The sequence below is a fragment of the Rahnella sp. PAMC25617 genome (assembly GCF_050606005.1).
Classification (GTDB): Bacteria; Pseudomonadota; Gammaproteobacteria; order Enterobacterales; family Enterobacteriaceae; genus Rahnella; species Rahnella variigena.
Genome location: NZ_JBOCUM010000008.1, coordinates 173,014 through 230,483, shown reverse-complemented (window position 1 = coordinate 230,483; position 57,470 = coordinate 173,014). Strand labels below are relative to the sequence as shown.

At 52.4% G+C, this 57,470-nt stretch carries 55 protein-coding genes (2 of these 55 only partly in view); 37 read left to right on the top strand and 18 right to left on the bottom strand.

All coding sequences use genetic code 11. The features are described 5' to 3' along the window. Positions 1–685, bottom strand: the 5' portion of a protein-coding gene (locus ACM615_RS12465; RefSeq protein ID WP_431011978.1) for a serine hydrolase domain-containing protein. The gene continues 638 nt to the left of window position 1, outside the view; only the first 685 of its 1,323 coding nucleotides appear in the window; the start codon lies at positions 683–685; its stop codon lies off the left edge, out of view. Positions 686–803: 118 nt separating this feature from the next. Here ACM615_RS12465 and ACM615_RS12460 point away from each other — a divergent pair, with 118 nt between their 5' ends. Then, the gene (locus tag ACM615_RS12460) at positions 804–1,700 is read left to right on the top strand and encodes a LysR family transcriptional regulator (protein WP_129638855.1); all 897 of its coding nucleotides are present in this window, start codon (positions 804–806) and stop codon (positions 1,698–1,700) included. A 138-nt stretch (positions 1,701–1,838) separates the two neighbouring features. Then, positions 1,839–2,675, top strand: a complete 837-nt coding sequence (locus ACM615_RS12455; RefSeq protein ID WP_120162239.1) for an alpha/beta fold hydrolase — start codon at positions 1,839–1,841, stop codon at positions 2,673–2,675. 305 nt (positions 2,676–2,980) lie between these two features. Here ACM615_RS12455 and ACM615_RS12450 read toward each other — a convergent pair whose 3' ends face one another. The 4 genes from ACM615_RS12450 to treZ form a co-directional block, all read right to left on the bottom strand. Further along, on the bottom strand, positions 2,981–3,253 hold the full coding sequence (locus ACM615_RS12450) for a DUF883 family protein (protein ID WP_112286543.1): 273 nt from the start codon (positions 3,251–3,253) through the stop codon (positions 2,981–2,983). A 379-nt stretch (positions 3,254–3,632) separates the two neighbouring features. Next, positions 3,633–4,130, bottom strand: a complete 498-nt coding sequence (locus ACM615_RS12445) for a ferritin-like domain-containing protein (RefSeq protein WP_431011977.1) — start codon at positions 4,128–4,130, stop codon at positions 3,633–3,635. Positions 4,131–4,467: 337 nt separating this feature from the next. Continuing rightward, positions 4,468–6,993 carry a malto-oligosyltrehalose synthase gene (gene treY / locus ACM615_RS12440; protein WP_431011976.1) on the bottom strand — a complete coding sequence of 842 codons (2,526 nt, stop codon included), beginning with the start codon at positions 6,991–6,993 and terminating at the stop codon, positions 4,468–4,470. Then, the gene (gene treZ, locus ACM615_RS12435; protein WP_431011975.1) at positions 6,990–8,777 is read right to left on the bottom strand and encodes a malto-oligosyltrehalose trehalohydrolase; all 1,788 of its coding nucleotides are present in this window, start codon (positions 8,775–8,777) and stop codon (positions 6,990–6,992) included. Before treZ ends, treY begins: the two co-directional genes overlap by 4 nt. A gap of 651 nt (positions 8,778–9,428) precedes the next feature. Here treZ and ACM615_RS12430 point away from each other — a divergent pair. After that, positions 9,429–10,535 carry an ABC transporter substrate-binding protein gene (locus tag ACM615_RS12430; protein ID WP_431011974.1) on the top strand — a complete coding sequence of 369 codons (1,107 nt, stop codon included), beginning with the start codon at positions 9,429–9,431 and terminating at the stop codon, positions 10,533–10,535. A gap of 129 nt (positions 10,536–10,664) precedes the next feature. Here the strand turns inward: ACM615_RS12430 and ACM615_RS12425 are convergent, their stop codons facing one another. Continuing rightward, positions 10,665–11,450, bottom strand: a complete 786-nt coding sequence (locus tag ACM615_RS12425) for a MipA/OmpV family protein (protein WP_129638848.1) — start codon at positions 11,448–11,450, stop codon at positions 10,665–10,667. A gap of 124 nt (positions 11,451–11,574) precedes the next feature. On the opposite strand from ACM615_RS12425, the gene ACM615_RS12420 reads away from it, so the two are divergent. The 6 genes from ACM615_RS12420 (at position 11,575) to btsR (ending at position 20,249) form a co-directional block, all read left to right on the top strand. Then, positions 11,575–12,270 (top strand): response regulator, encoded by a 696-nt coding sequence (locus tag ACM615_RS12420; protein WP_129638847.1) that lies wholly within the window; start codon positions 11,575–11,577, stop codon positions 12,268–12,270. Continuing rightward, complete coding sequence (locus ACM615_RS12415) at positions 12,267–13,448, top strand: sensor histidine kinase (RefSeq protein ID WP_431011973.1); 1,182 nt, start codon at positions 12,267–12,269, stop codon at positions 13,446–13,448. Before ACM615_RS12420 ends, ACM615_RS12415 begins: the two co-directional genes overlap by 4 nt. 95 nt (positions 13,449–13,543) lie before the next feature. Then, positions 13,544–14,686, top strand: coding sequence for an efflux RND transporter periplasmic adaptor subunit (locus ACM615_RS12410; protein ID WP_431011972.1), 1,143 nt, complete (start codon positions 13,544–13,546; stop codon positions 14,684–14,686). Next, positions 14,683–17,748: an efflux RND transporter permease subunit gene (locus ACM615_RS12405; protein WP_431011971.1), complete on the top strand. Its 3,066-nt coding sequence runs from the start codon at positions 14,683–14,685 to the stop codon at positions 17,746–17,748. The genes ACM615_RS12410 and ACM615_RS12405 overlap by 4 nt, the downstream gene beginning before the upstream one ends. Positions 17,749–17,847: 99 nt before the next feature. Beyond that, positions 17,848–19,536 (top strand): LytS/YhcK type 5TM receptor domain-containing protein, encoded by a 1,689-nt coding sequence (locus tag ACM615_RS12400; RefSeq protein WP_426784740.1) that lies wholly within the window; start codon positions 17,848–17,850, stop codon positions 19,534–19,536. Continuing rightward, positions 19,530–20,249 (top strand): two-component system response regulator BtsR, encoded by a 720-nt coding sequence (gene btsR, locus ACM615_RS12395; RefSeq protein WP_113877274.1) that lies wholly within the window; start codon positions 19,530–19,532, stop codon positions 20,247–20,249. The genes ACM615_RS12400 and btsR overlap by 7 nt, the downstream gene beginning before the upstream one ends. Positions 20,250–20,279: 30 nt before the next feature. Here the strand turns inward: btsR and yjiA are convergent, their stop codons facing one another. The 3 genes from yjiA to ACM615_RS12380 all read right to left on the bottom strand — a co-directional run bounded on the left by yjiA (position 20,280) and on the right by ACM615_RS12380 (position 23,724). After that, positions 20,280–21,242, bottom strand: coding sequence for a GTPase (gene yjiA, locus ACM615_RS12390; RefSeq protein WP_431011970.1), 963 nt, complete (start codon positions 21,240–21,242; stop codon positions 20,280–20,282). Between the two features lie 65 nt (positions 21,243–21,307). Then, a complete protein-coding gene (locus ACM615_RS12385; RefSeq protein WP_014341854.1) occupies positions 21,308–21,511 on the bottom strand; it encodes a YbdD/YjiX family protein in 204 nt (67 codons plus the stop codon). A 59-nt stretch (positions 21,512–21,570) separates the two neighbouring features. Then, on the bottom strand, positions 21,571–23,724 hold the full coding sequence (locus ACM615_RS12380; protein ID WP_112286557.1) for a carbon starvation CstA family protein: 2,154 nt from the start codon (positions 23,722–23,724) through the stop codon (positions 21,571–21,573). 378 nt (positions 23,725–24,102) lie between these two features. Between ACM615_RS12380 and ACM615_RS12375 the strand changes: the two genes are divergently transcribed. Continuing rightward, positions 24,103–25,539 (top strand): glycoside hydrolase family 1 protein, encoded by a 1,437-nt coding sequence (locus tag ACM615_RS12375; RefSeq protein ID WP_431011969.1) that lies wholly within the window; start codon positions 24,103–24,105, stop codon positions 25,537–25,539. Between the two features lie 80 nt (positions 25,540–25,619). Here ACM615_RS12375 and ACM615_RS12370 read toward each other — a convergent pair whose 3' ends face one another. After that, positions 25,620–26,510 carry a LysR family transcriptional regulator gene (locus ACM615_RS12370; RefSeq protein ID WP_129638841.1) on the bottom strand — a complete coding sequence of 297 codons (891 nt, stop codon included), beginning with the start codon at positions 26,508–26,510 and terminating at the stop codon, positions 25,620–25,622. A gap of 314 nt (positions 26,511–26,824) precedes the next feature. On the opposite strand from ACM615_RS12370, the gene ACM615_RS12365 reads away from it, so the two are divergent. Together ACM615_RS12365 and ACM615_RS12360 are read left to right on the top strand one after the other, a co-directional pair. Continuing rightward, complete coding sequence (locus tag ACM615_RS12365) at positions 26,825–27,937, top strand: MFS transporter (protein WP_431011987.1); 1,113 nt, start codon at positions 26,825–26,827, stop codon at positions 27,935–27,937. A gap of 68 nt (positions 27,938–28,005) precedes the next feature. Continuing rightward, positions 28,006–29,034 carry an alpha/beta hydrolase gene (locus ACM615_RS12360; RefSeq protein ID WP_129638840.1) on the top strand — a complete coding sequence of 343 codons (1,029 nt, stop codon included), beginning with the start codon at positions 28,006–28,008 and terminating at the stop codon, positions 29,032–29,034. A gap of 36 nt (positions 29,035–29,070) precedes the next feature. On the opposite strand, the gene umuC is transcribed toward ACM615_RS12360, so the two are convergent. Beyond that, the gene (gene umuC, locus ACM615_RS12355; protein WP_129638839.1) at positions 29,071–30,336 is read right to left on the bottom strand and encodes a translesion error-prone DNA polymerase V subunit UmuC; all 1,266 of its coding nucleotides are present in this window, start codon (positions 30,334–30,336) and stop codon (positions 29,071–29,073) included. A gap of 580 nt (positions 30,337–30,916) precedes the next feature. On the opposite strand from umuC, the gene ACM615_RS12350 reads away from it, so the two are divergent. The 3 genes from ACM615_RS12350 to ACM615_RS12340 all read left to right on the top strand — a co-directional run bounded on the left by ACM615_RS12350 (position 30,917) and on the right by ACM615_RS12340 (position 33,303). Then, positions 30,917–31,576: an SDR family oxidoreductase gene (locus ACM615_RS12350; RefSeq protein WP_431011968.1), complete on the top strand. Its 660-nt coding sequence runs from the start codon at positions 30,917–30,919 to the stop codon at positions 31,574–31,576. 286 nt (positions 31,577–31,862) lie between these two features. Next, positions 31,863–32,543 carry a type 1 glutamine amidotransferase domain-containing protein gene (locus ACM615_RS12345; protein ID WP_120162289.1) on the top strand — a complete coding sequence of 227 codons (681 nt, stop codon included), beginning with the start codon at positions 31,863–31,865 and terminating at the stop codon, positions 32,541–32,543. Positions 32,544–32,700: 157 nt separating this feature from the next. After that, positions 32,701–33,303, top strand: a complete 603-nt coding sequence (locus ACM615_RS12340; protein WP_112286564.1) for a TetR/AcrR family transcriptional regulator — start codon at positions 32,701–32,703, stop codon at positions 33,301–33,303. 48 nt (positions 33,304–33,351) lie between these two features. Here the strand turns inward: ACM615_RS12340 and ACM615_RS12335 are convergent, their stop codons facing one another. Further along, positions 33,352–33,747 (bottom strand): acyl-CoA thioesterase, encoded by a 396-nt coding sequence (locus tag ACM615_RS12335; RefSeq protein WP_112286565.1) that lies wholly within the window; start codon positions 33,745–33,747, stop codon positions 33,352–33,354. Positions 33,748–33,902: 155 nt separating this feature from the next. Here ACM615_RS12335 and ACM615_RS12330 point away from each other — a divergent pair, with 155 nt between their 5' ends. Next, entirely contained in the window at positions 33,903–34,796 is an 894-nt protein-coding gene (locus ACM615_RS12330; RefSeq protein ID WP_112286566.1) for a LysR family transcriptional regulator, read from the top strand. 40 nt (positions 34,797–34,836) lie between these two features. Here the strand turns inward: ACM615_RS12330 and ACM615_RS12325 are convergent, their stop codons facing one another. After that, positions 34,837–35,292: a GNAT family N-acetyltransferase gene (locus ACM615_RS12325; protein ID WP_279918134.1), complete on the bottom strand. Its 456-nt coding sequence runs from the start codon at positions 35,290–35,292 to the stop codon at positions 34,837–34,839. A 229-nt stretch (positions 35,293–35,521) separates the two neighbouring features. On the opposite strand from ACM615_RS12325, the gene ACM615_RS12320 reads away from it, so the two are divergent. Beyond that, positions 35,522–36,151 carry a dTMP kinase gene (locus ACM615_RS12320; protein ID WP_431011967.1) on the top strand — a complete coding sequence of 210 codons (630 nt, stop codon included), beginning with the start codon at positions 35,522–35,524 and terminating at the stop codon, positions 36,149–36,151. On the opposite strand, the gene ACM615_RS12315 is transcribed toward ACM615_RS12320, so the two are convergent. Beyond that, positions 36,134–37,021 (bottom strand): LysR family transcriptional regulator, encoded by an 888-nt coding sequence (locus ACM615_RS12315; protein WP_431011966.1) that lies wholly within the window; start codon positions 37,019–37,021, stop codon positions 36,134–36,136. The two genes, ACM615_RS12320 and ACM615_RS12315, sit on opposite strands and share 18 nt — an antisense overlap. A gap of 128 nt (positions 37,022–37,149) precedes the next feature. Here ACM615_RS12315 and ACM615_RS12310 point away from each other — a divergent pair, with 128 nt between their 5' ends. Further along, on the top strand, positions 37,150–37,413 hold the full coding sequence (locus ACM615_RS12310; protein WP_112286570.1) for a DUF2798 domain-containing protein: 264 nt from the start codon (positions 37,150–37,152) through the stop codon (positions 37,411–37,413). Positions 37,414–37,512: 99 nt separating this feature from the next. Continuing rightward, a complete protein-coding gene (locus ACM615_RS12305; protein ID WP_132964366.1) occupies positions 37,513–37,722 on the top strand; it encodes a DUF6434 domain-containing protein in 210 nt (69 codons plus the stop codon). Between the two features lie 55 nt (positions 37,723–37,777). Here ACM615_RS12305 and ACM615_RS12300 read toward each other — a convergent pair whose 3' ends face one another. Further along, positions 37,778–38,635 (bottom strand): aldo/keto reductase family oxidoreductase, encoded by an 858-nt coding sequence (locus ACM615_RS12300; protein WP_431011965.1) that lies wholly within the window; start codon positions 38,633–38,635, stop codon positions 37,778–37,780. A gap of 95 nt (positions 38,636–38,730) precedes the next feature. Here ACM615_RS12300 and ACM615_RS12295 point away from each other — a divergent pair, with 95 nt between their 5' ends. Then, the gene (locus tag ACM615_RS12295; protein WP_431011964.1) at positions 38,731–39,651 is read left to right on the top strand and encodes a LysR family transcriptional regulator; all 921 of its coding nucleotides are present in this window, start codon (positions 38,731–38,733) and stop codon (positions 39,649–39,651) included. Here ACM615_RS12295 and ACM615_RS12290 read toward each other — a convergent pair. Then, entirely contained in the window at positions 39,643–40,440 is a 798-nt protein-coding gene (locus ACM615_RS12290; RefSeq protein WP_159281598.1) for an AraC family transcriptional regulator, read from the bottom strand. The two genes, ACM615_RS12295 and ACM615_RS12290, sit on opposite strands and share 9 nt — an antisense overlap. A gap of 114 nt (positions 40,441–40,554) precedes the next feature. On the opposite strand from ACM615_RS12290, the gene ACM615_RS12285 reads away from it, so the two are divergent. The 3 genes from ACM615_RS12285 (at position 40,555) to ACM615_RS12275 (ending at position 42,826) form a co-directional block, all read left to right on the top strand. After that, positions 40,555–41,343, top strand: coding sequence for a sulfite exporter TauE/SafE family protein (locus ACM615_RS12285; RefSeq protein ID WP_431011963.1), 789 nt, complete (start codon positions 40,555–40,557; stop codon positions 41,341–41,343). 269 nt (positions 41,344–41,612) lie between these two features. Then, complete coding sequence (locus ACM615_RS12280; RefSeq protein ID WP_232829776.1) at positions 41,613–42,140, top strand: hypothetical protein; 528 nt, start codon at positions 41,613–41,615, stop codon at positions 42,138–42,140. Positions 42,141–42,337: 197 nt separating this feature from the next. Beyond that, a complete protein-coding gene (locus ACM615_RS12275) occupies positions 42,338–42,826 on the top strand; it encodes a hypothetical protein (protein ID WP_113877355.1) in 489 nt (162 codons plus the stop codon). A 10-nt stretch (positions 42,827–42,836) separates the two neighbouring features. On the opposite strand, the gene mntP is transcribed toward ACM615_RS12275, so the two are convergent. Continuing rightward, positions 42,837–43,409, bottom strand: coding sequence for a manganese efflux pump MntP (mntP, locus tag ACM615_RS12270; protein ID WP_112286573.1), 573 nt, complete (start codon positions 43,407–43,409; stop codon positions 42,837–42,839). Between the two features lie 265 nt (positions 43,410–43,674). After that, positions 43,675–44,094 (bottom strand): translesion error-prone DNA polymerase V autoproteolytic subunit, encoded by a 420-nt coding sequence (umuD, locus tag ACM615_RS12265; protein WP_129638828.1) that lies wholly within the window; start codon positions 44,092–44,094, stop codon positions 43,675–43,677. Between the two features lie 526 nt (positions 44,095–44,620). Here umuD and tssB point away from each other — a divergent pair. The 14 genes from tssB to ACM615_RS12195 form a co-directional block, all read left to right on the top strand. Next, on the top strand, positions 44,621–45,100 hold the full coding sequence (tssB, locus tag ACM615_RS12260; RefSeq protein WP_129638827.1) for a type VI secretion system contractile sheath small subunit: 480 nt from the start codon (positions 44,621–44,623) through the stop codon (positions 45,098–45,100). Further along, complete coding sequence (gene tssC, locus ACM615_RS12255; protein WP_112286576.1) at positions 45,097–46,578, top strand: type VI secretion system contractile sheath large subunit; 1,482 nt, start codon at positions 45,097–45,099, stop codon at positions 46,576–46,578. The genes tssB and tssC overlap by 4 nt, the downstream gene beginning before the upstream one ends. A 29-nt stretch (positions 46,579–46,607) precedes the next feature. Continuing rightward, a complete protein-coding gene (locus ACM615_RS12250; RefSeq protein WP_112286577.1) occupies positions 46,608–47,099 on the top strand; it encodes an Hcp family type VI secretion system effector in 492 nt (163 codons plus the stop codon). Positions 47,100–47,151: 52 nt separating this feature from the next. Next, the gene (locus ACM615_RS12245) at positions 47,152–47,568 is read left to right on the top strand and encodes a GPW/gp25 family protein (protein WP_431011962.1); all 417 of its coding nucleotides are present in this window, start codon (positions 47,152–47,154) and stop codon (positions 47,566–47,568) included. A 12-nt stretch (positions 47,569–47,580) separates the two neighbouring features. Then, positions 47,581–49,383 carry a type VI secretion system baseplate subunit TssF gene (gene tssF / locus ACM615_RS12240; RefSeq protein ID WP_132964358.1) on the top strand — a complete coding sequence of 601 codons (1,803 nt, stop codon included), beginning with the start codon at positions 47,581–47,583 and terminating at the stop codon, positions 49,381–49,383. After that, the gene (tssG, locus tag ACM615_RS12235) at positions 49,374–50,321 is read left to right on the top strand and encodes a type VI secretion system baseplate subunit TssG (RefSeq protein WP_129638824.1); all 948 of its coding nucleotides are present in this window, start codon (positions 49,374–49,376) and stop codon (positions 50,319–50,321) included. The genes tssF and tssG overlap by 10 nt, the downstream gene beginning before the upstream one ends. 3 nt (positions 50,322–50,324) lie before the next feature. Further along, complete coding sequence (locus ACM615_RS12230) at positions 50,325–52,238, top strand: type VI secretion system Vgr family protein (protein ID WP_129638823.1); 1,914 nt, start codon at positions 50,325–50,327, stop codon at positions 52,236–52,238. A 13-nt stretch (positions 52,239–52,251) separates the two neighbouring features. After that, positions 52,252–52,767 (top strand): DUF6931 family protein, encoded by a 516-nt coding sequence (locus ACM615_RS12225; protein ID WP_129638822.1) that lies wholly within the window; start codon positions 52,252–52,254, stop codon positions 52,765–52,767. Beyond that, positions 52,767–53,066 carry a PAAR domain-containing protein gene (locus ACM615_RS12220; RefSeq protein WP_112286583.1) on the top strand — a complete coding sequence of 100 codons (300 nt, stop codon included), beginning with the start codon at positions 52,767–52,769 and terminating at the stop codon, positions 53,064–53,066. The genes ACM615_RS12225 and ACM615_RS12220 overlap by 1 nt, the downstream gene beginning before the upstream one ends. A gap of 11 nt (positions 53,067–53,077) precedes the next feature. Beyond that, a complete protein-coding gene (tssA, locus tag ACM615_RS12215; protein WP_129638821.1) occupies positions 53,078–54,142 on the top strand; it encodes a type VI secretion system protein TssA in 1,065 nt (354 codons plus the stop codon). After that, positions 54,139–54,714 carry a type VI secretion lipoprotein TssJ gene (locus tag ACM615_RS12210; protein WP_129638820.1) on the top strand — a complete coding sequence of 192 codons (576 nt, stop codon included), beginning with the start codon at positions 54,139–54,141 and terminating at the stop codon, positions 54,712–54,714. The genes tssA and ACM615_RS12210 overlap by 4 nt, the downstream gene beginning before the upstream one ends. Further along, positions 54,714–56,108: a type VI secretion system baseplate subunit TssK gene (gene tssK, locus ACM615_RS12205; RefSeq protein ID WP_129638819.1), complete on the top strand. Its 1,395-nt coding sequence runs from the start codon at positions 54,714–54,716 to the stop codon at positions 56,106–56,108. Before ACM615_RS12210 ends, tssK begins: the two co-directional genes overlap by 1 nt. Further along, a complete protein-coding gene (locus ACM615_RS12200) occupies positions 56,105–56,731 on the top strand; it encodes a DotU family type IV/VI secretion system protein (RefSeq protein WP_129638818.1) in 627 nt (208 codons plus the stop codon). The genes tssK and ACM615_RS12200 overlap by 4 nt, the downstream gene beginning before the upstream one ends. Positions 56,732–56,966: 235 nt before the next feature. Further along, positions 56,967–57,470, top strand: the beginning of a protein-coding gene (locus ACM615_RS12195) for a type VI secretion protein IcmF/TssM N-terminal domain-containing protein (RefSeq protein WP_431011961.1). The gene runs 2,700 nt beyond the window's last position; 504 of the gene's 3,204 nt are visible here — the first part of the coding sequence; the start codon lies at positions 56,967–56,969; its stop codon lies beyond the right edge, outside the window.

The following is a 57,470-nucleotide window of genomic DNA, read 5'->3' as shown; positions in this document are numbered from 1 at the left end:
AGGTGCCCGGCTGCGCTTCACATTGGGTGAGATGAGCAAAATCTGATTCAGGATTAGTGTAGTCCTCATTCCATGCCACGCCGGAGGTGTGCTGAATAAGCTGGCGCAGCGTGACGCCTTCCCACGCGGTGCCTTTGAGATCCGGCTCGTAATCGGTGATGAGGTCATTCAGTGATTTGATTTTTCCCTCTTTGATCGCAATCCCGACCAGTGTTGACACCACGGATTTCCCTACAGAACGCGATGTCCACAAGGTGTGGTCTGTATTGCCTTCGCCCAGATATTTGTACGCGATTTTGCCGTTCTTCAGCACCAGCATGCCGGTTACATTTTCACGCTTCAGGTAATCCTGCAGCGTATAGGTTTTACCGTTCACGCTGTACGTCGGATCCTGAAGTTGTTTTTCTGCCTGTACGAATGGCGTGGCCTTGCCATGACGGAAAACGTCGCCAGCATAATTGCGGTAGTCGTTACGAAAACCGATGACACGGGCGGCCTGATCCCAGTTCAGCATGTCTTTGGTATCCGGCAGCGTTTTATCTAATGGCGTCGGACAGGTGCTGAGTTCGATACCACCGCAGTCCTGTGGTTGTTCTGCAAAAGCAGGCGTCATAAACGAGACTGCTGCACTCATGGCCACAGCCAGCATCAGAGGTTTTAAGAGGGGATTATTCCGTGTTTTCATGTTTTCACTTATCCATCAGAGTATCGGGAAACATGAGTATAAGGAGGGTAAATGGTTTAAAAAAATCAGCTGATGGGGGAAAATCCCCCAATAAAATGACATTTACAGGGAGCAGAACATGTCAGCGTTACGTTATTCCTTCTCACAGATAGAGGCTTTTGCCTGTGTCGCTGAACAGGGGAATTTATCCCGTGCCGCGTTATCACTGGGTAAAGATCGCACCACGCTGCGTGATTTAATTGATTATTTCGAAGACGCGCTGGGGTATCCGCTGTTTATCCGTCAGGGGCGCACGCTGGTGCTGACGGAGCAAGGGCAGCAACTCCACCGGCAGGCACATTTGCTGATGCGTCAGGCTCAGGCCTTTGAGTTTTACGCGCAGTCGCTGCCGCAGCCTGATCAGCAGGAACTGGTGATGGTCTACGACCCCTTCGTTTCGCAGGCGTTTATCGACGCAGTTATCGTGATGATGTCGAAAGAGGGGATCCGTTTCAGCGCATGGAGCGCATCGCGGGAAGAGGCCGAAGCGGCGCTGACTGCCGGGACGGCCCAGATTGCAGTCTGTCAGGCAAATAATCGTGCGCTGGGGATGGATATGGAATGGTGCGCGCTGGGCAATATTGAACTGGATTTTTACGCCGCAAGCGGTTTGTTTCAGCATCAGCAGCGTCCGCTGACGTTGCTCAATCTTTCCCTGAAACCTCAGCTGGTCATGCATCACAAACATGATGAGCAAATTGCCCGCCGGTTACAAATTTCGGGGCATACTCTTTATGTCAACGAGCGTTCTGCGCTGCGCAGTTTGCTGGAAAATGCGCAGGGGTGGGGATTTTTACCCACACATTATCAGGCATCGACATGGAAGGATGTGCAGGCGATTGAGACGGAAGTGGGCAATCAGGGACTGACCATTACGATGGTGGCTATCTGGCAGCCCGGTCAGACAAAGCAACCGGTCACCGGCAGATTAATCAGTGCACTGCCGGAATTATGGCGTAACAGCCTTCAGGGCTGAAGGATGTGATCGCCGGATAAATGTGCCCTCAGGCAGGCAATTTAAGCGGGTTTTGCTACGCTTTCTTAGCATCCTGTATCTGAACCTCGCCCTGCAAACCATACTGTTTTCCTGAAAATCTGCTGAGGAGTTCATTCTATGCCTTTTGTTAAAACGAAAGACGGCGTCAATATTTTCTTCAAAGACTGGGGTCCGAAAGACAAGCAACCGGTTGTTTTCCATCACGGATGGCCGCTGAGTGCGGATGACTGGGACAATCAGATGTTGTTCTTCCTGGCCGAAGGTTTTCGTGTGATCGCCATCGACCGTCGTGGACACGGGCGTTCGGATCAGACCAGTGAAGGTAACGATATGGATCACTATGCGTCTGACGCTTCCGCTGTTGCCGAGCATCTTGACCTGCATGATGCCGTGCATATCGGTCATTCAACGGGCGGGGGGCAGGTTGCCCGCTATGTGGCGCAATACGGCCAGCCGCAGGGACGTGTGGCGAAAGCGGTGCTGATCAGCGCGGTTCCGCCGCTGATGGTGAAAACTGATGCTAATCCCGACGGTACACCGATTGCCGTCTTCGATGGTTTTCGCAGTGCGCTCGCCGCAAACCGCGCGCAGTTTTATTTAGACGTCGCTTCCGGGCCTTTCTACGGGTTTAACCGCGATGGGGCAGAAGTGTCACAAGGCACCATCAATAACTGGTGGCGTCAGGGTATGACCGGCAGCGCCAATGCGCATTACGAAGGAATCAAGGCGTTTTCAGAAACGGATCAGACCGACGATCTGAAAGCCATTACTGTGCCGACGCTGGTCTTGCAGGGGGATGACGATCAGGTTGTACCCTATAAAGATGCTGCTCTCCTGCAGGATAAACTGCTGGCAGACAGCACCCTTAAGATTTATCCAGGCTATCCTCACGGTATGCACACCACGCACGCCGACGTGATCAATAAGGATATTCTGGCGTTTATTCGCGGATAATTCCTGCGTCATTTACGTCATACATCTTTTTAAACAAAGACCCGCTGAAATGGCGGGTTTTTTCTGCAAGGCATAAAAAAGCCCGTCAGGGGAAACGGGCGTTTTTAAGGTTACAAGGGGAAGTCTTGAGATTTCTGTAGGTTGCTACAGAGATGCTCACTATACACTCCCTCTGTGACAGAAATGTGTAGGAGAATTCTGGTTCTCACGACAAAGCGTGGCGCGAACGATGGCGGGATTGCGTCTTTCAGGCAATAAAAAAGGCCCGAAGGCCTTTTTTATGCGGACTATGCCAGCTTACTCACTTACTTACGGCCAAGCAGTAAACCCAGCACAACACCAATTGCGCCTGCCGCGATCAGACCGGACAGGGGATTTTCTTTGATCTTCTCCGCGACGTCAGAGACGACTTCACCGGCCTGAGCCGAGTATTTCCGCGCTGCGCCTTTAATCTGGTGCTTAGGAGAATCAACAAAATCGCCAAATTGTTTCTGTGCTTCACCGGCAAGCTGCTTGCCTTTGTCTTCGAGTTTATCTGCCAGATGGTTTGCGTCTGCATCGATATCATGTGATGACATATCTCTATCTCCTTTAGTTAACCGTTATTAAGCGTAGTCGAGATTTTAAGGTTGTGGCGTTAATACAGAATAAAAAAGCGGATATGCTGTAAGGATATGTTAATGGCTGAGATTTTTCTTATTTTACCTGAAAGCTCACTTTTAAGAGTAGTGTCCATTGCCTGATGGGATTTGAGTATTTGCAATGTCTGTCAGTAATGAATGAAAATTGTGATATTTTCCTTTTACCTTGACATAGAATATTCAATTATCCTTGTGGCTATTTTTTAACGTCACTCTTTTATTATCAGAAAGTTTATTATCAGAAAGTTTATTATCAGAAAGAAAAAGTGATTTCCGGATAAATACTACCCGCCTTTAGGGCGGGCATTATCATGCACTAACGGGTTTTGCTGGCGGAAGCCGATTCAGATTCAGCTATCGCCGTTAATTTAATATCGGCATTTTTTTCTTCCTGCAAAGTGGCTTCCAGAAGTTTGGCCGCTTTGGTATAACCCAGTTTTTTTGCCAGTGCAGCTAAGGTGCCGTAGGTAGCAATTTCATAATGCTCCACTTTTTGTGCGGCACCGATAAGGCCTGCATCCAGCACTTCTCCTTTTTCTACAGAATCAATAAGTTCCTGTGCTTCCTCTACCAGGCCTTCCATCGCATGGCATTTCATTCGTTTAATGCGCAGTTCGTCGGAGGACTCGACAACCTGATCCAGTCTTTCAATCTGACCCTGTGTTTCTTCCAGGTGAGACTTAAACGCCTCGACCAGTTTGGGATCTGTCGCAGCGCGTGCCATTTTAGGCAGCGCTTTAGTAATTTGACGTTCTGCGCTGTAAACGTCAGATAAATCATGAATAAAGAGTTCTTTCAGAGTTGTAATAGACATTTTATTTTCCTGTGGGTTATTTGTGACATCCCCTTTAGCTTAGCGGTATTATAATAAATGACTGTGAATTAAGAATCTTCTCAGGCGAAATATAACGGTTCTGTAAAATAAAAAATTAAAGGTATGACGTTATTTTAATGCACTATTTTTAAGAGATAACGCCTTTGGATAATATTTTTTAAAATGGTCTTTTTAATCCCACTTCTACCGTTAGGTCATGATTTTGCGGTTGATGTTATTTACTTTAAGGCGGTTGAGGAAGATGCGTAAATTAAAATAAGACGTTGCAATGAATATAAAAAACATTGCAACACCTCTTCTTTCTTTTCACAACTCCTCAGCCAACTGAAACAGAACATAGCACCAGCGGCTGATCACGCGGCCAGGTACTGAGATCCAGCCGGTCGGTCACGTGGATTTCTCTGCCGCTGAGCAGGTCACGACAGGTGCGGTGAGCCAGTGATTCTGGCAGCAGCACCTGCGTATCAACTCCCTCTGCGGGCTGAGTAAAGCCGACTTTTTGCTCATTAAAAACCAGACGGGGCGCGGCGACAATCACCGCTTCGCCGTTTGCCTGCCGCGCAAAAGCGATGACTTTACTGGCGTGGTCGCCAGTCGTTTCCAGCGGGAGATAATCCCCTTGCAGAAACAGCGCGGTTTTTTGCTGACGATAACGGGCAAGAACGGCAACGATATGTTGTTTCAGCTGCCCGCTTGTCCACGCGGTTTCATCGTTCCACGCCGGTTTTTCTCCCTGAACCAGCAGGCGATCCAGCTCATCGAAATCAGGCAGACGCCGGTTATCCGGATCCACCAGACTGAAATTGAGCACTTCGCTGCCCTGATAAATATCCGGGACACCCGGCGCGATCATTTTGATCACCGTTTGGGTCAGACTGTTCACCAGCCCGGCGCGAATAAAGGGACGGATGGCAGCGTAAAAATCATTAAGAAACAGACTGTTATCGGGAGAAAGCAGATGACGGGCATAGCCGAGTACGGCGTTTTCATAATCATCGTTGCTGTCACCCCAGCTGGTACGCAGCTTGGCTTCACGCAGCGCCTTTTCTACGAATAGCTGGAATCTTTCATTGAGTTCACGCAAACCTTCCTCATCGGCCGGATGCAGTGTTGCCGGCCATGCACCGGCCAGCGCCTGATAAAGCATCCATGCGCCGGTCAGTTTCGGTGCGGGGCCGTCGGGCAAGGTGATGACTTTCGACTGATTCATCTGATGCCAGCGGGTGACATTTTCGGCCCAGAGTTCCGGCGCTTCGGTGAGGGTAAACAGTCTGGCGCGGGCATCTTCGCCGCGTTTGGTATCGTGAGTTGACGTGGTGGAAAGTGCTGCCGGTTGTTCCCCGAGCCGACGGGCCATTTCCTGATGGAACCGGTCGAGGGAAAACCTGCGCAGCAAAGGCTCTGCGCCCACTTCGTTCAGGGCCAGATCCATGTGCTGGCGGAAGAACAGCGTGTCCTCCACGGATTTCGCCATCAGCGGCCCCGTCAGTTGCTGGAAGCGGGTGCGGAACTGGTCAGCCTGACCGGATACGGACTCCGGTGTTTGCGCACAGAGAATACGAGCCAGAAATTCGAGAATATCCGCCGGTACGGCAAGCGATGAGGTGGTGATCTTCCCGATAATGTTATGCAGCAGGGCAGCGTCATCGGCGGGCAGTCCACGCGATGTGCCATAAGTGCGATACACCGGGAAGGCGATCAGCAGTTCACGCAGCGCTGCCCGCAGGGTGTTGGCATCCCAGGTGTGGTCTTCCGCTTCTGCAATATTCAGCGCCAGCTGGCACAGCGTAGTGAATTCCCCTTCGAAATTTTTTTCCACCATCATCAGTTTGGCGGCGCGCAATTCTTCGCGCATATCTACCGGCTTGCCGACCACGTTTTCATACAAATTGCGCAGCACCGCGATGTTTTCATCTTCGACCAGCACATCGGAAAGTGCGGCGATAAATTCATAACCTGTGGTGCCGGAAACCGGCCAGTCAGCGGGCAGACGTTCGCCTTTACCGAGGATTTTCTCCACCGTGATGTAGCAATCCGCACCGGCCTTTTCCCGCAGACGTTCAAGATAAGCTTTCGGATCGGCAAGACCGTCCACATGATCCACCCGTAACCCGTCCACCGCGCCGGAATGCACCAGTTCGAGGATCAACCGGTGCGTATCATCGAATACCGCGTCATCTTCCACCCGCACGCCCGCCAGGCCAGTGATTTCAAAAAATCGCCGGTAGGAAAGTTCACGCGGCGCATCGCGCCATGACATCAGCCGGTAGGGCTGGCGCTGATGTAACTCGGCCAGCGCGCCGTTATCCGGCGTGGTTGCGCTGGCGTCGTGCGTGTCTGGCGCAAGAGGATAGTACGTGTCGAAATAGGCGAGTGCAGGCTGACCGGTTCGGGGATCCGGCTTCAGGGTGATTTCACCTTTTTCCAGCACCTCTTCAAAAGTATCGCCGAGAAAAGGCAGGGTCAGCCGCTGCGACCAGTCGATATCAAAATGCCGTGCATAACGGCTTTTTTCGCCGTGTTCAATCACGTCACGCCACCATGGGTTTTCCAGCGACGCGGCCATATGATTCGGCACAATATCGAGGACCAGTCCCAGACCAGCGGCTTTCAGCGCCTGCGACAAACGGTCAAATCCCGCACGTCCGCCAATTATCGGATCGATTTCGTTGGCGTCGGTAATGTCGTAGCCGTGCGTGGAATCGGAAGTCGCAGTAAAAATCGGTGAAGCATATAAATGGCTGATCCCAAGCCGCTTTAAATAAGGAACCAGTGCCACTGCTTTATCAAAATCCATGCCATCGCGGAACTGAATACGGTAGGTCGCGGCGGGTATGTTCACATTGATTCTCCCCTGAAAAGACGGACGATAACGGAACCGGGTTCTGACGCTTCTGTCGATTCGGGCCAGGCAAACAGCGTTTCACCCGGTTGATCCGGCAGCGGTTGTGTGGTTTCCCCGAGATTGAGCGTCAGAGACAGGATGCCTTTGGAGAATGTCCAGGTGACGGCGAGCACACCGTCCGCCGCCTGCACTATTTTGCCCACGTTACCCTGCGCCGGCGTGAGTAACGGCACGACATATTCACGACGCAGCTGAAGCAATGTGCGGGTCAGCGCCAGACTGCCCACGCCATCAGGGCTGGCGGGTTTCTGCCAGTCCAGTTTAGAGCTTTCGAACGTCGCTACGGCATTAGGATCGGGCACGCTTTCCTTGCCATATCCGCTGTGGCCTTCGAATTCTCTGGCGCGTCCTTCACGAACCGCCTGCGCAAGCTCACCTTCAAAATCGGTGAAAAACAGGAACGGATGGGTTTCGCCATACTCTTCGCCCATAAATAACAGTGGAATATGAGGTGAAAGCAGTAATGCGGCCAGCAGGGCGCGTGTTTTACGTTCACCTGCCAGCGTGATCAGACGGTCACCCTGTGCGCGGTTGCCAATCTGATCGTGGTTTTGGATGAAATCGACAAAGGCGACCGGTGGCTGATCGCGGCTCTTTTCCCCGCGCGGCTTACCACTTTGCGGGGAAATTTCGCCCTGATACGCAAACCCTTCCGCGAACGCGCGGGCGGCCAGCCCGAGGGGGTCGGCGGCAAAATCCTGATAATAGGCGTGCGTTTCACCGGTACTGAGCACGTGGACCGCGTTATGCAAATCATCATTCCATTCAGCGGTAAACAGCGGGACATCACCTGCGGGCGTGCGCGGATGCAAAGAGGTAATATTGCGGCTGTCTTCGGTGGTCAGATGCACGTGGCGACCGGTGATTTCTGCGCGAATACGCCGGGCGATCTCCGGCAGAATATGCGGGTCTGAGGGGTCTTTCATCTGATCGACCGCGTCAAAACGCAGCCCGTCAAGGTGATACTCTTTCAGCCAGTAAAGCGGCGCTTCGGTAATGTACTGACGGGCACCTTCCTGATCATAAGCAATGCCCGCGCCCCAGGCGGTCTGGCGTTCAGAATCGAAAAACTGCGGCGCCAGCAAGGGCAGGTAATTGCCCTCAGGGCCGAAATGGTTGAGCACAATATCGAGCACCACCGAGATGCCGTGACCGTGCGCCGCATCGACAAAAGCTTTGAAATCATCCGGTGTGCCGTAAGCAGAATGCGGCGCGTACAGCAAAACGCCGTCATATCCCCAGCCGCGTTGACCGCCAAACTGCGCCAGTGGCAACACTTCAATCATGGTAATGCCGGTTTCAGCCAGATAAGGCAATTTCTCCATCGCCGCTGCGAACGTGCCCTGCGGGGTAAATGTGCCGACATGAAGCTCATAAATCACCGACTCTTCCCACGGACGTCCTTTCCATTCAGCGTTCTGCCACTGATAGCTTTCTGAAGACGTGACCAGCGAAGGGCCGTTGACGCCCGCCTGCTGGGCACGGGAAGCGGGATCAGGCACCGCCATGCCATCGGCCAGAATAAACTGGTATGCCTCACCGGCAGAAACACCGGTTGCCACCTGTTCAAACCAGCCGTCTTCAGCAGCGGACATTTCTGTGTCCTTGCCGGAAAGGCGCAAGGTTAATTTTGCCTGACCCGGTGCCCAGACCCGAAAGTGAACCGTACCGGCGGCAATGAAATTAGCCCCCCAGCTGGTGGTGAATGCGTTGAAATGCATCGCGTTACCTCGCATAAAAATGGGCGATCAAAAGGTCAGTTAGCCAACGAATAATAATGATAGTCGAGGATGACGCGGATGGGAGGCTGCCAGGCGTCAGGCCCCGGTTAAGGCCGGGGCGTTAACGGTAAGTGTGACGAAACCGGTGCTGGCATCAGGACGATGAGGTGAAAAATACAATGGAAATAACGAAAGAAACGACGGTCCCGATGAGCAACATACATTTGCTCGGCGTGAAGAACTTCTTGTTCTGATTGGCTTTATAAGCCTTGAGTAATAACCACAGCATCACGATGCCAATGATAATAAATATTACGCCACCTGATATACTCGCGACTGGAGCCATATAAGTATCCTTCTCGTCGGTAAAATTTAATTATAGCTCAGCATCAGAGAAGCGTTTTTGAAGCGAATATTAACGTTCATCGGCAATACTGGCATCAGACGATATGTCGTGACCAGCCAGCCGCAGCGTCCGGTTCAGACTGTACTGAAGCCGCCGAACAAATGTATAATATCCTGCCGCGATAATGACATAGCGGAATTACCGTTTTTGCAGTGACTTAAGTGAAATAAAGCGTTTAATAAATGGGTTTTTATAAAATGGCGTTCAGCCTCAGATAATAATCACACAATACCTAAGGGAATTAAATGAAGTTTCTTCAAACTCTGCTTTTCATGCTGTCAGTGGTGATTACCGGACAGGCCAGTGCGGCAACAACCACACTGACCGATGTACTGGGAAATAAAATAACCTTAAATACCCCGGTAAAAAGAGCGGTATTAGGTTTCTATTTTGAAGACTATATGGCGGTTGGCGGGGAACAGGCGTTTGACCATATTGTCGGTATCTCCCGCGAAGCCTGGCATGGCAAAGTTCCGGCGAACTGGGATATGTATATTAAACACCGTCCCTCCATTGCCGACATCCCGGATATTGGCGAAATCGATCTGCATAACGTGTCACTGGAAAAAGTGATCAGCCTGAAACCGGATGTGGTCATTTTAGCCAGCTGGCAGTATGCCGCCCTGAAATATGAAGTCACGCAACTTCAGAGTCTGAACATCCCGGTTGTGGTGCTAGACTACAATGACCAGACGGTGGAAAATCATGTGAAATCCACGGAAATCATCGGGATATTAACCGGTCAGACTGAGCGCGCGCATGAGCTTGCTCAGCTTTATAAAAATAACATCACGCTGATTGAAGACCGGATCAAACAGGCAAATCTGCCGAAGCCAAAAGTCTACATTGAGTTTGGTAATAAAGGTCCGGCAGAGTATTCGTTTACCTATGGCGAAAATATGTGGGGCGTGATGCTGCGTCTCGCGGGTGGTGAAAATATCGCGGCGCCGTTTGTTAAACAGTGGGGCGAAATTAACCCTGAGCAGTTGCTGGTCGCTAAACCGGATGTCATTTTTATTTCCGGCCGGGAAAATAATAAGGTCGATACCGCATTAGAAATGGGTATTGGCGTCAATGAAGCCACGGCGAGAAAAAAACTGAACGGGTTCGCGCATCGTGACGGCTGGAGTTCATTACCGGCCATTCAGAATGAGAGACTCTTCGGCGTTTATCAGGGCGCATCGCGTACGCTGGTAGATTTCACTATGGTGCAGTTTATTGCCAAATCTCTTTATCCGGATTTATTTAAGGATATTGATCCGGTGAAAAACTATCACGATTATTACACGAAATATCTGCCTGTTGTGCCGGTGGGAACCTTTGCGTTATCGGCCAGTGCTGAGCAGCAATAACTGTTTCTGATAACCGATCGTTGCTGTTAATCCATCGCCGCGATACGTTGCGGCGATGAGTCAGTCATCTCGTGGGATGCCACCCTGTCGCCGCGTACATTTCAGTGACCGCGAATTAAAAGGGATGAATTAAAAGGTATAAAGCACTGCCAGATTAAAGGTCGTCCCGCCGCGTTTTTCCACTATCGGGCTGTCAGCGGCTTTATCGTCCAGCCAGGTGTAATCCGCACTGACCAGACCGCTCCAGTTCGGGGTTAACTGATGACTCCAGGTCAGGCTGCTGTCCACGCCATAGAATCCTCCGGCGGCCTGATAAGCCCCAAAATGACTGCGACTGCTTTGCTCGCGGCTTACACCATAAAAGGTGTTCATGTAGCGCCGGTCGCCAAAGAGCGCCGCCGACTGGAGCGCGACGGTGTCCGTATCATTCTGAAGCGGCAGCAACGTCACGGAAGTCTGATAATGCACGCCTTGCCCGTCGGTCAGCGGCAGGGTCGCTTTGCCTTCAAAAGACAGCCACGGTGTGGCTGACCAGCCCACGGCAAGGGCCGTGTTGGCGGTCGCATCAATATGCCCCATACCTTTGAGTTTTGCCGAGCCATCCCGCCACATGGAATTTTTGTCCGTACGTCCGAGGCTGTATCCAAGCGTATGTTCCAGATACAGGCCGTTATCCGTCTGCAAGTCATAGCCGATGCCTTTGAGCGAGTCGAAGAAAAACGCACCGTCCCGCGCCTGAATAACCGGCGCAACCAGCCAGTTACGCTCGCCGGAACCACTGTAACGCGGCGCGTTCTGCGCGCCCATTCCCACCGTGAAGGTGGTCGCTGGCGGAGTGTCCTCAGCCAGTGTTTTAAGCACTGTCGCGGACAGGGCGAAACAGGTAATGTGCAGTATTAGTTTTCTGGATATCATGTAATTCCTCATCACCCAAACGTATGGTTCGTAGCGGATTGCAGCCGCGCCTGAAACCGAAGTATGAAGAGGCAGTGTCAACAAACTGTCGGGGATTTATGAAGAAACCGTCAAGGCGACAAACATGCAAACAACACGAGTCCTGATCATTGAAGACGATGCCGATGCGGCAGACGTTCTCGATGCCTATTTACAACGTGAAGGGTATGAGGTGCAGATTGCGGGCGACGGCATTTCCGGGCTCGACAAAGCATTGCGCTGGAAGCCCGATCTGGTGCTGCTGGATGTGATGCTGCCGGGCATGAGCGGCACCGACGTGCTGGCGACGCTGCGGCGGGAAACCCGTACACCGGTGATTATGGTAACGGCGATGGGCGATATGCCGGACAAAATTGGCGCGCTGCGGGAAGGTGCCGATGACTACGTGGTTAAACCTTATAATCCCGGCGAAGTCGTGGCGCGGGTGCAGGCCGTGCTCCGGCGCACTGCGTCCGGCCAAAAGGATACAGCAACGCTGCGCTGGCAGTCGCTTGAGGTGGATGTTGATGCGCTTACCGCCGCCGTCAGCGCCCCGGCGGGCGAAAACCGCTATCTGGATTTAACCCCGACCGAATTCAGCATTCTGAGCACGCTGATGCGCGCCCCGACGCGGCCGTTTTCGCGCCAGTATTTGCTTGAGCAATGCCTGCCCGAGAGTGAGGCGCTGGAAAGGGTGGTCGATACGCATGTCTATAACTTGCGTAAAAAGCTTGAATCAGCGGGCATCTTGAATGTGCTAGTCAACGTCCGCGGCGTGGGCTACAGGTTCAGACAGCCATGATCCGCTTACACTATCAGTCTTTATGGCGCTGGATCTGCGTGCGCATTCTGACGCTCGCCATCGGCAGCGTGGTTGTGATTGCGCTGTGTATGTGGCTGCGGTTTGTGATCGAAAACCTGTGGGTTTTGCATCATATGTCTCCTGCGACGCGACAGGAGTTTGAGGTATTGCGCAATAACCCTGAACTCAATCTTACGCGTTTTCATGAGATTGTGGATCTGGGCTGGGGAGCGCGTTACTCGGATCCTTCTATCGCGTCAGCTGACTGGATCATGGTCGCCATTCTGGTGCTGGTGGTCATTCCGTTTATCGCGATTTTGGGATTAAAAGCCGCACGGCCGCTTTCCTCACAGTTTAGCCGTCTGGCGCAGGTGGCCCGTGCGGTAACCAAAGGGGATTTCAATACTCAGGCTGAACCGGTGAAAAATGCCCCCGCAGAACTGGTGCAGTTCACCGATGATTTTAACGCCATGATGCTGCAACTCTCGCGCTATGAGCGTGAACTGCGGGCATCGCATGTCGCAATGGCGCATGAGCTGCGTTCACCCCTGACGGCAGCAGTCGGGCGGTTGCAGGGGATGCTCGATGGCGTATTTCCGCCGGAGCCACGCCAGTTGCAGATGGTAATGAAACAGCTTCTGCACCTGAACCGTCTGATTGACGAACTGCATCTGCTTTCTCTGGCGGATGCCGGTCAGCTGAATCTGAGCAAAACGCCGCTGGATCTCACTGAACTGTTGCGCGAACGGGTCGCCTGGCTGAAACCTCAGTCAGCGGAGGCCGGTTTTGACATCCTCCTCACGCCTGATACTCCTTGCCGTTATGTTGGCGACCCGTTCCGTCTCGGGCAGGTATTTACCATTCTGATGGAAAATGCGCTGCGTTACGCACTGGAAGGGCGGCGTCTCGACATCACGGTCAGGCCGGAAACCGGCGGTTATGAGATAGCGTTTCGGGACATGGGTCCGGCAGTCGATGACCATTTCCTGGCCGTTATGTTCGAGCGTTTCAGCCGGGCAGAATCTTCCCGCGCCCGGCATTCCGGTGGCAGCGGCCTTGGTTTATCCATTGCCCGCGCGATTTGTGAAGCCCACGGCGGGCGGATCAGTGCTGCGAAAAATGCGGGGGGCGGTCTGACCGTGACCGTCAGTTTACCTGTGCCGGAAAACGGACAATAAAAAAGACCGCGTCTTGACGGTTCCTTGATGAAATATCACGGGAATCTGGACAGTCAGTGGATTGAATAGCGATATCTCAATTCAGGACGACTGTTATGACCGTGACTTTGACTGATTATGTGCGCCACGCGGTGCGTCATCTGCACCCCTGTATTTGCCTGGCACCTCTCATCCCCGCAGCCTGTCTGCTGGTCCTGACCGTGATACTGACGGGCTGCGGGGATAAATCCCGTAAGCCCGCAGCCCCCGCACGCCCCGTCCGCGTGGTGATCGCCCCTTTACCCTCGGCATCCGCCACCGAGCCCCTGACCGGCGAAATCCGCGCTCAGGAAGAGGTGACGCTGGGGTTCCGGCTGGACGGTCGGGTGCTGAGCCGCGCGGTCGATGTCGGCGACCCCGTGGTGGCAGGGCAGGTGCTGGCATCGCAGGAAAGTGACACCAGTCGTAATCAGCTAAACAGTGCGCAGGCCGATCTGGACAGCGCGCGGGCGGCAGAGCAGGTGGCGGCGCAGAATCTCAGGCGTATGCAGCTGCTGATGCCGGGTGGCGCTATCGCCCGCACTCAGCTCGACAGCGCGCAGTCTGACTGGCAGGCCGCCCGTTCGCGACGGCTGAGCAGTGAAGATTCACTGAAAACCGCGCGGGAAAACCTTTCCTGGGCACAGCTTACAGCGCCAGCGGATGGCGTGATCACGCAGGTCAGTGTGGCGGCGGGACAGGTTGTCAGCGCCGGACAAACTGTGGTGACACTTGCGTCGGGCCGCGGACGTGACGCAGTTTTCGACGTTGCCAGACCGCAGTCCTTTTCTCACCAAACCGGCGGCACTTTCAATGTCTCGCTGCTTTCTGACCCGTCGGTTGTGACGACGGGACATTTACGCGACATCAGCCCGCAGGCCGATCCGCAAACCCGCACGTGGCGGGTTCGCCTGACGCTCGATAATCCGCCGCCCGCGATGGCGCTGGGCGCCAGTGTTCAGCTTTCACTTGTACATGCCGGTCAGCCGGTGATCGCGTTACCCGCTTCTGCGCTGACCCGCGCCGGAGGCAATCCGGCCCTTTTTATCGTCAATACCCAAACACAGACGCTGCATCTGCGCCCCGTTGTTTTAGAGGGTTACAGCGCTTCAGACATCTTTGTCTCTTCCGGTCTCAGCCCCGGTGAAAAGGTGGTGATCGCCGGAGTGAGTCAGTTGCGTGAAGGCGAGAAAGTGATGCCCGGTGAGAGTGCCGGATGAATCAGCGCCCCTCCTTACGTACCTTTAATCTTTCCGCCTGGGCGCTGGATCATCAGTCCCTGATGGCCTTTTTCATGCTGCTGTTAATGACCGCAGGGGTCATCAGTTATGAGCATTTACCGCGTAATGAGGATCCGGCATTCACTATCAAAACCGCCGTGGTGACCGCCCGCTGGCCGGGGGCTGACGTGGCGGATTCGGTCAGCCTGATGACGGATCCGCTGGAGAAAAAATTACAGGAAACGCCCTATCTGGATTACGTCCAGAGTGAAACCCGCGCCGGGCAGTCGGTTATTTTTGTTAATTTGCGCGATGATACACCGCCTGCCGCCGTGGCGGGGATTTGGTATCAGGTGCGTAAAAAGATGCAGGATATTGCCCCGTCGTTACCCGCAGGTGTGCAAACCAGCGTGAACGATGAGTTCGATGATACGTTTGGCACGATTTATGGTTTTACCGCCGAGGGCTATACGCCGCGTGAACTGCGCGACCGGGTAGACGATATCAGCCGCAGTCTGATGTCTTTGCCGGACATGGGTAAAACCCGCCTGCTGGGTGTGCAGGAGCAGAATATCGTGATTGCGTTTTCGCCCGCACAACTGGCGGGAATGGGGCTGGATTTACAGCAAATTACCGATGCCCTGAAAGCGCAAAACGCCGTCGAACCGGCGGGTATTTTGCGCAGCGACCGTGACAATATCGCCTTGCGGGTGAGCGGTGCGCTGACGACGGAGCAGAGTCTGCGCGCCGTGACGCTGCATATCGCCGGGCGCTACATTCCGCTGACGGACGTCGCGACCATCAGCCGTCAGGATGCCGAACCGCCGTCACCGGTCTTTCGTGTCAACGGTAAACCGGCTATCGGACTGGCTATTTCCATGGCGGCCAACGGCAATATGCTTTCCTTCGGCAAGGCGCTGAATGCGCGGATGGACGACATCAGCGCCAGACTGCCGCACGGCATAGAAATGAGTAAAGTCGCCGATCAGCCGGCAGTCGTTTCGCAAGCCGTCAGCGGCTTTATCCGGGTACTGATCGAAGCGGTAGTGATTGTTCTGGCCGTCTCTTTTGTTTCGCTCGGCACCCGCGCCGGGCTGGTCGTTGCTGCCGCCATTCCGGTTGTGCTGGCGATGACATTTACCGGTATGTCGCTGGCGGGAATTGGCTTACAGCGGATTTCACTGGGGGCGCTGATTATCGCGCTGGGGTTGCTGGTCGATGATGCCATGATCACCGTCGAGGCAATGGTATCGCGTATTGAGGCAGGAGAGTCGAAATGGCGTGCGGCGACGTATGCTTTTGAAACCACTGCGTTCCCGATGCTGACCGGCACGCTGGTGATGATCGCTGGGTTTATTCCTGTAGGTTTCGCCGCCTCCAGCGCCGGTGAATATTGCTACTCGTTGTTTGCGGTGGTGTGTATCGCGCTGCTGTGTTCCTGGCTGGTTGCGATTCTTTTTTCTCCGCTGATGGGTTTGTGGATCTTGCCTGAAAAACAGGCTTCACAGGGGGGAAAACGCAGCCGGATGATGGGGTTCTATCAGCGCCTGCTGAATCAGGTACTGGCGCACCGCGGAATGACAATCGGTGTTGCCTGTCTGCTGCTGGGGCTGGCGGTGTATGCAACGACGTTTATGCAGGGCGAGTTTTTTCCGGCATCAGATCGCCCGGAACTGCTGGTGAGCCTGAGTCTGCCAGCTAACGCGTCGCAGGCGGAAACCGCCCGGCAAACTGCGCGGCTGGAGCAGGCGTTGCAGGGCAATCCTTATGTCGATCACTTTTCCAGCTATGTCGGATCCGGCGCGGTGCGGTTTTATCTGCCGATGGATGTGTTACTGAATGACGAGAACACCGCGCAGCTGGTGGTGGTCGCGAAAAGTCTGGATGACAGGGATAAACTGAGTGCGCAGCTGGACTCGCTCCTGGCCCGTAATTTCAGCGATATTATTACCCGCGTTTCGCCGCTGGAACTGGGGCCGCCGGTGGGCTGGCCGGTAAAGTATCGGGTCAGCGGCCCCGCTTATGACAACGTCAGACAGATCGCGCAGCATCTCGCCAGCGTACTGGGAAGCAGTCCGCTGACCCGCGAAGTGAATCTGACCGCCGGAGAACCGGAGCGGCTCATCACGTTGCAGGTGAATCAGACTGCGGCGCGGGCGGCGGGCGTCTCATCAGAAAGTCTGGCGGCATTGCTTAATACCGTATGGTCAGGCAGCGTCGTTACCACGGTCAGGGATAAAAACCGGCTGACCGATGTGGTTCTGCGGGCTAACGATCGTGAGCGGCTGGAGGTGGGCACGCTGTCGGGGCTGATGATCACCAGCGCAACGGGACAAAAAATACCGCTGAGTCAGGTTGCCACGCCGGTCTGGGGAATTGACGATCCGGTGGTCTGGCGGCGTCAGCGCCTGCCGTTTATCACCGTACAGACGGATTCAGCCGCGGGGCTGCGGGCAGAAGCGGTTTCACAGCAGCTTGCCCCTTTGGTTTCCAGCCTCCGCGCTTCGCTGCCTGCCGGATATCAGATTGAGGAGGGCGGAGCGGTGGCGGAATCAGATAAAGGCAACAGTTCGGTGTTTGCGGTGTTACCGGTCACCTTACTGATTATGATGACGTTGCTGATGATTCAGTTGCAGCGTTTTTCCCGCCTGTTGCTGGCGTTATTGATGGCGCCTTTTGGCCTGCCCGGCATTGTGCTGGCGATGCTGCCGACGGGTACTCCGATGGGATTTGTGGCTCTGCTGGGCATTATTGCTTTAGCAGGAATGATCATCCGTAACGCGGTGATCCTCATCAGTGAGGCCGATAACAATGTTCTGGCCGGTATGCGTGGCGATGAGGCCATAAAAGCTGCCGCCGTTCACCGGTCCCGCCCGATCCTGCTGACCGCCTGTGCGGCAATACTGGGGATGGTGCCGATTGCTGAGCAGGTTTTCTGGGGACCGATGGCGTACGCCATCATTGGCGGATTGCTGGTCGCCACTTTCGTGACGCTAACCGTATTACCGGCTGCCCTGAGTCTGGTGATGCAACGCGAGAAAATCCCGGGAGAGAAAATGTAATCCGTCAACCACCGCTTTCCCGTTCTTCGGGCTGCTTCAAGGTAAATTTTAACGCAACACGATATATTGCCCGCTTGTTGGATTTTGGACACGTTGGGAATGTACGAGTTTAATCTGGTGTTGCTGCTGTTACAGCAGATGTGCGTGTTTTTGGTGATCGCCTGGCTGATGAGTAAAACGCGGTTATTTATTCCGCTGGTTCAGGTCACGGTGCGCCTGCCGCACAAGCTGTTGTGCTATATCACGTTTTCGATTTTTTGCATTATGGGCACCTATTTCGGGCTGCATATCGAGGATTCTATTGCCAATACCCGTGCGATCGGCGCGGTGATGGGCGGATTACTTGGCGGGCCGTGGGTCGGCGGATTAGTCGGCCTGACCGGCGGCATCCACCGTTATTCAATGGGAGGCATGACGGCGCTGAGCTGCATGATCTCCACCATCGCCGAGGGATTATTAGGCGGCCTGATCCACAGCGTTTTAATCAAACGCGGACGCATCGATAAGTTATTTAATCCGCTGGTGGCCGCCGGCGTGACCTTTGTCGCCGAAATTGTGCAAATGCTGATCATCCTGCTGATTGCCCGTCCGTTTACCGATGCACTCCATCTGGTCAGCAGCATTGCCGCGCCGATGATGGTGACCAATACGCTCGGTGCCGCCATGTTTATGCGTATTCTGCTGGATAAGCGGGCGATGTTCGAAAAATATACCTCGGCGTTTTCGGCAACAGCGCTGAAAGTCGCTGCCTCAACGGAAGGTATTTTGCGGCGCGGATTTAACGAAGAGAACAGCATGAAAGTGGCGCAGGTGCTGCTGAAAGAGCTGGATATTGGCGCCGTGGCGATAACCGATCGCGAGCGATTGCTGGCCTTTACCGGCATCGGCGACGACCACCATCTGGTCGGCAAACCTATTGCTTCTGACTATACCTGGCGCGCCATCGAGAACGACGAAGTGGTGTACGCCGATGGCAACGAGATGCCTTACCGCTGTTCGCTGCATCCCAGCTGCAAACTGGGCTCGACGCTGGTGATCCCGCTGCGCGGCGAGAATCAGCGGGTGATCGGCACCATCAAATTGTACGAAGTGCGAAACCGGCTGTTCAGTTCCATCAACCGTACATTGGGCGAAGGCATTGCCCAGCTGCTGTCGGCGCAGATCCTTGCCGGTAAATTCGAACAACAAAAAGCGCTGCTGGCGCAGTCTGAAATTAAGCTGCTGCACGCGCAGGTGAATCCGCACTTCCTGTTTAACGCCCTCAATACGCTGATGGCGGTGATCCGCCACGACAGCGATAAAGCCGGGCAACTGGTGCAGTATCTCTCGACGTTCTTTCGCAAAAATCTCAAACGCTCTTCCGAGATTGTCACGCTGGCGGATGAGCTGGAGCACGTGAATGCCTATCTGCAAATCGAGCTGGCACGTTTTTCGTCGCGTCTGAACGTGGATTTACAGGTGCCGGATACATTGTCTTTCCAGCATCTTCCGGCCTTCACTTTGCAACCGCTGGTGGAAAACGCCATAAAACACGGCACATCCCAGTTGCTGAGCAATGGCAATATCATCATTCGTGCTTACAGTGAGGGGCAGACAGTGATCGTCGAAGTGGAAGATAACGCCGGTTTATATCAGCCGGAAGAAAGCGGTGACGGATTAGGCATGAGTCTGGTGGACAAGCGCCTGCGGGCGCGTTTTGGCGATGATTTCGGCATTACCGTCAATTGCAAACCGGATGATTTCACCCGTATTACGTTACGTCTGCCAGCGGAGGGCGCGCCATGTTAAGAGTGCTGATTGTCGATGATGAGCCGCTGGCGCTGGAGAATCTGCGCTTACAGCTTCAGGATGAAAGCGATATTGAAATTGTCGGCGAGTGTACCAATGCCATTGAAGCGATTGGCGTGATCCACAAAATCCGCCCTGACGTGGTGTTTCTGGACATTCAGATGCCGCGCATCAGCGGGCTGGAAATGGTCGGTATGCTCGATCAGCAGCATCGCCCGCACATCGTTTTTCTGACCGCCTTTGAGGAATATGCGGTGCAGGCGTTTGAACAGTGCGCGTTTGATTATCTGCTTAAACCTATCCAGACGCCGCGTTTACAGAAAACGCTGGCGCGGTTGCGGCTGGGGTTTCAGGAACAGGATGTTTCGCAGTTGCCGCAATACCAGCAGCCGCTGAAGTTTATCCCCTGTCTGAGCAGCAACCGGATCTGGTTGTTGCAGCTGGAAGATGTGGCGTTCGTCAGCAGCCGCATCGGCGGGGTGTATGTCACCGGACAGGATGGCAAAGAGACATTTACGGAACTGACCTTACGCACGCTGGAAGTCCGTACGCCGTTGTTACGTTGTCACCGGCAGTATCTGGTGAATATGGATTATCTTAAGGAAATCCGCCTGGAAGATAAAAATCAGGCGGAGCTGTTACTGCGTGATGGTCAGGTCGTGCCGGTCAGCCGTCGCTATCTCAAATCGCTGAAAGAGACGGTGGGGCTGTAAACCCCGCCGGTTTTCCTTTGGTCAGATCAATCAAGCCGGTCGCAGCCGGGCAAAAGCGTCGCGGATTTCGGTTTCAGGCAATTGTATGCCGATAAACACTAACGCACTGTGCGGGGTTTCATCCGGCTGCCACGGGCGATCCCAGTCGGCGCTGTACAGGCGCTGAACGCCCTGAAACAGCAGGCGGCACGGCTGATCTTCTATCCACAACATCCCTTTGTACCGCATCAGATTGTCGGCAAAGCTGGCCAGCAGTTCTTCCATTACCGCTGAAATGGCGGTCAGCGCCACCGGATAATCCAGCTCCACCACAATTGAAGAAACGGTGTTTTGCTGTGGCGCGACGCGATGGAACAGCGGTTTTGCGGCTATCACGTTTTCTTCGAGCATAAATCCGCGGGTATCAAACAACAGTGCCGGATCGATATCGCCCTGAACCATTTTATATACCGGCGCACGTGCATTAATACGTTGCAGCCGTTCTGTCAGTTCCGGGCATTCACCGGATACATCCGTTTTGGTCAGCAGGATGCGGTCGGCATAACCAATCTGCGACTGCGCCAGCGGGAACTGATCCAGCTGCGACATGGCATGTACGGCATCCACCAGCGTGATAACGCCGTCTAAGACATAACGTTCACAGATGACTTCATGGGCGAAAAACGCCTGCAGGATCGGTCCGGGATCGGCCATGCCAGTGCATTCAATCATCAGCCGGTCAAACTGCACTTCGCCTTTGTCCACGCTGTCGAGCAAATCCAGCAGCGCCGCTTCCAGCTCGCCCGAACGGGTGCAACAGATGCAGCCGTTGGATAAGGTGGTGATGCGCGTGGCGCGGTCGCCTATCAGCTGGTTATCGATGGGCATTTCGCCAAATTCATTCTCGATCACCGCAATTTTTATCTCCTGCTGTGTATGCAGAATCTGGCGTAAAAGCGTGGTTTTTCCGGCACCTAAAAAACCGGTTAATACTGTCACTGCAATCGGTGTCATGTTCGCTTTCCTCTTAACTACGGTGCTCTTTTTAACTTCAGCTACTTTTTAACTTCAGCTACTTCTCAACAACAGCGCATTCCGCCTTTCCCGTCGCCGCCATAACGCGCCTGCTGGCGCTCGCGGAAAAACTCCTCGTAGGTCATCGGCGTGGTATCCGGGTGGTTGGTCTGCATATGCAGAACGTAAGTGTCGTAATCCGGTATGCCCACCAGCATACGCGCGGCCTGACCGAGGTATTTCTTTGCCGCACCTAAGTTGTCAAACATACGTAATCCTCTGAATTATTTGGAAAAGCCCCGCGTGTGCGGGGCTTTCAGGTAAACGGTTAGTGCCCGGAGGAGATTTTAATCCCTTCCGCAGGAACCGGCACATAAGGCGTTTCCTTATCGGTACGCTTATCGGTTTTACGTGCCTCAAGGCAGGCGCGGATACCGTAGAAAATGATGCTGTACACCACAATCAGGAACAGGATACTCAGCCCGGCGTTGGTGTAGTTGTTGATCACAATATGATGCATATTGCTGATCTGTTCCGGTGTCAGGTTCTCGCCGCCAGCAGCAATGCGTTCTTTATACTGACCGGCCATGTAGAAGAAGCCTTCCATCTGCGCATTGGTGCTGAACAGTTTCAGACCCAGTGCCCAGGTGGTACAAATCAGTAACCAGATAGCAGGCACCATGGTGACCCAGATGTACTTGGTGCGTTTCATTTTCACCAGTACTACGGTGGCGAGGATCAGCGCGACGGCAGCCAGCATCTGGTTCGAAATCCCGAACAGCGGCCACAGACTTTTCACGCCGCCCAGCGGATCGACCACGCCCTGATACAGCAGGTAACCCCACAGTCCGACGCAGCCGGCGGTGCCGATAATCCCGGCGACCAGCGAGTCAGTTTTTTTCAGGAACGGCACAAAGTTACCCAGCAGATCCTGCAACATAAAGCGGCCGGAACGCGTACCCGCATCCAGTGCAGTCAGGATAAACAGTGCTTCAAACAGAATGCCGAAGTGATACCAGAAGCCCATATCCGCCAGTGGCATGATCTTGTGGAACACGTGCGCAATCCCGACGGCAAGCGTAGGTGCGCCACCCGCACGGTTCAGCACTGACGGCTCACCGATGTCTTTCGCCGTTTGCATAATCTGCTCAGGCGAGATCACAAATCCCCATGAACTGACGGTTGCTGCCGCGTGCGCTGTAACATCTTTCAGCTGCGCCAGAATCATCGGTGCATTATCGCCGCCCAGTTCGTGCAGGTTTGGCATGGTGATGCCAAGCCCGGCTGGCGGGGTATTCATGGCGAAATACAGACCCGGTTCAATGATGGAGGCCGCGACCAGCGCCATCACCGCCACGAAGGATTCCATCAGCATCGCGCCGTAACCGATAAACCGTGCATCGGTTTCACAGGCCAGCAACTTAGGCGTGGTGCCGGAGGCAATCAGCGCATGGAAACCGGACACTGCACCGCAGGCAATGGTGATAAACAGGAACGGGAACAATGCGCCTTTCCACAACGGACCTGTACCGTCGATGTACTGGGTCAGCGCAGGCATTTTCAGTTCAGGATTGAGGATCACGATACCGATCGCCAGCCCGACGATAACGCCGATTTTCAGGAAGGTTGCCAGATAGTCACGCGGCGCAAGAATAAGCCACACCGGCAGCAGGGCGGAGACGAACGCATAACCAATCAGCGTGAAGGTGATGGTGGTGTCTTTGAACGTCAGCGCCGGACCCCAGAACGGGTCGCTGGCGATAACGCCGCCGAAATAGATTGACGCGACCAGCAGGACAACGCCAATGACCGAGATTTCACCCACGCGTCCCGGCCGGATAAAGCGCATGTAGATGCCCATAAACAGCGCAATCGGCACCGTAGAACACACCGTAAACACGCCCCACGGACTTTCCGCCAGTGCTTTCACCACGATTAACGCCAGCACCGCCAGAATAATAATCATGATCAGGAAGCAACCGAACAGCGCGATAGTGCCCGGCACCGGCCCCATTTCTTCTTTGATCATCTCACCCAGAGACGCGCCGTTACGGCGTGAAGAAATGAACAGCACCATAAAGTCCTGCACCGCACCGGCCAGAACCACACCGGCCAGCAACCACAGCACGCCCGGCAGATAACCCATTTGCGCGGCGAGCACCGGACCGACTAACGGACCGGCACCGGCGATGGCGGCAAAGTGGTGACCGAACAGCACGTTGCGGTTGGTCGGCACATAGTTCAGGCCGTCGTTGTTGATCACCGCAGGCGTGGAACGGGAAGGATCCAGCTTCATGACCTTTTGCGCGATATACAGACTGTAATAGCGATAGGCCACCAGATAGACCGACACCGAGGCGACGACTATCCATAATGCGCTGATGTGTTCACCCCGCCGCAGGGCGACGACGCCCAGACAGCAGGCACCGAGGAGGGCAACAAGCATCCACGGTAAGTGTTTGAAGAAGGCTTTTTTGTTCATAAATAACCCGGTTATTTAAAAAAACTCACGAAATACCCGTCTCTGTTTTCTTTATTAAGCACTGCTTTCAGAGAGGCTGGGCCTGTTTATTGCGTATTTTTCTTGCGCACTTTTATTGCCCGTATAGGGTGCCAAAATCGCCGTTGCACAGGCGGGAAAGTTGGTCAGCGGTCACAGAGAGAGATAAGCGGTTGTCAGGCGGGATGAGCGGTTAAGGGGGCGATTAAGGACGTGAAATCTGTGAGTCAGGTCACGTAGGAATCCTGTCAGAAGGTCAGGACGGCAGTGTAACTTTTGTGGCACCGTGGTGTTTTGACAGGTAAATTATTCATTTGCTAAATGATCCGAGGGATCAATCAACACATTCAGGGAGTTTTTATGAAAGGTAAGTTTCCGCAAGGTTTTATGTGGGGCGGGGCAACGGCGGCCAATCAGGTGGAAGGGGCATACGATCAGGATGGCAAAGGGCTGTCCATCGTCGATGCCATTCCGGGCGGCAAAGACCGTCTGAAGATCGTCTCTTCACCGGAATTTGATTTTACCCTTGATCCCGCAAACCATACGTATCCGAATCATAAAGGCATCGATCACTATCATCGTTTTCAGGAAGATATCGCGCTGTTCGCGGAAATGGGATTCAAATGTTACCGTTTTTCTATTGCCTGGACACGCATCTACCCGAACGGCGTTGAGCAGGAGCCTGAGGAAGCCGGGCTGAAGCATTACGATCAGGTGATTGACGCCTGTATCGCGCACGGCATCGAACCGGTGATCACCATTTCACACTATGAGATGCCGCTGCATCTGGCGACCGCGTTTGGCGGCTGGAAAAACCGCGAACTGATTGCTCACTTCGAGCGTTTTGCCCGCACGGTGCTGACCCGCTACGGGCATAAAGTGAAGTACTGGATGACCTTCAACGAGATCAACAGCGCGGCACATTTCCCGATCATGAGTCAGGGGCTGACGGTGAAAACCGGTGCGCTTGAGGCGCAGGCGAAGTTCCAGGCGTGGCATAACCAGTTTGTCGCCAGCAGTCTGGCCGTCAAAATTGCCCACGAAACCAACGCGCAAATCCAGATCGGTTGCATGATCCTGTTTGCCACCAATTACGCTTATGACTGCAATCCGGTCAATCAGCTGGAAACCCTGAAAGAGACTCAGGCGTTTAATTTCTACTGCGCCGACGTGCAGGCGGGCGGTAAATATCCGTATTACGCCAAAAGCCTGTGGCAATCGCAGGGCGTCGAACTGGATATTCAGCCGGGTGATGTAGAGCTGATTAAACAGCATACGGTGGATTACATTGGTTTCAGCTACTACATGTCTTCGACCATCAACAAAACCAATCCTGACGCGGTCACAGCACAGGGTAACCTGCTCGGCGGTGCGCGTAATCCGTTCCTCGAAGCCAGCGACTGGGGCTGGGAAATCGACCCGGTCGGTCTGCGGATTGCCCTTAATCAGCTTTACGATCGCTATGAAAAACCGTTGTTTATTGTTGAGAACGGACTGGGCGCTGTCGATAAGCCGGATGAAAACCACTACATTGCCGATGATTACCGTATCAACTATTTGCGTCAGCATATTGAAGCCATGGCGGAAGCCATTGAAGACGGCGTGGAACTGATGGGCTACACCCCGTGGGGTTGTATCGATCTGGTGAGTATGTCCACCGGTGAGATGAGCAAGCGTTACGGTCTGATTTATGTCGACCTCGACGATAAGATCTCCGGCACCGGTAACCGTTACCGCAAGAAATCGTTCCACTGGTATCAGAAAGTGATCGGAACGAACGGGGAAGATATCAGCTGATAATCTCCCGTCAGGCCTGAAACAGTCCGGGTGATGCCCGGACTGTTCTTAATGTCTGTTCATTGACGGGCGAATATGAATTAACGCTCGATTTTCAGCGCTTCCATTACGAGTGAAAATGCCGGCGAATGTTGTTTCCTGCTGGGATAATAGAGGTAATAACCCGGGAACGGCAGACAGTAGGATTCCAGAAAGCGTATCAGACGTCCTTCCTCAATATGGGGAGCAAACTCCTCCTCGGGTAAAAACGCCACACCGAGCCCGGCTAAGGCTGCGTCGACCATGTGGGCCGACGTGTTAAACGTCAGTTGCCCGTCAACACGCACGTTGACAGGTCCCTCATCGTTATCAAACTCCCAGATATACAGCCCGCCCGATGTTGCCATCCGCATATTCATGCAGCTATGTTGCAGCAAATCTTGCGGTGTCAGGGGCATGGGGTGTGAACTCAAATACTCAGGCGAGGCCACCGCGGCCATGCGCAGCTGAGGGGTTAGCGGCATGGCAATCATATCTTTATCGATGGTGTCACCCAGCCGCACACCCGCGTCAAACCTGTCGGCGACAATGTTTCGAAAACCGTGGTTGGCATCGAACTCCAGTTTTATCTCGGGATATTCGCGCAGCAATGCGGATAATTTCGGTAACAGAATGGTTTTGAGAACGTGCGGGCCGCAGGTGATACGCACCGTTCCCGCTGGCTTGTCACGCATCTCTGTCAGCATATCCAGTTCCGCTTCAATCTCATCAAAACGGGTGCCGATAGCCTGTAATAAACGTTCGCCTGCTGCCGTCGGCGACACATTGCGCGTGGTCCGCGTCAGCAGCCGGATATCCATGCGATTTTCAAGCGCAGTAATGGTCTGGCTGAGTGCGGGTTGTGTCACCCCCAGCTGCGCTGCGGCGCGTGTGAAACTGCCTTCGCGGGCCACAGTCACAAACGCAATGAGATCATTGAAATTACGTTTCATTGCACCTTCTTCACTTTCGATTTATAAGCAGAGCTTATAGCCCCATTAAGTATTTATTAGCTGGTAAGACTATACCCGTCGTGTAGAATTTTTAGCAAGCCGGAATACGAAAGAACCGGGATAAAAACCCCTTCGTCTGATTCGATTAACCACATGAAATTACTGTTTTTATTCTTACGAATAAGACACGGCACCGGCTTGCCAAAAATTCATCCTGCAGAAAGAAAAAAGGATCACAAGTGACGACAGCAGCAGAGAAAGATTTTGTGAACCAGACTCCGGCCGCGCACTGGAACGGGGTCTGGGCGATAACGATGTGCGTATTTGCGCTGGTGGCATCCGAGTTTATGCCGGTGAGTTTGCTGTCACCGGTTGCCCGCGATTTGGGCGTCAGCGAAGGGCTGGCCGGACAGGGGATTGCCATCTCCGGTGGACTGGCGGTGATAACCAGTCTGTCGATCTCTCGGCTGGCCGGTAACGTCAACCGCAAGGCGCTGCTTTTAGGGCTGACAATTCTGATGGCATTTTCCGGCGGACTGATTGCTTTAGCGCCCGGCTATACGACTTACATGATCGGGCGAGCCCTGATCGGCGTGGCCATTGGCGGATTCTGGTCCATGTCGGCCGCTGTGGCTATGCGCCTGGTTCCGCAGGATCAGGTTCCCCGCGCACTGGCTATTTTCAACGGCGGTAATGCGCTGGCAACTGTGGTCGCCGCACCGCTGGGCAGTTATCTGGGGGGCGTCATTGGCTGGCGCGGTGCCTTTTTGTGTCTCGTGCCTGTGGCGCTTATCGCCTTTGTCTGGCAGTGGATCAGCCTGCCGTCTATGGCGCCGGAAAGCAGGAAAAATTCTGCAGGGAACGTCTTTCGTTTATTCAAAAATCCTTTAGTGCTGGCGGGTATGGCTGCGTGCGGGATTTTCTTTATGGGGCAGTTTGCCCTGTTTACCTATGTCCGGCCGTTTCTGGAAACCGTCACGCGGGTCAGTGCAGAGATGCTGTCCCTCATTTTGCTGGCGATTGGCGTCGCGGGTTTTGCCGGGACATTACTGATCGGCACGTTTCTGAATAAGCGTTTCTATCTCACGCTCATGGTGATCCCGCTGCTGATGGCCGTCATCGCCGTCATGCTGATGGTTCTTGGCCATTCGTCCGGGATCGTCATCATTCTGCTGGCGTTATGGGGGCTGGTGGCAACGGCGGCACCGGTCGGCTGGTGGTCCTGGGTGGCAAGCACTTTCCCCAATAATGCCGAAGCCGGGGGCGGGCTGATGGTCGCTGTGGTGCAACTGTCGATTGCGCTCGGCTCGACCTTAGGCGGCGTCGCCTTTGACCATATCGGCTGGCAAAGCACGTTTATTGTCAGCGCCGCGTTGCTGGTACTGGCGTCCGGCCTGACGTTTATCACTTCCCGCAATGACCATTAATCACACAAGTATTTTTAACCGGACGAACTGAAGTCCATTCACCGCAATACCTGATTAAGGATAATTCCATGAGAGTGTTAACGATGTTGTTAGGGCTGTTTGTCAGCTCATTTGCTGCAACAGCCGCCGATATGTCCAACGGCGCAGATAACTTTTATAAAAGCGATAAAGTGACTCAGCAAAAGGTGACGTTTAAAAACCAGTATCAGATGAATGTGACCGGCAATCTTTTCATGCCAAAAGGCATGAATGAAAGCGCGAAAAATCCGGCCATTGTCATTGGTCATCCGATGGGGGCGGTGAAAGAACAGAGTTCCAATCTGTATGCGCAAAAGCTTGCCGAGCAGGGATTTGTGACGCTGGCGATAGACATCTCTTTCTGGGGCGAAAGCGAAGGTAAACCGCGCAATGCTGTCGCGCCGGATATCTATGCAGAGGATTTCAGTGCCGCTGTGGATTACCTCGGCACGCGTCCCTATATCGACAAAAACCGCATCGGGGTACTGGGGATTTGCGGCAGCGGCAGTTTCGTTATCAGTGCGGCAAAAATTGATCCGCGTATGAAAGCGATTGCGACGGTCAGCATGTATGACATGGGGTCGGCAAATCGACACGCGCTCAATAATTCGTTAACCCTTGCGCAGCGTAAACAGATCATTGCCGAGGCGGCAGAGCAACGTTACAGCGAATTCACCGGTGGCGAAACGAAATACACCAGCGGCACGCCGCATAAAATTGACGAGAACTCTCCACCAGTTGCCAAAGAGTTCTACGACTTTTATCGCACTCCGCGCGGCGAGTTTACGCCAAAAGGTTCATCACCGGCGCTGACCACGCACCCGACGCTGACCAGCAATGTGAAATTCATGAACTTCTATCCGTTCAACGACATTGAGACCATTTCACCGCGTCCGATGCTGTTTATCACCGGCGATCAGGCGCATTCAAAAGAATTCAGTGAAGATGCCTATAAACGTGCAGGCCAGCCGAAAGAGTTGTACATCGTTCCGGGTGCCGGTCACGTTGATCTTTACGACCGTACCGATCTGATCCCTTTTGCGAAACTGACCGCGTTCTTTAAAGAAAACCTGAAATAACCCGCGGATTATTAACAGTCCGGGCTTTTGCCCGGACTACACTTTTGCCCGCACCAGCTCATTGAACCGCGTCGTGTACGCCGGTGACAGCATTTCGCGTTTCATCGCCCAGCCGCGCTGGATCCCCTGACCGGCAAACCAGACTTTGCCGACCCCGTCCTTGTGGATCTTGTCCAGCGTAGCCATCAGCTGATCGCTGTTTTTCTTTGGCTGATATTCATCAAACAGATTGAGCTGGGCGACGCCCTGACTGAAAAAGTCGCCCAGCATCACACCGCCTTTCTGATAGCGATATCCGGGTTTCCAGATCTGATCGAGACAACGCACGGCGGCGGCAAGAATATCGCGGCTGTCGTGTGTCGGCGTCATCAGTTTGATGCCGGCATGATTGCCGTAATAGGGGACTTTCGGGTCGTGCGGACTGGTTTTCACAAACGCTGACACGTAGCGGCAATACTGATGTTCTCCGCGCAGTTTTTCCGCCGCGCGTACAGCGTAATTGCAGATGGCTTCGCGCATATCCTGATAATCCGTAATGCGTTCGCCGAAAGAACGCGAACAGATAATCTGCTGCTTGGTCGGCACCGATTCTTCAAGCGCCAGACAGGATTCGCCGCGCAGTTCGCGCACGGTACGCTCCAGCACCACGCTGAAATGTTTGCGGATCAGCGCCGAAGGGCAGTCGGCAAGTTGCAACGCCGTGGTGATCCCCAGCATATTGAGCTTTTTACTGATGCGCCGCCCCACGCCCCAGACTTCTTCCACCGGCACCAGAGCCATCAGTTTCCGCTGACGCACGGTCTGCGATAAATCCAGCACGCCACCGGTGCCTTTCCAGGTTTTCGCCGCAAAGTTCGCTAGTTTGGCCAGCGTTTTGGTGGGGGCAATCCCCACGCCAACGGCCAGATGCGTCTCCTTCCAGAGGGTCTTCTGCACCTGTTTCCCGAAATCATGCAGCGAGATGCAGTTTTCGATATTAGTGATATCCAGAAAGGCCTCATCGATGGAGTAGATATCCACCGCAGGCGCCAGCCGTTCGAGTGTTTCCATCACGCGGTTCGACATGTCGGCATACAGCGCGTAGTTGGATGAAAACACTGCCACGTTGTGCTGGCGGATCGCGTCGCGTGCCTTAAAAAAAGGCGCGCCCATCGGGATCTGCGCCTTTTTGGCCAGCGCATTGCGGGCAATCACGCAGCCGTCATTGTTGGACAACACAATCACCGGCCGCCCGCGGAGATCTGGCCGGAACACGGTTTCGCAGCTCGCGTAAAAGGAGTTCACATCAACGAGGGCAAACATGGTTTGGTTGTCGCTTATAAGGTTTCATTCTTCATACCTATAAAATACTGGTTATGCATACAGTATAATCATAAGTGCGGGAAATGGAAAACGCTTAAGGGGGGAGTCGTCAATCAGCCGGGAAATACAAATCAGTTGCTGATCACTGAGTGTCTTACCCAGATTGAAGGTGTCGCCAGCATTCGCTCAAGTTTTGCTCTCAGTCAGGTGAAATACACCACCGCCTTGCCGACGCGGCATTTAAGAAGGTGAGAAGTGAAGATGTGTTCCCGTATTTACCCCAACCGCACAGGGTTATCCACAAAATCTGGGGATAACCCTGTGCAAAGTCTGGCCTGAAAATCAGCAGTGAATTCCTTCAGACCAGTCGGAATAACCTTTCGCGTCACCGCCGTAACAGGTTTCTTTTGCGGCGATAGTCAACTCAGCACCATAACGCAGACGTTTGGGTTGTCTGTCATACTGATTTCTTAATGGTTGACCGGTCGGCTAGTTTTGTGGTTGCATTTTGTGCGTTCCATTTTTACCGGGTGTCGCTGCAAAGAATAATGGCGACACACATTTTGAGAAGGAGGCATTAATGACCACGATTTTCATTATCGGCGCGGCGGGCAATATAGGGCGCCGCCTGTCAAAGACGCTTGCAGATAAAGGACATGCTGTTCGTGCACTTTACCGTAAACCTGAACAGGAACAGACGTTACGTCAGGCAGGGGCCGAACCGGTCAGCGGGAACCTGACAGAGCTGGATGCCACTACTTTGGCAGCGTACATGAAAGGCAGCGACGTGGTGGTTTTCACCGCCGGGGCTGGTGGCAAAGGCGGACCGGAAATGACCAATGCGGTCGATGGCGAAGGGCTGAAAACCGCGGTCGCAGCGGCGGCTCAGGCTGGCGTTTCGCGCTTTTTGCTGGTGTCTGCATTCCCGGAAGCAGGGCGCGGTAAAACCATTTCTGATACGTTTGAAAACTACATGCGCGTCAAAAAAGAAGCCGATGTGGCGCTGGCGCAAAGCGAACTGGACTGGGTGATCTTAAGACCGGGAACATTAGTGGATGACAGCGGTACCGGACTGATTCAGGCCGGACCCGCCATTCCTTACGGCGATATCCCCCGTGATGACGTGGCAGCCACGCTTGCTGAAATCATTGAGCAGCCTGATGTCAGCCGCGTCATCATTGAACTGACAGCGGGAGATGTGCCGGTTCGTCAGGCTGTAGAAAATATAGCGAAACGCTAAAAAATTTTGCCACTCCCAGGCGGGCAGAAGAACGTTTGCCCGTCAGGAGCGTGCCGGATCGGAAAGGGGAGCCGGCAGCCTGAATGAAAAGTTTTTTAAATTACCTGTAGACGACCGGTCTAATTGTTGTTAGTGTAGCGACAAGGTTAAGGCGAACGGGCGATATCACACTGCTTTGTTCAGACCGGATCCAAAGGCTTTTCGTAATGGGTTCACAGGATTTTTTTATCTGACATCTAGACGACTGGTCTACTTAAATCACAATTCACTACGCCGGAGATTTATTATGAAGATTCTTATGGTTCTCACCTCACACGATAAACTGGGTAACACAGGCCGTAAAACAGGTTTCTGGCTGGAAGAGCTGGCCGCGCCTTACTATGCATTTAAAGATGCCGGAGCGGAAATTACGCTGGCTTCTCCAGAAGGTGGCAACCCGCCGTTAGATCCAAAAAGCAATGAGCCGGATTTCCAGACTGAACAGACTCACCGCTTCGAGGCCGACGAGCAGGCAACCGCTCAGCTGGCTTCAACGGTTCGTCTCGACAGCGTGTCGCAAGCTGATTTCGACGCCGTTTTCTATCCTGGCGGTCACGGTCCGTTGTGGGATCTGGCAGAAGATAAAAATTCTGTCGCCCTGATCGAAGCGTTTCTGGCGGCCGGTAAGCACGTGGCGCTGGTCTGTCATGCACCGGGCGTACTGCGTCATGTTAAAACTTCTGAAGGAAAACCACTGGTTGAAGGCAAAAAAGTGACCGGTTTTACCAACACCGAAGAAGAAGCGGTAGGGCTGACAGACGTGGTGCCTTTCCTGGTGGAAGACGAACTGATAGCCAAAGGCGGTATCTATTCCAAAGGACCGGACTGGGGTTCTTATGTGGTGATCGACGGTCTGCTGATCACCGGTCAAAACCCGGGCTCTTCTGCTGAAGCGGCTGAACTGCTGATTAAGCAACTGGGCGCATAGTCGTTCCTCACGCGGGGTGGCAGGCATGAATGTCGCCCCGCTTAGCAGGTGTCGATCTGTTGTTATTGCGGGGTGACAGAGTGTATTGTCGTGCGTGAAGATATTGTCCTTTCATTCGCTCATAGACGACTGGTCTAGTTTCTGGTAAATTTGCCCTATGACTACTGCAACTCAACACCATAACAATGACGTCCGCGAGCATATCCTTGCGACAGGCCAGCGTATTATGGCCGGCAAGGGTTTTTCTGCTGTCGGACTGAATGAAATCCTCAAAGACGCGGGCGTGCCCAAAGGGTCTTTCTATCACTATTTTGGCTCAAAAGAGGCTTTTGGTGTGGGAATGCTTGAGCGCTATTTTGAAGACTATCTGGCCGACCTCGACAGGACGCTGAGCCAGCCCGGCCTTAATATGGCGCAGCGACTGATGAATTACTGGCAGCTATGGCGGGAATCTCAGTCATTCTCCGACTGTCAGGGCAAATGCCTTGCCGTGAAACTGGGCGCGGAAGTCGCTGATCTGTCGGATACCATGCGTTTAACGCTGCTTTCCGGCACGGCGGGAATTATCTCGCGTCTGGCGGAAGCATTAGAAACGGGTGTGGCTGAGGGATCTCTGACGATTGATGACACACCACGCACCGTGGCGGAAAGTTTGTATCAGCTCTGGCTGGGTGCCAGCGTGATGGTCAAGATTGTCCGCAACATGAGCCCGTTTGATTCCGCGATGGCGACGACGCAAAAGATTATTCACATCATCTGAAAATAATGCCAGCCATATTAAATGACTGGCATTCGCTTGCGAAAATGATTATTCCGGCAGTTGTGCTAACGCGTTTTTCACTGCATCAGGCATCGAAGGGCGTCCGTTAGTCAGACAGGTTGCCACAAAAGTGGCTTCGGCAAACACCACGCCATCCACTTTGATCTGCTGAACGAAGTTGACGCGGTTACGTTTCTCATTTCTCGCCAGTTCACAGGTTACTTCAACCTGATCGCCTTTTTGCAGGCTTTTACGAAAGCGCAGTGAATACTCCAGCACCATGTACATGTTGCCCTGAGCAAACTCTGCCTCGATATCAATACCCAGCGCTTCACGCATGTAGGCATGGCGCGTCCATTCCATATAGAAGGGATAATACAAACCATCCACGACACCCTGAAAATCGATATGTTTTTCATCTACTTCATAATGCTTACTAAACATTTGCTGCTCCGTAGCCAGTCCATTTTTTTAAACAGGGCATCATATATACAACAGTAAGTTCTTTTGGTAAAAACCAACGTGTTTCAGAATATAAGATCTCTTGTATCAGGATAAAAAATCCCTTTGCGGGAGCCGGTGACTATAGGAAAGAACCCATGCTGAAAGAAAACTTCAACGAACTGCAGATTTTTTTGGTCGTTGCGAGAGAACGAAGTTTTACCAAAGCAGCAGGAAAGCTGGGGGTTTCGCAGTCGGCGCTCAGTCATGCCGTTAAGGCGCTGGAAGAACGTTTAAACATCCGCCTTTTGACCCGCACCACCCGAAGTGTCGCGCCCACTGAAATCGGCGAGAAGATTATTGCCTGCCTGGAACCACGACTTGCCGATCTCGAGCAGGAGCTGGAAACACTTGTTCAGCTTAACGGCCCGACCTCCGGGAATATCCGCATATCGGCGGGGGAACACTCCGCAAGAAAATTATTGTGGCCAAAGCTGAAGCCGTTTTTACAAGAATATCCTGAAATCAATGTCGAACTGCATGTGGATAACGGCTTCGTCGATATCGTCGATGGTCGCTACGATGCCGGGGTGCGTCTGGGCGAGAGCGTAGATAAGGATATGATTGCCGTCCGCATCGGTCCGGATTTCCGAATGGTGGTTGTTGGTTCACCGGACTATTTTGCCGAAAAGGGTATTCCGCAAACTCCGCATGAGCTGCAATACCACAAGTGCATCAATATGCGTCTGCCAACCGCCGGTGGGTTGTACCACTGGGAGTTTGAGAAAGAAGGAAAGCCGCTGCGGGTGCGCGTGGAAGGGCAACTGACGTTTAATTTGCTGTCAGAACGAATCGATGCGGTGCTGTCAGGATTTGGACTGGCCTGTGTGCCGGAGGACATGGTTGAGGACCGGGTGAAATCTGGTGAACTGATTCAGGTGCTGGATGCGTGGTGTCCGTCGTTTCCGGGCTATTACCTTTACTACCCGAGCAGAAAACAACATCCGCCAGCTTTTGCGCTGATGATTGATATGCTGCGCGACAACGGATAATACGTCAGCGGCACGAATTTTATCCTTCACAGGCTATGGTTCAGTCCCGCAATACTTTCGAGAAACATACAGCCTCATCCCGGCCGATATAGGGTCCGTAATTCTCTATGAGTACGTATCCATTATTCTTATAAAAATTTACCGCCTTATGGTTAACGTGTCGGGTTTCAAGCCATATTTCTGTATATCCCATGTTTTTCGCGGATGTTTCAAGAAAACTGAGTAAAGCTTTCCCGACCCCAGGGGCGCTTCGGTCTGAGAACATTCTTTTAAGTTCGGCGATATTTTCTGTTAACGGTCGGATAGCCCCGCATCCTGTTGCATCGCCTTTTTCATTTCGTGCCAGCACCCAAAGCGATCTGTCACCATCCATTGAATCTATTGTGAAATTACTTTTTCCACTATCACCCGTTATCGCTGCAAGCTCCGCTGACAATTTTTCTATTAAAGAACAAGAATCTGGCGAAAATGGGTCTGATTTCTCTACTGTTATCATTCGATACCCTCATAAAGTTCTTAGTCAGAATAGAAGATGTTTACGGTAAATTCCTCATGTTTTATTTGATGATGTTAAATGCCGGATTTCTACAGCTCCACCTGTGATGTTTTCCGTTTTTCTGGCCGATCACTTAAACTGCCTCACACAGGACGGAACATAGGGAAAGTAAGATGCTTTTGCCAGCGACAAGCTTTATAAAAAACGTGTATCAATCGTCATCTGAAGAATGAGTCATCAATTGTTTGTTTCTCTGGATGGGCCCAAGGGTGCTGGTAAAACCACATTGCTGGAGGCCATTACGAAAGTATTAAGGGCAGACAACAAGAAGGTGGTCCGCCTTTGCGAGAAAAAAAGCGATCCATACAGGGGCGAAACAATGGCTCTTGTTAACAAGTTCGCCCGAAATCCCACTCTGGATTTGGAATTAGAGGTTTGTAAGCGCCTTGCTGATAGCCGTGCCTGGATTTCCGAACATGTGCTGACTAAGCAGCCAGCGGACTGCATTATCCTGATGGATCGCTGGTATCCGTCGGATGCCGCGTTTCGCCGGATGATCCCTTTTGCAGAGATTTTACAGCTTAACATTCAACGAAAGGTGAGAACGCCAGACCTGCATGTCGGGGTGGTGACTGCGCCTGAAATTTCCTGGGCAAGGGCCGCGTCGCGGTCACGCGGGCTGGGAAGTACGGTGATTTCTAAGCTGGAAGAGCATGTCGCTTGTACCACGGCGTTCGAGCGAGAAGTTGCACATCATGACTGGGTTTTATGCCGCAATGAAGGAACGATAGAAGACGCAACGATGCAGGTCATTTCTGAGATCTACAGGGTGTCCGGCCTCTTACATCCCCGTTTCTAAAAACTCAATAAAGGCTCTGACTTTTGAATTCAGTGCCGAGCGTTCGTTGACGCAGGCATAGATATTCATCGGCAGGGACTCTGCATCGCTGTCGCAGAACAAAGGCATGAGCCGTCCGCTATCAATCAACGGCTGGGCGATAAAGCTTGCCAGCCGCGCGATACCGCCGCCGTTCTCTGCTATTTTGGCAATAATATCAATGTCATCGCTGATGAATTGCGGATTGAGTTTCGCATTAACAGGTTGCCCGTTAATCTTAAATGTCCAGGGCAGAAAACGTCCGTCGGTGGGATAACGAAAAACCAGGCAGGCGTGCCGGCTCAGTTCTTCGGGAGTCTGCGGGATACCTGCGCGCGCCAGATAAGCGGGGGCGGCGCAGAATATAAACGGCAAAGAGGCGATTTTTCTGGCAATCAGTTGATCGTTTAGTTGTGCTTCGATGCGGATACTGACGTCTATGCCTTCCAGCCGGTGGTCAACGTTGCGATCGGTGCTGATCAGTTCGACATCAATATCGGGAAATGACGCTTTGAACGCTGGCATCAGTGGTGCGATGACATACCGGCCAAAGGCGGCAGTCGTGGCGATGCACAGCGGACCCTGCGGTTTGGTTTCAAGCGCAGCAGCCTGCGAAGCGAGATCGATATCATGGGGAATATGGCGGACTCTCTCGAAATAGCGTTTACCACTTTCGGTTAATGTCATGCTCCGGGTGGTGCGCGATATCAGGCGTACGCCCAGATGTGTCTCAAGTCGCGACAGGCTCTGGCTCACCGCCGCCGGACTCATCCCTTTACCGCGTGCTGCCGCGGCGATACTGCCGTGTTCCACTACGCGGATAAAATTGCTGATCAGCCCTAACACATCCATAGTCTCTCCCGTGCCCGATTCGTCACTTTTTATTAATAATGATTAAAGCACAACCGCTCTACCACCGTCAGGGCTAGCTTGTTAGTTTATCCGCTGTTTCGCAAACCTCCGTTAAACAGGATAACCCGATGACTGACGCAGTGACTAAAAATATCCCACGTATTCGCTTTCCAAAACGCACTTCACCCTACATATTTGCTCTGTATATGGCGACTATTATGGCGTTTCTGATGAGTCTGGTGATCACTCTGGCTGAATTTGGCATGGGGCCTCATTACATGGAAAATGTGATGAATGCTTATCAGGTTGCTATGCCCGCGGCCTTTGTCTGCATACTCGTTGTCCGTCCGGTGGTTATCCGGCTGGTGGGATTAACGGTTCACGGTCACTGAGTCATTCAACAGGTTGCCCTGGAGATATGTAGAAAAGGGCGGGCGTCTCATCTACGCTGTATGAGCTTTGCCCTTTTTGCATTTACAGGAACTGGAAAGATGAAAGTCGACTGGCACAGCGCCTTGCTGACACGTACCACGCTTGTGGATAAGCATTACAGAAACACCCAGAATGTTCGTCGTTTCCTGACTGAGCAGTGCGGGGAGGATTTTCGCTTCGATCGTGATTTTATGGCCTGGATACGCAATGAAGTGCCAAAAACGCTGGGCGATGTGGCCGATGAGTGGAAGCGCAGGCAGTCACCGTAACGCTGATATTTTAAATTCTGAGTCCTCGATGCTGAGGACTCAGTTCGAAATATCCTCAGTTCATTCCGTTCAGTTTTTCCATCACTTCATCAGATAAACTCAGACGTGCGCTGGCCAGGTTTTCCTGCAAATGTTCCGGTGATGACGTGCCGGGGATCAGCAAAATATTCGGTGAACGTCTGAGCAACCAGGCCAGCGCGACCTGCATCGGTGTGGCCTGTAAGTCAGCGGCGACTTCATCGAGTTGCGTTGACTGCAGCGGGGAAAATCCGCCGAGCGGGAAGAAAGGCACGTAGGCGATGCCCTGATCCGCCAGCCGATCCACCAGCGCATCGTCATGGCGGTTGGCCAGGTTATACATATTCTGCACGCAGACAATCGGCGTCAGTTTCTGCGCGTCCTCGACCTGTTTTGCCGTGACATTGCTCAGGCCAATATGACGAACCAGTCCGCGTTCTTTCAGCTTAATCATCGCCTCCAGCTGCGGTTCGAGCGATCCTTCTTTCGGCTGATGGGTATCCAGCATACTGCGCAGATTCACCACTTCCATTGCCTCAAGCCCCAGATTGCGCAGGTTATCTTCCACCGCACTGACCAGTTCCTGTGGCGTAAATGCCGTTAACCAGCCGCCTTTCTCATCCCGGCGCGCACCGACTTTGGTGACGATACACAGATTGTCAGCGTAAGGATGCAGGGCGTTTTTGATCAGCTTATTGGTTTCATGCGGACCGTAGAAATCACTGGTATCGATATGATTCACACCGCTCGCCACCGCATCGCGCAATACCTGAATGGCGCGGGCCTCATCTTTTACCGGACCAAAAACACCCGGACCTGCCAGTTGCATGGCACCGTAACCTAAACGTGCCACTTCGCGGTCGCCGAGACGATAAGTCATTGAGGGTTGTGACATGGGACTCTCCTTTATGTGTGTTCAATGATTGTAGCGCTGCGCTGGCTGTGCAACTATCCGGTGAAATCAGGACAAACTGTACGAGGCTACGCACAATGTCGATGGATATCGCCCTGCTGCACGCAGTGGTTGAGGTGGCAAAAGCCGGGGGATTTCGCGAGGCGGCGCGGGTTACCGGCAGTAATGCATCACGGCTCAGCGATGCGGTACGCCGCGCCGAACAACAACTGGGCATCCGGTTATTTCACCGCACCACGCGCACGGTGGTTCTGACCGAAGCCGGCAGGGCGCTGATTGAACGACTGCTGCCCGCCATGAATGAAGTGAATGCCGCGCTGGACGCGCTCAACCGTTATCGCCACACGCCGGGTGGCGTACTGCGCCTGAATGTGCCGGTCAGCGCCACGCGGCTGGTTTTGCCCGCCTTAGTGCCGGAATTTTTGCGGCGTTATCCCGATATCCAGCTGGAAATCATCGCCGAAAGTAATGTGCAGGATGTGTTTCGAGATGGCTGCGATGCCGGTATCCGTTATGACGAACGTCTGGAGCAGGATATGGTGGCGATCTCCATTGGTCCGCGTATTCAGCGCTACGCCGCCGCCGCGTCACCGGCATATCTTGATGTCCACGGCAGGCCGTCGCATCCGCGGGATCTGATCCCGCATCGCTGTCTGCGCGGGCGTTATGCCAGCGGCATCATGCCTGACTGGGAATTCGAGCGGGAAGGCGAAACCCTCAGCGTGCAGGTGAGCGGTCCGCTGGTGGTCAGCGTCGGAGGCGCGGTCGATCTGGCGGTGGAAGCAGCGATAGCCGGGACGGGGATCATTTATCTGTTTGAAGAATGGTTACGGCCCGCCATCACCAGCGGAAAACTCGAGCCCCTGTTGCAGCCATGGTGGCTGTCTTTTTCCGGTCCGTGGCTTTATTACAACGATCGCCGTCTGATCCCCGCGCCTTTACAGGCGTTTATTGATTTTGTACGTGAGGATAATCTGCGCCGCGAAACGTCACTCTGAGCGTTGTGCTTTCTGCGGTGTCACTGCCGGATGATAAGACGAGGGCGGCTGACCGGTCACGCGGCGAAACATGGTGGAAAAAGACGAGCCATTGTCGTATCCCATCGACAGCGCGATGTCACTGACCGGCCTTCCGGCCACTAATCCCGACAACGCTACCAGTACACAGGCGCGCTGCCGCCAGACAGAAAATGACATCCCCGTTTGTTGAAGAAAATGACGGCGGAAGGTGCTGGCGCTCATAAACAACGCGTTCGCCCAGCGGTCAGCAGGATCATGGATCGATGGTGCGGCTAAAAAGGCCTGACACAGCGCCAGCAGCGGCGGATTTTGTGGCAGCGGAATTTCAAATTCCCGTGTCTGCATCGCGGCAATTTCCTGCAAAAGCAGCGCCACCAGCAGACGATCTCGTGATGACTCGTACAAAGGTTCGAGCTCAACGGCCTCGAGCAACAATTGTCTCAGCAGGGGAGAAACGGTAAGGATTTTACAGCGGTCACGGGCGGGCCACTGCTGCACGCTTTCCGGTTCGATATACAAACTGCGCGTCGAAACGCCGATAAATTTCACACTGTGCGGCTCCAGGGCGGGGATCCACACCGCGTGCTGTGGCGGTACTATCCAGTTTCCCGAACGGGTCGTGACGTGCATCAGCCCGGTGGCGCCGTACAGCAACTGGGCGCGACGGTGACGATGCTCAGGCAGCACAAATCCTCCCGGATAATCGTTCCCCACCGCCACGACTTCCCGGTCGAGATCTTCATAATCTTTTATATGAACGTTGCGCATAAAATTTTCAGGCTGCTTGTTGACCGATTCGCAAGGGTAAATGAGCGCTGCAAAAATGGGAAGGGCACGGTGAAGCCGCTACTCTTGCCGCCTGACATTTTGCGGAGTGGTTACGTGAACGACATCATCATTATTCTTCTGGCAGGTTTTACGACAGGCATCACCACGGTGCTGTTTGGTTTTGGCGGCGGGTTTATTGTGGTGCCTTTTGTGTATCACATCGTGGCGGTGCAGCCGGGTCTGTCACCACATGCCATGCATATTGCCGTGGCGACCTCGACCGCCGTCATGGTGTTTAACGCCGGATGGGCCAGCGTACAGAGCGGCCGGGTGGGAAGATTAAATACCGCCGTGTTGTTTCCGCTGGTCTGGTTTATCGCCACCGGCGCGGTGGGTGGTTCACTGCTTGCCGGATTACTGAAAGATGAGCTGGTTCGCGCCCTGTTTATCCTTTATCTGATCATCACGCTGGCGGATTGCCTGATGCGTAAAGGCTTTATCATCCGGCCACAGCCGCGAAAATTATCCGGTACCACTGTACGGCTGGGGGGCATTTTCATTGGCGTCGTGGCGGCGCTGCTGGGCGTGGGTGGCAGTGTGATGACGGTGCCGCTGCTGCGCCGTCATGGTCATGAGATGCGTGATTGTGTCAGTGCGGCAAATCCGCTTTCCATTCCCGTGGCGGTGTGTGGCGCGGTGACCTTCAGCCTGGCGGGGCTGCATGCGGTTCCGGCACCGGGGTATTCAGGTTACATCAGCCTGAAGATTTTGGTACTGCTCACAGCATCAGGTTTTTGCGGCATGTTGTTTACCCGCCGGTGTATTCCAGCCGTGCCCGACGTTCTGCATGCCCGGATTTATGTCATCTTGCTGCTGGCGGTGCTGATGGCGATGGCTATTTGAAAACACGAATAATTAACACAACCATAATATAATCCACGACTATTACCCATGAAGGATATATTTATCCAAAGCTTATAAATAACATTTACCTTAATAAAGGTATAGACCGGCCTTGTTTAACTCTTATTTAGTTTTCCCACCTCAGAATAATAGTATTAAAAATATCCTTTATACAGACTGAAGAGATATTAAATAAATTCAGTTCATCGGTAACAGGTACGAATTTTCCGGTGGTTCAATACATTATCTGAGGCTGGAATAATCATCTTATGCGTAGAGTTAACCGGGTAAATCTTTTATGGCTTCTGGCCTTTACTGGGCCAGGTGCGGCTAAAAATGATGCCAGCGAACTGAGTTTATACTCAATCAATACCGGTTCATTTGTTTATCATATGACGGGTAATGTCGGGGACTACAACGAAATTTTCAAGAATAAGTTCTTTTCCGTTGAGCGTAAATTCTCTCAGGAGTCGAAGAACAGTATGCTCGTGGGCACGATGAAAAACAGTTTTAACGATCGTTGTTTGTCGGTGGGTATGAGAAGGGATTTACACGAAATCAATTCCAGGTGGATGATAAAAGGGGTCTATGCCTACACCGGTGAGTTCTTTGCAAAAGCGTTCAGTGACTGCGGCAATCACGGGTCATATCATGATTTTAAAAAAGTCACCGGCATTGGTTTTTCGCCTTACATCTACCACGCGCTCCAGTACAACCCGACCACTTTCTTCGGCGTTGAAGCGGGGATTATTGCGCCTGATATTTTTGCAACCAGCATCCAGTGGAGTTTCCGGTAAGGTTCTGACATAAATAGTTTTTTTCAATGTGATAACGCCTCCCTATATACCGAAAATACCTTTCGGTTCTCCTCCTGATATTCTTTTTATTCACTGCGTCTATACTCAAATTCAGGCTGATGCTGTTCGATTTTCAATACTGTTTTTTCATTAAGGCGGTGGCTGACGTGCTTAAAAAAACTTTCGGGCTTTCATGCTTGCCGTTATTAGTAGCCCTGCCTGGGAGCCAGGCAGATCAATTAAAATTATATTCGATTAACACCGGATCCTTCGTTTATCACCTGACCGGTAACCACGGGCAATATACTGAGAAATTTGATAACGATTTCTACTCAGTTGAGAGAAAATTTTCTGAAGATTCAAAGTATAGCGTGTTAGTCGGGACGATGAAAAACAGCTTTGATGACCGTTGTATCGCCATAGGGATGCGACGCGACTGGGCGGAGAGCAACACGGGTTGGGTGTTCAAAGGCGTGTACGGTTACACTGGCGAGTTCTTTTTTGATGCCTTCAAACACTGTGGCGATGATGGATCTTATGCCGATTTCAAGAAAGTCACCGGCATTGGCTTTTCACCGTATATTTATCACGCCATTCAATACAACTTCACTGATTATTTCGGCGTTGAAAGCGGGATTATTATCCCTTCAGTTTTTGTGATCACCGTGCAATGGAGCTTTAGATAACGCCCCACGCTCAGCCCAGCAATCCCAGATGTTCGACCAGAATCGACGTGCCGATGCCAATCAGTACCACGCCACCGAGGATTTCCGCCCATTTACCGATCGCCGCACCGAGAAAACGGCCCAGCAACATACCGGACGTCGCCATAATGGTGGTAGCCGCGCCAATGGTCAGTGCCATCACCACAATATTCACCTGAAGGAACGCCAGCCCGACGCCGACGGCCATTGCATCCAGACTGGTCGCGACGGCGGTGGTGACCAGCAGCCAGAAGCCGTGGCGACGCGGTGCTTCTGTCTCTTCTGCGGTATCTTTTTTAAAGGCTTCCACAATCATTCGGATACCGAGGATCAGCAGCAGGGTAAACGCCACCCAGTGATCCCAACTCATAATAAACTGGCTGGCCGCCAGACCAATACCCCAGCCGATGACCGGCGTAATCGCTTCGATCACACCAAAAATGAGTCCGGTACGTAATGCCTCTTTAAAGGGCGGACGGTGCAGTGCTGCGCCTTTGCCGATTGCTGCTGCGAACGCATCCATGGACATGCCGAACGCCAGAATGAGGATTGTGTAAAGTTGCATAAAACAGACCAGTCAGGCCTTCATGAAGAAAAAGGCTGTTTATTAAAAGATGCGCGCAGTCTGCCACAGAAATTAAAATAAAAAAACCATAATTTTCAATATGTTATAGTATTGGTTAAGAATGTTAGCACAGGCTATATTTGGTTGAAATGCCCGCAAATTGCTGAAAATGGCATCGGCAGGAATGAAAAACATCAATCATCATAACGATTTATCGCGAGCCGGTTTTATTCACGGAATCTCACCTGCGAAGGCTCGCGCTTCCTCATCGTGCGGCGTAAACAATAAACGTCACTACGCCAAATATCTCCAGCGACTCTTCATCCTGAAAAGTGATCGGCTGATAATTCGGATTCATCGGTACCAGTTGCAGTACCGGATGAGTCCGCAATTTTTTTACCGTGAATTCACCGTCCACCGCCGCCACTACGATATCGCCATCAACCGCTGTCAGGGCGCTGTCCACCACCAGCAAATCGCCTTCGTTGACGTTGGCATCGCTCATCGAATGGCCGGAAACACGGATAAAATAGGTCGCGCTGGCATGGGCAATCAGCAGTTTGTTCAGATCGATACGCGACTCCACGTAATCCTGCGCCGGAGACGGAAAGCCGCAAGGCACGCGATCCAGGAATAACGGCAGGGTGATTTTTTGCAGATGTTCTGCGGGTGTGTACAAAATCATACTCATTTCTCGTGACACTGGTTTTATATACAGTATTCACACTGAAGGGGCACGGATCAAGCCTGTCAGATGAAGAAAATCCTATCTGCCTGTGCGGACAGAAAATTTAGTGTTCCGCCTATATCCTGTTTCACGACGTACAACGGCGTTCAGACCGGGAGACAATAAAATTATGAGGTTTGTAATTTATTCGAACTATTTTTAGACAGTAAACAATTGCCCTGTGCAAACTGCACACAAAATAAAGTGTTAAAAGATATTATTTTTAGAAAATTAAAATTTCTACGTATTATGGTGTCACATGAAATTTTTAATTATTTAATAGAAGTAGAGAAGTTTCTATAAATGTGTACCTTTTATAAGTAAATAAATGTAATGTATTTATAATATCATGATTTAACTGAGTAATTTATAATTAAATAAAGTTAATATATTAGTAAGTAGAAAGTTATTTAAAAAGAAAAAGCAATTGTCTATCCTTGCCGCTGTATTTTAATTACCTCCCCTCTATTATGGTGATTTATCTGTGAGCAATACACAACATAAACTTAGCAAAGCTCGCCCTCCTCGCGTTCAAATAACCTATGACGTGGAAGTTGGCGGAGCTGAATCCAAAAAAGAATTGCCTTTAGTCATGGGCGTTATTGGTGATTTTGCCAAAGATGAAATGTCTCTGCGCGATCGTCGTTTCACACATATTGATAAAGACAACTTTAACAATGTGATGGAAGGCATGAGCCCGGCAATTGATATGTTGATCGAAAGCACATTACCGGAAAAAGAAGGTCAGATGGCCGTTTCGCTGGAATTTAACTGTATGGATGACTTCTCGCCTGAGAATGTGGCCATGCAAGTTGAGCCTCTGCGCAAACTGCTTGAATTACGTGAACAATTGAGCGATTTACGTAACCGGACAGCCAGCAATGATCGCCTGAAAGAACAGTTGGTTGAATTGCTTGAGAGCCTGAATAAAGACGCCGACCCTGCAAAAGGAGACGCTGAATGAGTGATATTCAGGTCATGAATACCTCAGCACCGGCTGAGCAATCAAGCGATTATCTTGATCAGATCATCGATAATACCCAGGCTATTCGCCGGGAATCTGACCGCCATAAAGTGAAAACGCAGCTGGATAACTTCCTGTCTGAAGTGGCATCCGGTGCGGTCATTGTGTCTAATGATCTGGTGGGAAGCATTGAAGCCCGCATTGCTGCCATTGATGAATTGTTATCTTCTCAGGTCAGCAAAATTATCCAGGCGCCGGAATTTCAGCGTATGGAATCCTCCTGGCGTGGTCTGCACAAACTTGTGCAAAGCAGCGTGACAGAAAATACCAAAGTGCGTGTTTTTAACTGCACGAAGAAAGAGTTGCTGCGTGATTTTAAATCGGCATCCGATTTTGATCAGTCTTCCTTATTTAAAAGCATTTATGAAAGCGAATACGGCACCTTTGGTGGCGACCCTTATTCTGCTTTTGTCGGTGATTTTGAATTTGATTCCATGCCGGAAGACCTGCAATTACTGGAACAGATTTCTCATGTCGCTGCCGCAGCACATGCACCTTTCCTGAGTGCCGCTAATCCAGGCATGTTCGGTATGGGCTCGTATTCTGAGATGCCGCGTCCGCGTGATCTGGGCAAGTTATTTGATACCTCTGATTATGCCCGCTGGAAATCATTCCGCCAGAGCGACGACTCCCGTTATGTTGGCTTAACACTGCCGCGTGTTATCGGGCGCCTGCCTTATGGCGCTAAAACCGTGTCTGTAGAAGCCTTCAATTTCGAAGAAAAAATTGCAGAAAACAATGACGGTGCAAGTTACCTATGGGTGAACGCCGCGTATGAATTAGCGGGCCGTATGGTCGAAGCTTTTGAAGAACATGGCTGGTGCGCTGCGATCCGCGGTGTCGAAGGCGGTGGTCTGGTCAAATCCTTGCCGACCTATAATTATATTTCGCAAACTGGCGAAAAAGTCATGCAATGCCCGACTGAAGTGGCGATTTCCGATCGTCGCGAAAAAGAATTAGCCGATCTGGGCTTTATTCCGTTGGTTTATTGCAAAGGCACGGATTATGCGGCGTTCTTCGCTGTGCAATCAACAAATAAACCGCGCAAATATGATTCTGAACTGGCTAATGCGAATGCTAAATTGTCCAGTCAGTTGCAATATATTATGACAACGTCGCGCTTTGCTCATTATTTAAAATCCATCGTGCGCGATAAAGTGGGCAGTTTTATGTCCAAATCTGAATGCCAGCATTTTCTGCAGAATTGGATCAACCAATATGTGGTGGGTTCCGACAATGTAGGGCCAACAATTAAAGCCAGTCATCCATTGCGTGAGGCAGTTGTGGAAGTTGTTGATGTCCCAGGTTCACCAGGCAGTTATCGCGCCGTTGCGTATTTGAAACCGCATTTCCAGCTTGAAGGTCTCAGCATGTCGCTGCGTCTGGTAGCGGAACTCCCTGCATCAACCGGTGCATAAATATTTAATCAACACTATAAGGAAATACCATGGCTACTGAATCCCTTTTTATGCAAATTGAAGGCGTTAAAGGCACCGTAAGTAATAAAGGTTTTGAGGGTTGGATTGCTGTTGAGAATATGAACTTCGGTGTGTATTGCTCTGCAAAAATCGATAATGCCAGCGGTCAGGTAAACAGCGATGGCGTGAATTTTGATGCGATTTCATTCTCAAAAGTAATGGACACCACTTCAACGCAACTGGCTAATATGGTTGCTCAGGGCACCAATCTTAAACAAGTTTCCATTGTTAAAGCATTGTTCCAGGGCGAGAAAATGGTTCAGGCTTTGAAACTGACCTACAAAAACTGTGTGCTGACTAGCTACAACTTTGCTGCTTACTCTGAAGGTGAAGTGCCGAGTGAAAATCTGAGCTTCGTCTTTGGTCAGATGACATTCGAAACCAATATGGTTGAGCCAGACGGTAAAACCAGCAAACAAGGTCCTGTGGGCTGGAATTTGGTTGAGAATACCAAGCTGTAATTTTTCAAATCATCAGTGCATGTTTCGGCATGCACTGTTTCACGGTGTCTTAATGAAAAGTTTATTACAGCAACTGTCTGATGATAATCCGAAAGACCAAAATTGTCCTGATGTGGCCGAAGACAAAAGCAGCATGTTAATTGAAGAGATATTGCTGCTTTTGTCTTCACGCCCCAGAAGTTATCGAATTGATAAAACGCCATTAATTAATGAATCCATTCTTAATTATGGTGTAAGTGATGTATTTGCCAGTGATACACCTCGTCTTGAGCGTAATGCCATTATGCAGTCACGTATTGAAATTGCATTGCAACGCTTTGAGCCGAGGTTGAAAGATATCAGCGTTACGCCAGGAAATGAGCAAGGAAGTTTATGTTCATTCATCATTGATGCTGAGACTTTTACTGGTGAAGTTCGCTACCGGCTTATATGGGACGATGTAATTAGTCAATTCTCTCTGCGTGAATGACAGGTATGAATTATGTTAGCGAAAAAATTAATTTCTTATTATCAGAATGAACTCGCTTACCTGAAAACGCAGGGAAAGGCCTTCGCACGCCATTTTCCCAAGGTCGCCAGACGTTTGGGCATGTCAGAAGGTACCTCAGAAGATCCGCATATTGAGCGAATGATCGAATCTTTTGCCCTGGTTACCGCCCAAATTCAGCAGCGGCTCGATGAGGATATGCCGGAAGTCACCGATGCATTACTGACCGTTCTGGCTCCGCAGTTTCTGCGTCCTTTTCCTTCGGTGTGCATCGTGCAAATGTTGCCGGATAGTAAGGTGAGTGCGCTGACGGCCAGTAACCGTATCGACGCCGGTACCGCGTTATATTCCCGTCCGGTCAACGGGCAGATTTGTCGTTTCCGCACCACCTATCCGGTGACACTCCAGCCGGTCAGTCTGCACAAAGCCAGTCTGCATCTCGATGATGATGACATGAGCTGGAGTCTGAAAATGCAGCTGTCAGTCTGGCCTGGCGCTACGCTGACGGCGGAGACGCTGAGGATCCATCTGCGTGGTGCCAGCACCATCGTAAACATCTTATATACCTTGCTGTGCAGTGAAGTGGAGAGCCTGTCTGTTTTTGCGCAAGACCACTGTCATACCTTGTCGCCGCAGGCGATACATGCCGTGGGTTTTGGCGAAGATGAAGGATTGTTGTCAGGGGACTCACGGGTTTCGCCGACGCACAGTTTGTTGCAGGACTATTTTTTCTTTCCGCAAAAGTTTCATTTTATTGATATGCCACTGCCCGCGGCAATGGTCGCTGGTGGACAGACAGCATTGTCACTGGTGGTGAAATTTAACCGCTGCGCGATGGCGCGCCAGCTAGAAAAGATAGCCGGTACGGTGGATGAGAATCTGTTCCTGCTCAATTGCACCCCGGCCATTAACCTGTTCGCACACCGTGCTGAGCCGATTTCACCTGACCATGAAACCGCTGAATATCCGGTGATCCCGGACATCCGTTATCAGGATGCGATGGAAGTCTGGTCTGTGGACAGCGTCAGTGCGATGCGTAAGCAGGGCAATGAAACACGCTCCCGTCCCATCTATCCGCTGTTCGGGCTGGATCATTCGGCCAGCGACGGTGAGTCCGGGCTTTTCTGGCAATGCATGCGTCGTGAAACCCTGCTCAATGAGGGCGTGGCGTCCACGTTGTTTATCGCCTTTTCTGACCGCGGAGAAAAACCGCTGGTGCCCGGCTGCGATATTGTCAGTCTGAATCTGTCCTGCACCAACCGGGATGTGCCCGCCGCTATGCGTAATGGCGATCCTGACGGCGATTTTGAATCAGAACTGCCGATTGCGGGCATGAAAATTATCGCGCTGACACGCCCGACGCTGCCGGTCAGACCACCGGTGAAACAGGCTACTCGCTGGCGTCTTATTTCTCAGCTTTCGCTCAATCATATGCTGATCAGTGGGCCGGAAGGCGCACGCGTGCTCAAAGAGTCGCTGGCGTTGTACAACTTTACGGATAATCCGGGCATTAGCCGTCTGATTAATCTGATTAAAAGCGTCAGTGCTAGCCCCGTTGTCGCCCGCCTGAACCCACAGGATCCCCGTTCAATGGCGCGCGGCATTGAAATTCGTATGACCTTTGCCGGTGAGGCTGCCGAAGAGGTTGAGTATTTTTTGCTTTGCCGGTTTATCGACTGCTTCCTGGCGCTGTATTCCCCAGTCAACAGCTTTACCCGCGTAGTGACCTGTATCGATGGCCGCGATGAAACAGCATGTACCTGGCCCGTTCGCGCGGGACGACTGTTATGGATCTGAATAAAATTCTCAGCCCACATAACTTTTTCCAGCAGGTGCGCACCATGTTGCGCAGGCTGACACGCGGGCAGGGGACTGACAGCAAGCAGGTGCTCGAAGAACAGCTTTATTTCGTTTCGCCGCTCTCGCTGGACGCGCCGAGAGGTGAAATTACCGCAGTGACACCGCTCGAAGAGCAGCGCTGGCAGGTTGAAGTGTCAGGACACGGGCTGACGGGAACACTGGGCGCATTACCGACGGTGTATACCGAATGGATGATTGAGCGTTACTACCGGCACGGGGATGTGACCGCCAAGGCTTTCCTCGATATTTTCAATCACCGGTTACATAGCCTGCGCTATCTCGCCTGGCAGAAATATCACTACTACGCGATGGCAGAATTTTGCGTAACACGGCCGCTGAGTACCGCGCTGCGTGCGTTATCCGGCGTAACAAACAGCTCGCCTTCATTACAGCAGGAGCAATTTGCCGACCTTTTTGCGCATTCAGTCCGCTCCATGCTCAACTTTGAAACCTGGCTTAAGCACCGTTTCTCGGTCGGCGTGAAAGTCACGCCTTTCACCGGCGGATGGCAAACGATGGAACCTGAGCTTTGTTGCTGTCTGGGGAATCCGGCTCAACCGCTGGCGGTCGCTCCGATGTTGGGCGGTGTCTACTGGGACCGGCAGGCACATTTTACGGTAACTCTGGGACCCGTGCCGATGCATAACGCAGCTCAGTTTTTACCAAAGGGAAAGCATTACCAAAAATTATGGTCGCATATTCGCGAATATGTCGGTGAGGGACTGGATTTCGACATCGACCTGCTTATTGAGAATAAATCAAACGTCGTTACGCCATTGGGGAACGGGCAACTCGGGCTGGATATTTGCCTTGGTGCTTCTCCGGCGGCTGAGCTGCATAAAATTCGTTTACCCGTCTGCCGGGAAGGAAAATAGAACATGTCAAACTTACTGGGGCAAGACAACCGGTTTATCCGCTTTGTTGGGAACGCTGCGGATCAACTAACGTTGATGCATATCGAAGGTGATGAGCAGTTTTCTGACACCTTCCGCTATCAGATTCAGTTTCGTACATCGTTAATTACCGGGCAGATGGGCCGTTTTCTGGGGCATGAAATTGCCTGCGAGATTGGTCGTGGCAATCAAAAACGCTACGTTCACGGCGTGCTGACGAACATCAAAGAAGACAACAATGCCGATGGCCTCAGCACTTTCACTGGCACGCTGGAGCCGCGTATGGCGCTGCTGCGTCTGGGGCGTAATCTGGCGGTTTTTCAAAATATTACCGTGCCGGATTTAGTGTGCAAGCTGCTTCGTCAGCAGAATATCAATCACATTGATTTACGCTTGCGCGGAACATATACGCCGCGTGAATATTGCATCCAGTATCGTGAATCCGATTTTGATTTCATCAGCCGTTTACTTGAGCAGGAAGGCATTTATTACTACTTCCAGCACGACGCCGGACAACACACCTTGGTGCTGGCCGATCATCCTTCCAGCCACCAGACCGGCAAAACGGCAGAACTGCCCTTTATGCCTCAGGCAGGGCGGGGTGATGGTGTCGGGATCCTGAGTTGGGTGGCGTGCTCTTCTCTTGCGGCATCATCCGTATTGCTGAAGGGTTTTAACATGGTCCAGGCGACCAGTGTTGAAGGCGGTTCTCAGGCCGTGGTGGCTGAATATGCGGTGCCGGGTGTCAGCTATGTTGACACTGATGGCCATGAAAAACGTGAATTGCTGCAATCGGGCGCACGGCTGAAAATGGAACAGCTTGAGTCAGACAACCAGCAGTTCTACGCGGAAGCCAGTATCTGGTGGCTAGGCTGTGGCGATAAATTCCATCTGAGCGCTCACCCTTCATGCCCGGGCGATTACCGTATTAAGTCTGTACATATGCAGGCTTCCAGCAGCATTGACCAGAGTGGCCCTGATTTCAGTTGCGAACTCACCGTGCTGAAAGACAGCCTCGCCTGGCGTCCCGCGTGTCTTACGAAACAGCCTGAAATCGCAGGTATCCTCACGGCAGTCGTCGTCGGTCCCAAATCAGAAGAAATCCATACAGACGAATACGGTCGCATCAAAATTCAGTTCCCGTGGGACGGGGAAAACAAACACGACGACGGCAGTTCCTGCTGGGTAAGGGTTTCACAACCCTGGGCTGGCGGGCGCTTTGGTGCCGTGTTCCTGCCTCGCGTCAACAGCGAAGTCACGGTCAGTTTCGTGCAGGGCAACCCGGATTATCCACTGGTGACCGGTACGGTATTTAATGGTCAAAACAAACCACCGCTGAGCTTGCCGGAAGAAAAAAATCACGCCGGATTCGTGTCACGCAGTTCGCTTAACGCCAGTGTAGAAGAAGGGCATGCATTGCGCTTTGACGATAAAAAAGGCGCAGAACGGCTGATCATCACCTCGCAACGCGATCTGTTGCTGACGGTAAAAAACGATGTGATTTCCGACATTGCTAAAAATGTCACGGAAACCATCGGTGAAAACCGCACCACCGAAATAACAAAGGGCAACCAATCCCTGACGCTTAAACAGGGCGATTACAGCCTGGACATAAAAGGCAACCTGCAGGAAAGCCTGAGCGGTGGCGATCATCAGTTAAAAATCAGTGGGGGCGGGAGTTCCGTTAAAGCGGATAAAGCCTGCGTCATTGAATCCACCCAGACGATCGAATTCAAAGTTGGCAGCAGCAAAATCTCAATTTCTCCTTCCGGTATTACGCTCAGCGGAACCACGATCAAAATCGAGGGCAAGGGGACGGCAGAACTTAAAGGTGCGATGGTCACTGTTCAGGGTAGTGGTATGACCCAGATCAAGGGCGGCGTGACGATGATTGGCTGAGGACAAACATAAAATGAAAGACAAATTACTCTCGCCAGAGGCGCTCGCAACGCATAACCCGCTGCAAAGCACCGCTGAAAATGCCATGCGTCTGATGCAGGCAGGGCAATGGGAAGATGCACTGGCCTGCCTGGCGGCGCAAGAGCCACAAGAAAAACTGATGGCCTGGGCATTGCAACAGGTGTTAAGTCGCGCCGGATCGCAGGACACAGCGGTGAAAAACTGTAGCAGCGACATCAGCCAGTGGCTGAGCGCACCCGATGAGGCACTGCGTTTTAGCATTTTCCAGCAGGCCGAATTGCTGGGATTTGATACTCCGGCCGGTGCCCTAGGTCTATCGCTGTTCTGGATGAAGGGCAGTATGACGGCCGCAGAGTTCGAAGCGGTTTATCCCGAACCCCATTTGTCACGGCTGATGCTGCACTGCGCATTGAAATTACTCAGTGTGGCGATAGCAACAGATACCCCGCCGCACAACGGCGCGCAAATCCTGCTGGCTGAATGGCTGGCTTCACGGAGCGTTAACTGATGGCTCAACCCGCTGCCCGAGTAGGCGATATGCATGTGTGCCCGATGGTCACGCCGGGTTTGCCGCCCATTCCGCACGTTGGCGGGCCGGTAACAACACCGGGTACACCAACTGTTCTGATCGGCGGGATGCCCGCCGCCACAATGGGATCGATGGCGGTCTGCGTCGGGCCACCGGATTCGGTAGTGATGGGCAGCAGCAAAGTGCTTATCGGCGGAAAACCTGCAGCGCGTATGGGTGACAGCACCGCGCATGGCGGAACCATTGTTGCGGGTTGTCCGACCGTCCTGATTTCTTAGAGCATATTGACATGATAATGAACTTTGAGCCCCTGCTGGCGCCTCTCGATGCCGACCAGCCTGCCGGCCGTGATATGGAATATGAGCAGATCTTTGACGATATCCGCCAGGCGAGGGAAAGCGATCCTGATTATTTGCCACAGGGCGAATGGGCGACTGAATTGCGCAAGGCTGACTGGGGCAAAGTCGTCCGGTTGAGCACAAAGGTATTGCAGGAGGACAGTAAGGATTTTCAGGTCGCCTGCTGGCTGACGGAAGGTCTGAGCCAGGTGCATGGGCTCAGTGGCTTGCTCGCCGGGATCGGTTTTCTGACACCCTTTATTCAACGCTACTGGCAGAGCGGGTGGCCGGCACTGGATGACGATGGTGCGATTATCCGCCACGGCATGATCAATCGTTTGGATCGCCAGCTTGCGCAATTGCTGCAATGCCATCCTATATTCGGTCAGGCGGAAAGCACACTCGATCACTGGCGGAAAGTTCTCGCGTATGAGCATCGCATCACCATGAAACCTGACAGCGCCGCAGTGCCGGGCAGTGATGACGATTTCTCGATGGAAACATTCAACCGCTGGGCCGCTGCACTGGCCCCGCAAAAAGTCGCCGCGCAAAGCGACATGTTGAGTGAGATGGTCGCCGTACTGGACGCGCTGGAAACGACCTACGGTCAGCTCAATCCACAGGCAGATTCGGTGGCAATGGGGCAGACGCGCAGTGCGACCGTGGAAATGCAGGAATTCGTGAAGCGCCTGTTTGATCGTGCAGCACCCGCCTATGACGACGTGATGACACTTAACGTATTAACGCCTTATGACGATGAACAGGAAAGCGACGTTAATTCACTGATGAACACGACCCATAAACAGACCATGTCGCGGGATCTGGCTATCAGCCAAATGCTGACCATTGCCCATTTCTTTCGCCAGACCGAGCCGTCCAGCCCGGTGCCTTTCTTGATGGAACGGGCCGCACGCTGGGCAGGAATGACTCTGACCGAGTGGCTGGAGGAAATGTTGCAGGATGACAGCAGCATGCGCGATATCAACAATGTACTGAAAGGGCACGGAAGAGAATGACGGGTAAAAAAAGGGCGGGGCTGATGCTGGCCGCAATGCTTCTTGCAGGTTGCGTTTCAGACAATGACCAGGGACGTGAGCAAGCCATGGATGAGGCACCTGCGCCTTTTGCAAACGGTGCAATTACCCTGCAACTGCGGGCTGAACCGGGGCTGAACACTGTCAATGAGATGCCTAACAGTTGCACGGTGTTGCTGTTGCAGGCGAAAGACAAACCGGCTCTGGAGAAATTGCTGGGTAATCCTGCCACGTTGAAAAGTTTGTTTGCCGGTGCGGGCAGTGAAGGTGACGTTCTGCAGGTAGACCGTTACGTCATGATGCCAGGCCAGACCAATATCGTGCATGTCGATCGCGCAAGGGATACCCGCAATGTGGCGCTGGTGGCGGGTTATTACCCCTTCCCGGTAAAAAAACACATGGTCAGCATAGCGGTGCCGGTTGAAGCCACCAGCACCGGCTGGTGGGAACCTGTCTGGCAGGCACATTTAACACCGCTTACCCTGTCTGTAACCCTGGGCAGTGAAAGTATCGTCAGCGCAGATGTTCCCGCCACTGACGGAGAAAAACGTTAATGTATCCGGAACAACAACAAATTTACTGGCACTCAGGGCTTTATCTTCAGCCCCAGCATTTTCAGTCACTTGACCTGCATTATGAATGGAGTCTGGCTGAACACCTGCGCCTTGCCCAACCCTATAATTACGGGCTGGTTGAGCTGACGATTAATGAGGCGGCGCTAAGCGATTACGTCATCAGCGTTGAGCAGATCCGTTGTATTTTACCCGGCGGCACGTTGCTGTCGCAACCGGGTAATAGCCTGGTAGAAAAGCGCAATTTTCGCGATATCTGGAAGCAGCGTGATCAGCCACTGACACTCTGGCTGGCGCTGCGCCGGTTCGATCCTTTACACAGTAATGTCACGACGCTGGAGAAAGAGCATGACCGTGCGGTCACCCGCTGGATAAATACCAGCGAAGAATTGGTGATGAAAGATGTCTATGATCATGCTCCCGACGCGACGGTGGCGCGCCTTTGTTACAACGTAAGATTGCTGACCGATGTCGAAAAAGCCGATGCCGTTGACTGTGAGTGTATTCCACTCACCCGGCTGCGTTATGAAAACGAAAGCGTGATTATTGATCCGGCATTTTCGCCGCCTGCGGTGACGCTTTTCGGATCGAACAGCCTCGGTAAACTGATCGAAACACTCTATTTTGAAATGAGTGCCCGTGCCCGAAAACTTGAGGAATATAAGCGCTCTGAACGTCTGGTCAGTGACGCAGACCGTGGTGATCAGGTGACTCAACTGTTGGCTATGCGTTCGCTGAACCGCGTGCTACCTCAGCTGAAAAGCTTTTGTCAGGCCCGTCAGATCCATCCGTGGCAGGTATATAACGTATTGTGCCAGCTGGTCGGTGAACTCTCCTCCTTCAACGACAGTTGTTCCTTCCTTGGTGAATGGCGTGATGGGGAAAATCCGCTACAGGCCTATAACCATAATGATCTGCTGAGCTGTTTTGACAGTGCGCGTAAGACATTGATTACTCTGCTCAACAGTCTGGTTCTCGAAGACAACACTTACATCACACTAGAGAACGATCAGCAGGGTGTGTTCATCGGCGATTTCGACACTACACAAAGTAAAGATGCCGAAATGGTGCTGTTGCTTTTACGTTCAGCCAGCATGCCGATGGAAAACCGTCAGGTCAAAAATCCGGGCGGCATCAAACTGGCATCGCCAAAAATGATTGAACCGCTGATCCAGCATGCCTTGCCGGGGATCCCGGTGACGCGTTGTCCTCAGCCGCCGCGTGGTGTGCCTAACCGCAGCGACTCGCATTATTTCATGGTTGAGCAAGACAGCGATTTATGGCGTAAAGCCGGCCAGCACAACAGCATTGCCTTTTACTGGCCGGATATGCCTGACGATCTTCAGGTACAGATTATTTTTGTGGTGCCGTCATGATGACTTTACTGAATTGTTATTTGCCGCTGTTCCGACATGTCACCGCGTTCTTTGTTAATCCAAGGGATTATGCGGATTACGCCGGGTTTCGTGAAAAATGCATGACGTTATTACAGCAGGCTTTAAATGAGTCAGAACGCCATCACGAACCTCAGGAATGTGAAGAGGCCTATTTCGCGGTCGTGCTTTGGATTGATGAGCGGGTATTACGTTCACAGGCAGTCTGGGTGAAAGACTGGCGCAGTCAGTTGCTGCAAAAATATTATTTTGATATTTCTGTCGGCGGTGAGGAGTTTTTTGTCAGGCTTGATGCAATAGATAAAGAAAATGTTTCTCTGAGAATGGTGTATTTATTCTGCCTGCTGATGGGTTTTCACGGTAAATATACTCATCAGGACGCTTCGTTATTGCAGCAACGTATCGATGATGAACGTCAGTGTCTGCCAGAGGCCTGGCGTCAGTGGCCGAATGATGCCCTGCTGGTTGAGCAGGACGGCGGAGGCATCGAAAAAAACAGTGCTGTGCCTAAAAAATTCCGTCAACGAAAGTGGTTATTACTCTCATTGCCCGTCGTTATTTATGTGTTGATTAGGTTCGCTGGCTTAGGGATGTTTATCGGATAATATTATGTTGAAAAAATTAACTTCCTTTGTCGCGTGGGCTTTGTTTCTGTGCGTGTTATTTATTATCTGTCTGGTGGTCTCCTCTGTTCTCGGGCGGGAAATTATTTATGCATTTATGATGTGGTTTGTTGTGATCCTGACAATTTTAATTGTCCGCTTCATTTGGGGGTTTTCTTCAGGGATTACACAAGCGAAATATATTGCAGCCCTGAAAGCGAAATTTAAGCTGACCCGGTTGGAATATGTATTATCCGAGCACTGGAAAACGGGTGCGGCGGTGATTAAACGCATCAGAAGACGTAAGCAGCCCATTCCCTGGTTTGTTCTGACGGGCGGGCGAAGCGGCAAAACAACCCTGATGGCGGGCGCCGGATTGCCTCTGTTTTCTAATGAACCGGAAAGTTCGTTGGTGGTGCCGACGCGCACCCTGCGCTGGTGGTTTTTCCGGTCAGCAGGTTTTCTGGATCTTTCCAGCCATTTTCTGAGTAAAACGCCCGCCTTTGAACGTGGCTGGCTGCGGCTGGTGAACTGGTGTGGTCGTTTGCCTGCCCCGGCAGGAATAGTGGTGTGCGTTTCTGTCACCGAACTGCTCGAAAAAGATGAAGCTGCGTTGCATCTGCATGCGCGACATATCCGCACGCAAATCGAACCGCTGGTCAATAAAGTCAGACGCCGTCTGCCAGTGTACCTGTTCATTACCTGCTGCGACCGCGTAGCCGGGTTCAGTCACTGGGCTAAC

Bases quoted from the DNA above. Each gene is read 5' to 3' on its own strand.
- ACM615_RS12460 (WP_129638855.1), top strand. From the start codon at position 804: ATGTCAGCGTTACGTTATTCCTTCTCACAGATAGAGGCTTTTGCCTGT.
- ACM615_RS12455 (WP_120162239.1), top strand. From the start codon at position 1,839: ATGCCTTTTGTTAAAACGAAAGACGGCGTCAATATTTTCTTCAAAGAC.
- ACM615_RS12450 (WP_112286543.1), bottom strand. From the start codon at position 3,253: ATGTCATCACATGATATCGATGCAGACGCAAACCATCTGGCAGATAAA.
- ACM615_RS12445 (WP_431011977.1), bottom strand. From the start codon at position 4,130: ATGTCTATTACAACTCTGAAAGAACTCTTTATTCATGATTTATCTGAC.
- treZ (WP_431011975.1), bottom strand. From the start codon at position 8,777: ATGCATTTCAACGCATTCACCACCAGCTGGGGGGCTAATTTCATTGCC.
- ACM615_RS12430 (WP_431011974.1), top strand. From the start codon at position 9,429: ATGAAGTTTCTTCAAACTCTGCTTTTCATGCTGTCAGTGGTGATTACC.
- ACM615_RS12425 (WP_129638848.1), bottom strand. From the start codon at position 11,450: ATGATATCCAGAAAACTAATACTGCACATTACCTGTTTCGCCCTGTCC.
- ACM615_RS12420 (WP_129638847.1), top strand. From the start codon at position 11,575: ATGCAAACAACACGAGTCCTGATCATTGAAGACGATGCCGATGCGGCA.
- ACM615_RS12415 (WP_431011973.1), top strand. From the start codon at position 12,267: ATGATCCGCTTACACTATCAGTCTTTATGGCGCTGGATCTGCGTGCGC.
- ACM615_RS12410 (WP_431011972.1), top strand. From the start codon at position 13,544: ATGACCGTGACTTTGACTGATTATGTGCGCCACGCGGTGCGTCATCTG.
- ACM615_RS12405 (WP_431011971.1), top strand. From the start codon at position 14,683: ATGAATCAGCGCCCCTCCTTACGTACCTTTAATCTTTCCGCCTGGGCG.
- ACM615_RS12400 (WP_426784740.1), top strand. From the start codon at position 17,848: ATGTACGAGTTTAATCTGGTGTTGCTGCTGTTACAGCAGATGTGCGTG.
- btsR (WP_113877274.1), top strand. From the start codon at position 19,530: ATGTTAAGAGTGCTGATTGTCGATGATGAGCCGCTGGCGCTGGAGAAT.
- yjiA (WP_431011970.1), bottom strand. From the start codon at position 21,242: ATGACACCGATTGCAGTGACAGTATTAACCGGTTTTTTAGGTGCCGGA.
- ACM615_RS12385 (WP_014341854.1), bottom strand. From the start codon at position 21,511: ATGTTTGACAACTTAGGTGCGGCAAAGAAATACCTCGGTCAGGCCGCG.
- ACM615_RS12380 (WP_112286557.1), bottom strand. From the start codon at position 23,724: ATGAACAAAAAAGCCTTCTTCAAACACTTACCGTGGATGCTTGTTGCC.
- ACM615_RS12375 (WP_431011969.1), top strand. From the start codon at position 24,103: ATGAAAGGTAAGTTTCCGCAAGGTTTTATGTGGGGCGGGGCAACGGCG.
- ACM615_RS12370 (WP_129638841.1), bottom strand. From the start codon at position 26,510: ATGAAACGTAATTTCAATGATCTCATTGCGTTTGTGACTGTGGCCCGC.
- ACM615_RS12365 (WP_431011987.1), top strand. From the start codon at position 26,825: ATGTGCGTATTTGCGCTGGTGGCATCCGAGTTTATGCCGGTGAGTTTG.
- ACM615_RS12360 (WP_129638840.1), top strand. From the start codon at position 28,006: ATGAGAGTGTTAACGATGTTGTTAGGGCTGTTTGTCAGCTCATTTGCT.
- umuC (WP_129638839.1), bottom strand. From the start codon at position 30,336: ATGTTTGCCCTCGTTGATGTGAACTCCTTTTACGCGAGCTGCGAAACC.
- ACM615_RS12350 (WP_431011968.1), top strand. From the start codon at position 30,917: ATGACCACGATTTTCATTATCGGCGCGGCGGGCAATATAGGGCGCCGC.
- ACM615_RS12345 (WP_120162289.1), top strand. From the start codon at position 31,863: ATGAAGATTCTTATGGTTCTCACCTCACACGATAAACTGGGTAACACA.
- ACM615_RS12340 (WP_112286564.1), top strand. From the start codon at position 32,701: ATGACTACTGCAACTCAACACCATAACAATGACGTCCGCGAGCATATC.
- ACM615_RS12335 (WP_112286565.1), bottom strand. From the start codon at position 33,747: ATGTTTAGTAAGCATTATGAAGTAGATGAAAAACATATCGATTTTCAG.
- ACM615_RS12330 (WP_112286566.1), top strand. From the start codon at position 33,903: ATGCTGAAAGAAAACTTCAACGAACTGCAGATTTTTTTGGTCGTTGCG.
- ACM615_RS12325 (WP_279918134.1), bottom strand. From the start codon at position 35,292: ATGATAACAGTAGAGAAATCAGACCCATTTTCGCCAGATTCTTGTTCT.
- ACM615_RS12320 (WP_431011967.1), top strand. From the start codon at position 35,522: ATGAGTCATCAATTGTTTGTTTCTCTGGATGGGCCCAAGGGTGCTGGT.
- ACM615_RS12315 (WP_431011966.1), bottom strand. From the start codon at position 37,021: ATGGATGTGTTAGGGCTGATCAGCAATTTTATCCGCGTAGTGGAACAC.
- ACM615_RS12310 (WP_112286570.1), top strand. From the start codon at position 37,150: ATGACTGACGCAGTGACTAAAAATATCCCACGTATTCGCTTTCCAAAA.
- ACM615_RS12305 (WP_132964366.1), top strand. From the start codon at position 37,513: ATGAAAGTCGACTGGCACAGCGCCTTGCTGACACGTACCACGCTTGTG.
- ACM615_RS12300 (WP_431011965.1), bottom strand. From the start codon at position 38,635: ATGTCACAACCCTCAATGACTTATCGTCTCGGCGACCGCGAAGTGGCA.
- ACM615_RS12295 (WP_431011964.1), top strand. From the start codon at position 38,731: ATGTCGATGGATATCGCCCTGCTGCACGCAGTGGTTGAGGTGGCAAAA.
- ACM615_RS12290 (WP_159281598.1), bottom strand. From the start codon at position 40,440: ATGCGCAACGTTCATATAAAAGATTATGAAGATCTCGACCGGGAAGTC.
- ACM615_RS12280 (WP_232829776.1), top strand. From the start codon at position 41,613: ATGCGTAGAGTTAACCGGGTAAATCTTTTATGGCTTCTGGCCTTTACT.
- mntP (WP_112286573.1), bottom strand. From the start codon at position 43,409: ATGCAACTTTACACAATCCTCATTCTGGCGTTCGGCATGTCCATGGAT.
- umuD (WP_129638828.1), bottom strand. From the start codon at position 44,094: ATGATTTTGTACACACCCGCAGAACATCTGCAAAAAATCACCCTGCCG.
- tssC (WP_112286576.1), top strand. From the start codon at position 45,097: ATGAGTGATATTCAGGTCATGAATACCTCAGCACCGGCTGAGCAATCA.
- ACM615_RS12250 (WP_112286577.1), top strand. From the start codon at position 46,608: ATGGCTACTGAATCCCTTTTTATGCAAATTGAAGGCGTTAAAGGCACC.
- ACM615_RS12245 (WP_431011962.1), top strand. From the start codon at position 47,152: ATGAAAAGTTTATTACAGCAACTGTCTGATGATAATCCGAAAGACCAA.
- tssF (WP_132964358.1), top strand. From the start codon at position 47,581: ATGTTAGCGAAAAAATTAATTTCTTATTATCAGAATGAACTCGCTTAC.
- tssG (WP_129638824.1), top strand. From the start codon at position 49,374: ATGGATCTGAATAAAATTCTCAGCCCACATAACTTTTTCCAGCAGGTG.
- ACM615_RS12230 (WP_129638823.1), top strand. From the start codon at position 50,325: ATGTCAAACTTACTGGGGCAAGACAACCGGTTTATCCGCTTTGTTGGG.
- ACM615_RS12225 (WP_129638822.1), top strand. From the start codon at position 52,252: ATGAAAGACAAATTACTCTCGCCAGAGGCGCTCGCAACGCATAACCCG.
- ACM615_RS12220 (WP_112286583.1), top strand. From the start codon at position 52,767: ATGGCTCAACCCGCTGCCCGAGTAGGCGATATGCATGTGTGCCCGATG.
- tssA (WP_129638821.1), top strand. From the start codon at position 53,078: ATGATAATGAACTTTGAGCCCCTGCTGGCGCCTCTCGATGCCGACCAG.
- ACM615_RS12210 (WP_129638820.1), top strand. From the start codon at position 54,139: ATGACGGGTAAAAAAAGGGCGGGGCTGATGCTGGCCGCAATGCTTCTT.
- tssK (WP_129638819.1), top strand. From the start codon at position 54,714: ATGTATCCGGAACAACAACAAATTTACTGGCACTCAGGGCTTTATCTT.
- ACM615_RS12200 (WP_129638818.1), top strand. From the start codon at position 56,105: ATGATGACTTTACTGAATTGTTATTTGCCGCTGTTCCGACATGTCACC.